A 57,671-nucleotide genomic window follows, 5' to 3' on the forward strand; every position below is an offset into this window, starting at 1 on the left:
GATTGATTATGAACCAATTTATGCTTATTTTTGAAAACAGAATACAGATATAAGAGGAAACTTACAACTGAATCCTGTTTCCATTTACACAAAATTGTGGACAGTGTCTAGTCGAAGGGGTTATTGGCGGAGTATGTATTGGGCTTAGCTCTATTCCTAACACTGTAGTATTTCGTTTTACTCCAATTGTGGATAAATATGAAAATAACCCGTTGGCGGAATTAAATAAATAACCGTATGAGTATTAAAAAGGTAGTCATTCTATGAATAAAAAAGAATGGCTACCTTTTTTAAAACGACTTTTGATAACTTATCTTTACGTGTATTGCCCTGGCATAAGTTGACCAAAAACAATTTATATCGGGGTAATTTTCTAACTAAATCAATAAGTCAGCATAATCCACTTGATTTCTTTGTCTTTCTTCCCATTATCCTGTACTTTCTCTTATATTTCTCCCCTTTTTCTTTCTTTTTTCTCATAAGAAAGAATATATTTGTACCTTAGTTAAACGAAAACCAAAGCATGATATGATAACAACCCAGTTGCTTCGTCCTGAAAGCATTGTCGTAGTAGGGGCATCGAATAATGTACATAAGCCGGGTGGCGCAATATTAAAGAATTTAATAAATGGAGGTTATCAGGGAGAACTTCGGGCTGTGAATCCGAAGGAAAAGGAAGTGCAGGGAGTTCCCGCTTTTGCGGATGTGAACGATCTGCCGGATACAGACCTGGCGGTGTTGGCTGTGCCTGCCTTGATGTGTCCTGATATGGTGGAAACATTGGCTAGCAAGAAACAAACCAGGGCATTTATCATACTTTCGGCTGGTTTTGGTGAAGAAACCCACGAAGGGGCGCTGTTGGAAGAACGTATTTTGGAAACAGTCAATAAATACGGGGCTTCGTTGATTGGTCCTAATTGCATTGGATTGATGAACACATGGCATCATAGCGTGTTCAGCCAGCCGATTCCTAATTTGAATTCGAAAGGAGTGGACTTGATTTCCAGTTCCGGTGCTACGGCGGTGTTTATTCTCGAAAGTGCCGTAACAAAAGGCTTGCAGTTCAATTCAGTCTGGTCGGTGGGAAATGCCAAGCAGATTGGTGTAGAAGATGTATTGCAATTTATGGATGAGAACTTCGATCCCGAAAAAGATTCTCATCTGAAACTACTCTATATTGAAAGTATTCAGAATCCGGACAGGTTGTTATTTCATGCTTCGTCTTTGATTAGGAAAGGGTGTAAGATTGCGGCAATCAAAGCCGGAAGTTCGGAGAGCGGAAGCCGGGCAGCATCTTCCCATACAGGAGCAATTGCCAGTTCCGATTCGGCAGTAGAGGCTTTGTTCCGTAAAGCGGGGATTGTACGTTGCTTCTCCCGTGAAGAATTGACTACTGTAGGTTGCGTGTTTACTCTGCCCGAATTGAAAGGAAAGAATTTTGCCATTATCACCCATGCCGGAGGACCGGGAGTGATGTTGACAGATGCGTTGAGTAAAGGTGGGCTGAATGTACCTAAGTTGGAAGGAGAAGTAGCCGAAGAACTAAAAGCCCAACTATTCCCCGGTGCTGCCGTTGGGAATCCTATTGATATTCTGGCTACCGGAACACCGGAACATCTGCGCCTTTGCATTGACTATTGCGAGGAGAAGCTTGACAATATAGACGCCATGATGGCCATTTTTGGAACTCCGGGATTGGTTACTATGTTTGAAATGTATGATGTGCTTCACGAAAAGATGCAGACTTGCAAGAAACCGATTTTCCCCATTCTTCCTTCGATTAATACAGCCGGGGCAGAGGTTGCCGCCTTCCTGGCAAAAGGACACGTGAACTTTGCGGACGAAGTGACTCTAGGTACTGCCCTTTCACGCATTGTCAATGTTTCTAAACCGGCAGTTCCTGAAATAGAACTGTTCGGAGTAGACGTTCCGAGGATTCGTCGCATCATAGATTCTATTCCGGAGAATGGTTATATCGCTCCCAATTATGTACAGGCATTGTTGCACGCTGCCGGTATTCCGTTGGTAGATGAATTTGTTTCCGATAATAAAGAGGAGATAGTAGCTTTTGCCCGTCGATGCGGATTCCCGGTAGTGGCCAAAGTGGTGGGGCCTGTGCATAAATCAGATGTCGGTGGTGTAGTGCTGAACATCAAAAGCGAGCAACATCTGGCATTGGAATTCGATCGTATGATGCAGATTCCTGAAGCAAGGGCAATTATGGTACAGCCGATGCTGAAAGGCACGGAACTGTTTATTGGTGCAAAATATGAAGAGAAGTTCGGACACGTGGTTCTTTGTGGTTTGGGAGGTATTTTTGTGGAGGTGCTGAAAGATGTGTCTTCCGGTCTCGCCCCGCTTTCTTATGAAGAAGCTTATTCAATGATTCATTCTTTGCGTGCTTATAAAATCATTCAGGGAACACGTGGGCAAAAGGGAGTCAACGAAGATAAATTTGCTGAAATTATTGTCCGTTTGTCCACTTTGCTACGTTTTGCTACAGAGATCAAAGAAATGGATATAAATCCGCTCTTAGCAACACAAAAGGCCGTTATAGCAGTTGACGCACGCATCAGGATAGAAAAATAGGACTATTTTTTCATTCATTGAGACATATTTACTATCTTTCCGCTGTGATTTTGCCTACATTTGGTAACTCAAACGGAAGGATAGAAAATGCGTATGTTTATGAAGAAAGTTCTAATACTTTTAATCTGTTTAATAAGTTGTCAGATAGGCTGCCATGCGCAAATGGCGGACGAGCATTATTATTTCAAAAATCTTAGTGTACAGAACGGATTATCTCAGAACACGGTCAATGCGATTTTGCAGGATAAGCAGGGCTTTATGTGGTTCGGCACAAAAGATGGTCTGAATAGATATGACGGTTTGTCATTCCGCAAATTCAAACATGATGACCGCACACGGCGGAGCATTGGTAATAATTTTATCACAGCGCTTTATGAGGACGCAAAAGGAGATATCTGGGTAGGTACGGATGTAGGACTTTATATCTATAATCCGGAGAAAGATTCTTTCCGGCATTTTGCTGAATTGAGCGCAGAAAACACGAAAATAGAACATACCGTAACTGCAATCTCCGGAGACAACAAAGGATGTGTCTGGGTAGCGGTAGAGTCACAGGGATTATTTTGTTATGACCTGGAGGAAGGAAAACTCCGGAATCACACATTGAAGAACTTTTCTTTTATCTCCACCAATGTCCAGTCTTTTGTTTTTGATAATAGCGGAACTCTCTGGATTGGCTGTTATGGTGATGGACTTTTCTATTCGAAAGACCGTCTGCAAACCCTTCATCCTTATATCTCACCTGTAGACAATCAGAAAACTTATGCCAATGATGTCGTGATAGCCTTGGTGAAAGGAGCATATAACTGCCTATATGTGGGCTCTTTAAAGGGAGGAGTGAAAGAACTGAACCTGACCTCTAACAAACTGCATGACTTACTTTCTGAAGATGAAAATGGAGAGTCTGTTTTTTGTCGTGAATTGCTGGTCGCTTCTGACAACGAATTGTGGATTGGTGCAGAGTCGGGACTTTATATCTATAATCTCCGAATGGGCAAATACGTTCATTTGCGCAGTTCGATCAACGACCCTTATTCTTTATCCGACAATGCTATTTATTCATTGTGTAAGGATCGCGAGGGTGGTATCTGGATTGGTTCTTATTTTGGCGGTGTGAATTACTATCCTCGTTTTTATACGTATTTCGAGAAATATTATCCCAAAGGGACTGATAATGGTTTGCGTGGGAAGCGAGTACGTGAGTTCTGTCAGGATAATCAAGGTATCCTGTGGATTGGTACGGAAGACGGTGGTTTGAACCGTTTCAACCCCAAGACCAAAACTTTCTCCTTTTTTACGCCCAGCAGTGCTTTTACCAATGTGCATGGTTTGTGTTTAATTGGCGATTATCTTTGGGTGGGAACCTTCTCAAAAGGAGTGAAAGTAGTAGATACGCGTACGGGAGCTATCGTGAAAACTTATCAGAAAACAGATTCTCCTCGTTCATTGATAGATAATAGTGTTTTCTCTATTTGCTGCACAACGACAGGTGATATTTATCTGGGAACTTTGTTCGGCTTGCTCCGATATAATAAACAGTCTGATGATTTCGACCGGATACCGGAACTGAACGGTCGGTTTGTGTATGACATAAAGGAGGACTCCGGAGGGAATCTATGGTTGGCAACTTATGCAAATGGAGCTTATTGCTACAATGTGAGTGAGAAGAAATGGAAGAATTATTTGCACGATGAAAATGACCCGAAAAGTCTTCCATACGACAAGGTATTAAGTATCTTTGAAGACTCTCACCGGCAAATCTGGCTGACTACTCAAGGAGGAGGCTTTTGCCGTTTTCAGCCGGATACGGAGACATTTACCAACTATAATTTATCTTCCGGCTTGCCGAATGATGTTGTATATCAGATTGTGGAAGACAAGAACGGCCTTTTGTGGTTGACAACCAATAATGGTCTGGTCTGCTTCCAACCCACAACTGGAGTCATGAAAGTATATACTACCTCCAATGGATTGTTGGGCGACCAGTTTAATTATCGTTCGAGTTTTGAGGTCGAGGATGGTACGATTTATTTAGGTAGTATCGATGGCTTTATAGCTTTTAATCCCAAGAATTTTTCGGAAAACAAGTTTCTCCCGTCTATTGTAATTACAGATTTCTTTCTGTTTGGAAAGGAAGTATATGCTGGTGAGCCGGGCTCCCCGCTGGAAAAGAGTATTACTTTCTCTGACCAGCTTGTTCTCCAGTCTAATCAGAATTCTTTTTCTTTCCGTGTAGCCGCGCTGGATTTCCAGGCTCCCAAGACAAGTCGGATTATGTATAAGTTGGAAGGCTTTGATACAGACTGGTTGACAGTTGGTGAAAGCCCTATTGTTACCTATTCCAATCTTCGATATGGTGATTATACCTTCCAGGTGAAAGTTGCCAATAGTGATGGAGTATGGAGTGACGATGAAGTGTCATTGGAAGTGCATATTCTTCCTCCTTTCTATCTTTCAATATGGGCGTATTGCGTGTATGCTTTGCTGATCATCGGCTGTTCTTTATATACAGTTATGTATTTCAAGAGACGCAGTAATAGCAAGCACCGCAGGCAGATGGAAAAATTCGAGCAGGAGAAGGAGCGCGAGGTTTACCATGCAAAGATTGATTTCTTTACCAATGTAGCCCATGAAATACGTACGCCGTTGACATTGATTAAAGGTCCGTTGGAAAACATCATATTGAAGAAACAGGTTGATGCGGAAACACGGGAGGACCTGAACGTAATGAAACAGAATACAGAACGATTGTTGAATCTGACTAATCAGTTGCTTGATTTCCGTAAAACGGAAAGCCAGGGATTCCGGTTGAATTTTGCGAAATGCAATGTGACGGAGGTACTGAAAGAGACTCATGTGCGTTTCACTTCCCTTGCCAAACAGAAAGGTTTGGAATTCACTTTGCAAGTGCCTGAGAAGGACTTTTATGCACATGTGAACCGGGAGGCGTTTACGAAGATTATCAGTAATTTGTTGAACAATGGGGTGAAGTATGCTGAAAGTTACGTACACATATCTTTGGAGGTGCCGGAAGCGGATGAGAATAATTCATTCTGTATTCGTACGGAGAATGATGGAGTGATTATTTCCAATGAAATGAAGGAGGAGATATTTAAACCTTTCGTTCGTTTCAATGAAAAAGAAGATGGAAAGGTGACCACTGGAACAGGAATCGGCTTAGCTCTTTCCCGTTCGTTGGCAGAACTGCATCAAGGAACTCTGGCTATGGGAGAAGGGGAAGAAAATAATACTTTCTGTCTGACTTTGCCGATAGTTCAGGATATGACAATAACCTTAACACCGGAACCGGAAGTTGAAATAGACAGGATGAGCGAAGTTCCTGCGGGAGAGGTGGAAAAGAAGGATAACCGTCCTACGGTATTGGTTGTGGAAGATAATCCGGATATGCTTGCCTTTGTGGTGCGTCAGTTGGCGAGAGAATATACTGTATTGACTGCCACTAATGGTGCGGAAGCGTTGCAAGTGTTGGACGGTAATTATGTGAATCTAGTGGTTAGTGACGTTGTGATGCCTGTGATGGATGGTTTTGAACTGTGTAAGACGATCAAGTCGGATTTGAATTATAGCCATATTCCCGTTATACTGTTGACTGCGAAGACGAATATCCAGTCTAAGATAGAGGGAATGGAATTGGGAGCAGACGCTTATCTGGAGAAACCTTTCTCTGTGGAATATTTACAGGCTTGTGCTTCCAGCCTTATTCAGAATAGAGAGAAATTACGTAAGGCTTTTGCACAGTCTCCTTTTGTGGCGGCCAATACGATGGCGTTGACAAAAGCTGACGAAGATTTTATAAAGAAACTGAATGAGGTTATCCAGGTGAATTATAGTAATCCGGAATTTAGTATGGATGATATGGCGGATAGCCTGAATATGAGTCGTTCCAATTTCTATCGGAAGATAAAGGGTGTCTTGGATTTGAGTCCGAATGAGTATCTCCGACTGGAACGTTTGAAGAGGGCTGCTCAATTATTGAAAGAAGGAGAAAACCGGGTGAATGAGATTTGCTATATGGTAGGGTTTAATTCTCCGTCTTATTTTGCCAAGTGTTTCCAGAAACAATTTGGAGTGTTACCCAAAGATTTTGTAAGTTAATATTAATTTATAGCTATAAAGATTAGGTAAAAAGGAGCTTTTAAAAGAATGATTTGATGAAAAAGTATGTAAATTTGTTCGTTTTCGTATTCATGATAGGTGTTTGTTTTTCACAGGGAAAAGCACAGACAAAGTCTGCGATGAGTTATAAGAATCCGGTTGTGGATATTGCCATGCCCGACCCTACGGTGATTAAGGCTGCGGATGGTTATTTTTATGTGTATGCTACCGAATCTACCAGGAATGTTCCGATAATGAAATCGAAAGATTTGGTGGAATGGACGTATTGCAACACGGCATTCACGAATAAAACTCGTCCCAGATTTGAACCTAAAGCTGGAATTTGGGCACCGGACATCAATTATATTAGCGGTAAATATGTGCTTTATTATGCGATGTCGGTGTGGGGAGGAGAACAAACGTGCGGCATTGGAGTAGCTACTGCCGATTCTCCGCAAGGACCTTTTACGGATCATGGTAAGATGTTCCGCAGTAATGAGATCGGTGTGCAGAACTCGATTGATCCCAGTCTCCTGCAGTATGAGGGGAGAAACTATTTGGTATGGGGCAGCTTTCGGGGGATATATGTTATTGAACTGACTGTGGATGGCTTGTCGTTGATGCCGGGAGCGGAAAAAAAGAAAATAGCAGGAACAGCTTTTGAAGCTGCCTATGTTCATAAGCACGACGGTTATTATTATATGTTTGCTTCTATCGGAAGTTGCTGTAGAGGAGTGGAAAGCACATATAAGGTCGTAGTGGGTCGCTCTAAAAAGGTATGGGGGCCGTACAAAGATAAGACGGGTAAACCGATGTTGAAGAATGGTTATTCTTTGGTGATAGGTGCGAATGATCATTTTGTAGGCAATGGGCACGGTTCACAGATTATCCGGGATGATGCCGGACAGGACTGGCTTCTGTATCATGGTTTTGCAAGATCGGCTCCGGAGAATGGACGTATTCTGTTGCTGGACCAGATTAAGTGGGATAAAGAGGGTTGGCCTTATGTAGAGGGAGGATCTCCTTCTTACGAAACACAAAAAGCACCTATATTTAATAACTGATTTCCAGATAAAACAATTATAATCTTAAATACCACAAGCATGAAACATACCCCTATTAGCAGGCGGGATTTTCTAAAGAATTTAGGCATAGCCGGGGCTGGCACTCTTCTTGCAGCAAGCCCTTGGCTTTCTGCTTTTTCGGAGGTGATGAACACCTCAAACGAAAAGTGTCGTTTGGCAATTATCGGTCCCGGTTCCCGGGGACAGTTTTTAATGGGATTTCTGACTAAAAATCCTAAAGTCGATATTGTTGCATTGTGCGACATTTATAAACCGTCTATTGAAAAAGCACTGAAGCTCGTTCCTAATGCCAAGGTGTACGGTGACTATCGAGAAGTGTTGGAAGATAAGTCGATAGATGCCATACTCGTGGCTACTCCTCTTAGTTCGCATTGTAAGATAGTGCTGGATGCTTTTGACGCAGGAAAGCACGTTTTTTGCGAAAAGTCGATAGGTTTCACGATGGAGGAATGTTATCGTATGTATCAGAAACACCGTAGCACGGGAAAGATATTCTTCACAGGGCAACAGCGTCTGTTCGATCCTCGTTACATTAAAGCAATGGAGATGATTCATGCGGGTACCTTCGGTGAAATAAATGCAATCCGTACCTTCTGGAACCGGAATGGGGATTGGAGACGTTCGGTGCCTTCACCCAATCTGGAACGTCTGATAAACTGGCGTCTTTACAAGGAATTCTCAAAAGGATTGATGACGGAACTCGCTTGCCATCAGCTTCAGATCGGAAGCTGGGCTTTGCGTAAGATACCCGAAAAGGTGATGGGACACGGTGCCATCACTTATTGGAAAGACGGCAGGGATGTGTATGACAATGTGAGTTGTGTATATGTGTTTGATGATGGGGTAAAGATGACATTCGATTCTGTCATTTCCAATAAATTCTATGGACTGGAAGAACAGATCATGGGTAATCTCGGAACGGTAGAACCGGAAAAGGGAAAATATTACTTTGAGAGTGTAGCTCCTGCACCGGCCTTCCTGCAGATGGTGAATGACTGGGAGAACAAGGTATTCGATTCTCTGCCTTTTGCCGGAACAAGCTGGGCACCGGAAACTGCAAACGAAAACAAAGGAGAATTCATTATCGGAGAACGTCCCAAGAGCGATGGCACATCATTGTTGTTGGAAGCTTTTGTTGAGGCCGTCATAACACAAAAACAACCTAAAAACATCGCGGAAGAAGGATATTATGCAAGTATGCTCTGTTTGTTGGGACATCAGGCATTGGAAGAAGAACGGACGCTCTATTTCCCTGATGAGTATAAAATAGACTATCTGAACCATCAATCTGTAAAAACACCCGAAGCAATATGAAAGACACGATTGTAACCGCACGACGTAAGAAAATTGAGTTAATCACTTTACTCGTTTGTTTCGTAGTATCTAATTTGATACATCTTTATGCAATTATTGCTTATCATGCGCCATTTACGGAGATGATAACGTCTATTTTTTATATAATTATATTTACTTTTGTGCTTTATGCTTTCTGGGGGATTTTGCGTCTCTTGTTTTATGGAATGCAAGCACTGTTTAAAAAGAAAAGCAGGAGTTGATAGTTTTCTTGCATAATTTTAAAGAAGAACTTAATCAATATCAATGAAAATAAATAATTTATGGTAACACGAAGGGATTTTTTGAAAACGATGTCGATGGCTTCAGCCGGATTGGCATTGGGAACCGGTGATTTATTACATGCGCAAACCGCTTCACCTAAAAAAGGAAGAGGTGACAAAGTGAAGATTGCTTATATCGGTATTGGTAACCGTGGAGAGCAGATTATTGAAGACTTTGCACGGACAGGTATGGTGGAAGTGGTGGCTTTATGTGATGTAGATATGGGTGCCAAACATACACAAAAGATAATGGCTAAATATCCGAAAGCAAAACAGTTTAGGGATTTCCGCCAAATGTTTGATAAGGCCGGTAACGAATTTGATGCCGTAGCAATTGCTACTCCCGACCATTCGCATTTCCCGATCAGTATGTTGGCTTTGGCATCTGGAAAGCACGTATATGTAGAGAAACCGCTGGCACGTACCTTCTATGAAGCGGAACTGTTGATGCAAGCTGCGCTTAAACGTCCGAACCTGGTTACTCAAGTAGGAAATCAGGGACATTCTGAAGCAAACTATTTTCAGTTTAAAGCCTGGATGGATGCGGGAATTATCAAAGACGTTACTGCTATCACTGCCCACATGAATAACCCACGTCGTTGGCATAAGTGGGACACTAATATCTATAAGCTTCCTTCGGGACAGCAACTGCCGAAAGATCTGGACTGGGACACTTGGCTCGGAGTTACTCCTTATCACGAGTATAATAAAGATTATCATTTGGGACAATGGCGTTGTTGGTATGATTTTGGTATGGGTGCATTGGGCGACTGGGGAGCACATATCCTTGATACGGCTCACGAATTTCTGGAACTGGGATTGCCATACGAAGTCACTATGCAATACGCAAAAGGGCATAATGATTATTTCTTCCCATATTCTTCCACGATTCTCTTCCGTTTTCCGCAACGTAAAGGAATGCCACCGGTAGATATTACCTGGTATGATGGTCTGGATAATCTTCCTCCTATTCCTGCCGGTTATGGAGTTTCGGGACTAGATCCGAACATCCCGGTAACTAATCAGGGAGATACTCCGAAATCTAAGTTGAATCCCGGAAAGATCATTTATACTAAGGATTTGATCTTCAAGGGTGGTAGTCATGGAAGCACTTTGTCTATTATTCCGGAGGAGAAAGCAAAAGAGATGGCAGACAAGTTGCCGAAAGTTCCTAAAAGTCCTTCCAATCACTTCGAAAACTTCTTGTTGGCATGTAACGGTATTGAAAAGACGCGTTCTCCGTTCGAAATCAATGGTGTGTTGAGTCAGGTATTCTCACTGGGTGTGATGGCTCAACGACTTAATACACAGTTGTTCTTTGATCCTCGTACGAAGCAAATTACAAATAATGAGTTTGCTAATGCAATGTTGGCGGGACTTCCGCCGCGTAAAGGCTGGGATGAATTTTATAAATTATAAATAGAAAATGGCTTTTTCCATCCCTTTTTCGAATGTAAGGGGATGGGGAAAGACTAATCAATGATTATGAAGAAGAATATCGTATTAACTTTACTTTTATTCTGCGCCGCTTCTTTAGGTGCACAGAATTGGGAGCCTCTTTTCAATGGAAAAAACCTGAAAGGATGGAAGAAATTGAATGGCAAAGCCGAGTATAAAATTGTAGATGGTGCCATTGTCGGTGTATCTAAGATGGGAACACCCAATACTTTTTTAGCAACGACAAAGAATTATGGTGACTTTATCCTTGAGTTTGATTTTAAGGTAGATGATGGTTTAAATTCCGGGGTACAGCTTCGCAGTGAAAGCAAGAAAGATTATAAGAAAGGTCGTGTACACGGTTATCAGTTTGAGATCGATCCTTCCAAACGCGCTTGGTCAGGTGGTATCTATGATGAGGCACGTAGAAACTGGCTTTATCCTTTGACGCTGAATCCGTCGGCAAAAACCGCTTTTAAGAATAACGCATGGAATAAAGCCCGTATTGAGGCTGTAGGTAACTCAATTCGTACTTGGATAAACGGAGTACCTTGTGCTAATATCTGGGATGATATGACTCCTGTGGGCTTCATTGCTTTGCAAGTGCACGCCATTGGAAATGCGGCAGATGAAGGTAAAACAGTTAGTTGGAAAGATATCCGCATTTGTACGACGGACGTAGAACGCTATCAGACACCGGAAGCGCAAGCTGCACCGGAAGTGAACCTGATTGCCAATACGATTTCTCCGAACGAAGCAAAAGAAGGATGGACTCTATTATGGGATGGCAAGACTACTGATGGATGGAGAGGAGCTAAACTTTCTACTTTCCCCGCAAAAGGCTGGAAGATAGAAGATGGTATTCTGAAAGTAATGAAGAGTGGTGGTGCTGAATCAGCTAATGGCGGTGATATTGTGACTACCCGTAAATACAAGAACTTTATTCTGAAAGTAGATTTTAAGATTACTGAAGGTGCAAATAGCGGAATTAAATATTTCGTAAACCCGGATATGAATAAAGGTGCAGGTTCTGCTATCGGTTGTGAATTCCAGATTCTTGATGATGACAAACATCCTGATGCAAAACTGGGTGTGAAAGGTAATAGAAAGCTAGGGTCGTTGTATGATTTGATTCCGGCTCCTAAGAATAAACCTTTCAACAAGAAAGAATTTAATACAGCTACCATTATCGTAAAAGGTAACCATGTAGAACATTGGTTGAACGGCGTTAAATTGATTGAATATGATCGTAACAATGATATGTGGAATGCATTGGTAGCATACAGTAAATATAAAAACTGGCCTAATTTCGGAAATCCGGAGGAAGGAAATATACTTCTTCAGGACCACGGAGACGAAGTATGGTTCAAAAATGTGAAGATTAAAGAACTGAAATAAGGCGTATTCCATGTTATTGTGGGAGATACGTCAAAATTCCTTATGATTTTTACTCAGGCATGGATTACGCGGATTACGCGGTTGCTATTTCATTGGAACAACCGTAAAATCCGTGTAATCTGTGCCTAATTTGTCCTACTATACGATGCAAGTCCCTATTCAACATATGTATAAACCATCCCATGAAGGTAATGGACTGCTTTATGCCTGGTTTCTTTCCATGCATACACGGGTGGATATTATCCTGTATAGCCAGAAAACGGAAAGAGAATTGTTGCTTGTGGTTAATCGTATTTATGATGCATTGTGCCGGTTGGAAAAGATGGCGAACTTTTATGATCCGGCCAGCGAATTGTCTTTTGTCAACCGAACTGCTCCGACTTCACCAGTTGTTCTTAGCGAAGAACTCTATTCAATGATTGATTTATGCCTGAAATATAACGGGAAGACTCTGGGGTGTTTTGATATTACAGTCCATTCGGAAAATTACAATCAGAACACGATACAATCGGTTCATTTATCAGTCGAAGATCATAGCATCTATTTCTCACAACCGGGAGTTACTGTCAACTTATCCGGCTTTCTTAAAGGGTATGCTTTGGATACAATTAAAAGCATACTGAATGAGTTTTTGATAGAGAATGCATTGATAAATATAGGAAACAGTTCCGTCCTTGCTTTAGGTAATCATCCGGTAGGATCGGGATGGAAAGTCAATAATATACTTCTTCATAATGAGTGTCTTACAACCTCCGGTAATGACTCTCCTGAACGTCGGCATATTGTTTCTCCTCGAAACGGGAAATTGGTGGAAGGCGTTCAACAGATAGCTGTGGTTACACCCGATGGAGCGATAGGAGAAATATTGTCTACCGCTTTGTTTGCTGCTGACGGCGAACAGCGTAGAGCTTTGATGGGTATATATGCACAATGTCGTGTATATATATATCCACCGTGCTGAATATATATACTCACCGTGCTGGTCATATATATCCACCATACTATATTGGTCATATATATCCAATGATACTATCTAACTATATCTGACGCCCCTTTTGAACATATTCTGCTATTTATAGGTCGGTTTCTTTTATTCGTTTTATTGCTTTTTGCCTTACTTTGCGTTATCAATAGTCAATCTAATGTATATATGAAAAATAAAATTTTATTGCTGGGCTTATTTTGTTGTAGCCTGATTTCGGCAAAAGCACAAGTTTTACTCGACAAAGGAACCGGAAAGAATAGTTTTCCTATTGTTTCTTCATCAACGAATGCAGTTATCTGTTTTGATGGAAAAGATGCAACTGTAGTACGTAAAAGCGCTTCTCTTTTTGTGGATGATGTTCGTCGTGTGACGGGACAAGAGTTGAGAATAGATGAAAGCAAGCCCGGGAGAGTATCTGCGCGGTATGTGATTATTGCCGGTACTATAGGAAAAAGCGAGTGGATTGACGCTTTGGCATCGAGACACAAAATAGATACAGCTGCCATTGCCGGAAGTTGGGAGCGTTATATGATAGAAGTGGTCAATAATCCTGTTCCGGGCATAAAGAAAGCAATTGTCGTAGCTGGAAGTGACAGGCGTGGTACTGCTTACGGACTTCTTTCCATATCAAAAGCAATAGGAGTATCTCCTTGGTACTGGTGGGCGGATGCTCCAATCAAACAGCAAAAACAAGTTAGTGTAAAAGTTGATAAGTTCATTTCTAAAACACCGTCTGTCAAGTTCAGAGGGATATTTATCAATGATGAGGATTGGGGACTTTATCGTTGGTCAAAACGCAATTTTGAAAAAGAACGTGGAAACTTCGGACCGAGAACGTATGCAAAGGTGTGTGAACTGCTGTTGCGTCTTCAGGCTAATTATCTTTGTCCGGCTATGCATGACGCATCCATGGCATTCCACCGTATTCCTGAAAATCGCCTGGTAGCGGATAGCTTTGCTATTGTCATGGGATCCTCTCATTGTGAACCGTTATTGTTTAATACGGCAAGTGAGTGGAAGCGTGATAAAATGGGTGAATGGGACTATATCAATAATAAGGATGGAGTCAACAAAGTGTTGAAATCACGTGTAGATGAATGTGCTCCGTTTGAAAATGTATATACCTTGGCTTTGCGTGGATTGCATGACCGGGCAATGAATGCAAGCAATAATATGAGCGATAGAAAGGAAATGCTTCAGGAAGCTTTGATGGCACAAAGGCAAATGTTGGTGGATGCAATCGGCAAGCGTGCGGAAGATATTCCTCAAGCCTTTACTCCTTATAAGGAAGTGCTGGATGTATACGATCAGGGATTGGAACTTCCGGATGATGTGACTATTATCTGGCCGGATGATAATTATGGATATATGAAACGTTTGAGCAGTCCGAAAGAACAGAAACGTTCCGGACGTTCGGGAGTATATTATCATTCTTCTTATCTGGGTAAACCTCACGATCATCTTTGGATGAACACAACTTCACCCACATTAATGTATGAAGAACTCCGTAAAGCTTATGACATGACAGCTGATCGTATCTGGCTGCTCAATGCCGGAGACATCAAATCATGTGAATTTGCTGTTGATTATTTCCTGACGATGGCTTTCGATATTGATTCATTCAGTTTTGAAAGAGCGGCAAACTATCGTACCGAATGGTTGTGTGGCATGTTGGGAGATGACTATCGGGTTGAATATCAGGATGTGATAAACTCTTTCTATAAATTGGCATTTGCGCGTAAGCCGGAGTTTATGGGATGGGGTTATCAGTGGGCTACCGATAAACACGGAAGAGAACGGAATACAGATACTGATTTTTCGCTTGCCAATTATCGTGAAGTGGATACTCGTCTGGCTGAATATCAACGGATAGGGAATATGGTAGAGAAAATCCTGAAAGCTTTGCCTGAAGATAAAAAAGCATGCTATTATCAATCATTATACTATCCGGTGAAAGGATGTGAACTATTGAACCGTATGATTCTCAACGGACAGAGAAATCGTTGGTATTCTGTTCAACAGAGAGCGACTACTGCTGAATTGGAAAAAATGACTAAGGCTTGTTATGATAGTCTGGAAGTAATCACAAAAGGATATAACTCATTACTTGGAGGTAAATGGGATCATGTAATGACCATGAAACAGGGATTTGCCGCAGCCTACTTTGAACTCCCGGCTCTGCGGAAGGTTAATCTGGCACCTACAGCCTCTTTAGGTATATTGGCAGAAGGAGAAGACATTTTGAAGGGGCAGAAGAGTTTCCATTCACTACCATCTTTCAACACATACTTCCGCCAATCCTATTACGTAGATGTTTTCAATAAAGGAGCGACTCCTTTGAAATGGAAAGCATCGGTTTCAGATAACTGGATTCTGTTAAGTCAGAAAGCCGGAGAAACTGCCACGGAAAGTCGTATCGAAGTCTCAATCGACTGGGCTAAGGTCCCGACTGGTGAGAAAGTATTCGGAACATTGGAAATCGCATCTGGTAGTGGTGAGAAGGAGAATGTCTATATTTCTGTTTTCAACCCTTCCTCTCCTTCATTAGCCGAAATGGACTCTTTATTTGTAGAACACAATGGATATGTTTCTATTGATGCTGCCGGTTTCCACCGGAAAGTAGAGAACAAAGCTATTCAAATGAGAACGATTCCTAATTTGGGAATAGAAAATACAGCTATTCAGCTAGGTGATCCGACAGCCGCTCCACAGCGGACTGCTGGTCGCAGTACGCCTCGCCTGGAATATGATTTCTATACATTCGAACAAGGTTCAGTTGATGTTTATACGTATGTACTACCTGCATTTACTCTAAGTAAGGATCGTGGATATGCCGGACATGAAGCAACGAATGTGGAAACGAAATATGGCGTATGCATTGATGAAGGTCCTGTAATGAACCCTTCCACTTCTTCTTTTGAGTACGCACAAATCTGGTACGAAAGTGTGTTGAAGAACTGTAGAATAAACAAAACCACTTTGCATATCGACAAACCGGGTAAACACACTGTGAAAATTATATGTGGCGATGCCGGAACTGTCCTGCAAAAGATTGTTTTGGATTTCGGAGGAATGAAGCGTTCTTATTTAGGACCGCAACCGACGAGACAGGGGAAATAGTAAGCTGAATGAAATATAGTACAGCTATGAAAAACACTTTTTTTATGTTATTTTTCTCCATGGCTATTTCATTTATAGCGTGTGGGGGCGGTGGGGAGAATGATGAGAATTTACCTACCGATAACGGGAATACGGAGAAACCAAAGGACGACGAATCCCAAGAACCTGTGCTCTGTAGCATCACATCTATAGGGGAATTGAATCAGGGGACTCCTATTATAAATTCTCATACAGATGTTACGAAACGTTCTTCATTGATGATGAATTATCGGATGTTTGTGACTATGGAATCTTCTTATCCTCGCTATCCTCGTATAAAAAAGATGAAGAATGGCGACTATATTTTGTTCTATCACAATGGCAGTGCTAATAATAATATTGGTCGGCGTTGTGTTTATGCACTTAGTAAGGATCTGAAAACGTGGATCAATAAAGGAGAGATATTTAACAGTTATGACATTATTGATAGCAAAGGCAATAAGAATATACATTGCTATGCTAATTGCGATGGACTGGTGCTTTCTAATGGAGATATATTGGCTGTTGCATCTTGCAGGGCTAATTCCGGTTATCGCGATTTACCGGAAGATGCAGGAATTGAATTAAGGCGTAGTACGGATAATGGTGTCACTTGGAGTGAACCAGTCAAGATATATCAGGGGGTTAATTGGGAACCTTTCTTGTTGGAGTTGCCTACAGGTGAATTACACTGTTACTTTACAGATAGCAGTCGTACTGGTTTGGAAGGACATGGCACGGATACAGGTACAGCAATGGTTGTTTCTACTGATGGAGGAAAGACATGGAGACCGGACTTTAGCTCTTCTCCTTATTATGTATTGCGAATGAGATGGGAGAAAAATGGAATTGTCGGCTATAATCATCAGATGCCTTCTGTTGTGAGACTCAATGATAATAAAGGATTGGCTGCAGCTGTGGAAACCAATAATTCAGGATATCATATTTCGCTTTGTTATGCAGATAAAGACGAATGGGAATATTTGGCTGCCGATCAGGAAGGGCCTGCCGATAGTAATAATTGTGTTTTCTCCGGTATGGGACCATATTTGGGACAGTTCCCTTCGGGAGAAACCGTCCTTTCGTATGAATCGTCAAGTAAATATACTCTTAAAATAGGAGATGCCACTGCTCGTAATTTCGGTAGCGCTTATCAACCTTTTTCTGGTGGTTATTGGGGATCATTCTGTATTATTGATTCACATACTCTGGTTGGAACTAATGTTAAAGCGAAAGAAGGACCGGTTCAGATGGCACAGTTTGTACTTAATCATCGTATTGATGCCGTGAAAAGAAAAGTAACGATAGATGGTAACAATAAAGAGTGGGCAAATACAGATCATGCACTCTTTGTGGGCAGTAAGTCACAAGCACAAGGAACGTTACGTTGTTCGTATGATGATGATAATATTTATTTCCTGTTAGAAGTACTTGATCGAAACTTGCTAGTCTCTGATTACGCTTCCTTATACATATCTCCTGTGAGTAATAATAAGCTGTCAAAAGGTGCTTGTTGTATACAAGTAACAATGAATGGACTGAAAAATTGTGAAATATATGATGCATCATGGAAAGAAGCGCAATTAGATGCCCAGGTCAAAACTTATGTCTGCGATGAAACAAACGAGAGGCGTATTGATAATTATGGATATATTGCTGAAATTGCTATTCCACGTTCTGAATTAACTATAACTTCCGGGCAGGTACTTGTCAATTTTTCTGTTACAAAACGGAATTCGGTAGACGCTATTTGTGATGTTGCGTCTACAAGTACGGCCCGTTGGATACCGGTGACTGGGTTATGATTTGGAGAATTTAATATTGAATAATTAATTATATAGAACACCACAATTATGAAAAGGAATTATTTGATTTATGCCTTATTGATGGCCGTTTTTTTGAGTTCAAACGTGATTTCTGCTCAAAATTATTTTGGAGATTTTCCAGTGAAGGCAGATCCAAAGACTGTTGGAAATAAATTAAGCAGACGCTTAATGGAAACTAAACATCAACTGTATTTTGATAGAGGAATACATTATGCAGAGGTGTGTACATGGTACGGAGCTCTCCGTTTTGCAGAATTAACAAATAATAAAGAATTGATGAAACTATTGAGAAATCGTTTCGAATTATTGTTTCATCTGGAAAAAGAACTTCTACCTCCGCCGATTCACGTAGACCAAAATATGTTTGGTTGCTTACCTCTGAGATTTTATAATATAACGAAAGACAAACGTTATTTGGACCTTGGACTACCCTATGCTGACACTCAATGGGAACTTCCTGCTAATGCGAATGAAGAGGAGCGTAAATGGGATAAGAAGGGATATTCTTGGCAAACTCGTCTTTGGATTGATGATATGTATATGATTACTATTGTGCAATCTGAGGCTTATAAAGCTACTGGTGATCCTAAGTACATAAATAGGGCTGCCAAAGAAATGGTTCTGTATTTGGACGAATTGCAACATCCCAACGGTCTTTTCTATCATGCACCGGATGTACCTTATTATTGGGGACGTGGTGATGGTTGGATGGCTGTCGGTATGACGGAGTTGCTTTATAGCTTACCGGAAAAGGATCCTAATCGTGCGCGTATCATGAAAGGTTACTTGTTGATGATGGATAACTTGAAGAAATACGTGAACAAGGACGGTCTTTGGAATCAACTGATTACCGAACCGGACTTTTGGACAGAGACATCTGGCTCGGCAATGTTTGCCTATGCCATGATTGTGGGTGTCAACAACGGCTGGCTGAATAAAGAGGAATATGCTCCAGTGGCACGCCGTGCTTGGCTTGGCTTATGTAATTATATTAATGACAAGAATGATCTTACTGAGGTTTGTGTTGGAACCGGAAAGAAGAACAGTAAACAATATTATATGGATCGTCCCCGCATCGCCGGTGATTATCATGGACAGGCACCGATAATATGGTGTGCTTATGCATTATTGAATAAATAAAACAATAAAAGACCGGATACAGATCTAGGAGTTTTTTTATTCATAGTGTATTGTTGCTTTTAACATAACATATATTTATTTTTGAAGGGTCTGAAATTATAATGCTTGAATATGAAAAGAGAATTTTGTATTTTTATTGTACTTTTTTTAGTGTTTCATATACATGCTCAATTAGTATACCACGATGCTTCGAATTTTCCACTATTAGGAAGGGCGACAGAGAGTGCTGGGGCACGATATGAAAGGTTCCCGGATTCATTAAAGAATATTTCTCGTGCTCCATTATGGAATTTAAGCCGTAACTCTGCGGGAATGGCAATACGTTTCCGTAGTAATTCCACTACGATAGCAGCTAAATGGGTGGCTCTTTTTAATACCCACATGAATCATATGACTGATACTGGTGCAAAAGGTTTGGATCTTTACTGTCTTCAGAAGAATGGTGAATGGCGTTTTGTCAATAGTGCCCGTCCGAAAGGAAAAACAAATCAGGTTACCATTATAAAAAATATGCATCCTGAAGAAAGAGAATACATGCTTTATTTGCCATTGTATGATGGTCTTATTTCTCTGTCTATCGGAGTTGATTCTTTGGCTACTATTAGTCAGCCGTTAGTGGATTATCCAATTCGTAAGAATCCTGTTGTTTTTTATGGAACCAGCATTCTTCAAGGAGGTTGTGCTTCACGTCCAGGAATGGCACATACCAATATTATATCGAGAAGATTGAACCGTGAATGTATCAATTTAGGATTCAGTGGAAATGCATTTCTAGATTTGGAAGTAGCTAAAGTAATAGCTGAAGTAGAAGCTAGTGTTTTCGTTTTGGACTTTGTGCCTAATGCTTCTGTTGCAAAGATGAAAGAACGGATGGAAACATTCTATCGTATCATTCGTGGTAAACATCCGGATACACCAATTATTTTTATAGAGGATCCTATTTTTCCTCATACATTTTATGATGAAAGAGTTGCTAAAGAAGTACGACGAAAGAATGATACGTTGAAAGAGATATTCAATCATTTAAAGAAAAGAAATGAGAAAAATATCATTCTTATTTCATCAAAGAATATGCTGGGAGAGGATGGAGAGGCTACTGTAGATGGTATTCATTTTACAGACTTAGGTATGATGAGATATGCTGATTTAGTTTGTCCGGTTATAAAGAAGGCAATTAGATAAAAATGGCTTGCTGTTAGCTTAGGATATAGTTATTATCTTAGAATAGTGGATTGTTGAAGAAGAAATTATCCAATAAAAGAAAGATATTGTTCAGATAAATACTAATAAATGCTCTTCTGTGTTATCTTTGAATACTTTAGATTAGTTTGGGACTAATTTTTCATTTATTGACCTATATTTAATATCTTAAATACTCCTGATTCTCTACTTTTGTATCACACAATAGGGGCACTAGTACCTTTTATAAAGATAATGATCATTATTATATAATACGAAATTTAGTTTTTAGATACAGTTAAAAAGATAGTTCAAAGGATAACGTTTTTATAGTATAAAACACAGGGTATTACTTAAATCTATATGTAATGAATTACAATTCAATTAAAAAAAATATTCGAGAAATTGGGCTAATGTTTCTTAGTGCAGGGCTTTTGCTTTTTTTGTCATGTGGCTCTGATGATACTAAGGATGTTTCTGGTGAAGATGGGGATGTCAATTCGAACCAGTATTTACAAGTACAGCCTAATGGACTAAATGTAATTAAAGTTTCCAGTAGTGATGTGGCACAAGTTGTGTACCCTTTCTCTGTAGAATTGAAGGGGGGCAGTGCGAGTGTCGCTCTTACTGCACAGTTGGAAGCGTGGAATGAAAAAGATCTGGAGGCATATAATAAAGAGGAAGAAACAGCTTATAAATTGTTGCCTTCTTCATTATATTCGATAAGTGCGCCACAGATTACTCTCGAACAAGGCATTACTTCAAAGAAAGTAGAGGTGAAATTTGCTCCGGATAAAGTATTCACTGAGTTTAAAAAAAATGGAGCGGAATATGTTATTGCATTGAGACTTACTTCATCTGTTGCCAAGGTCCGTAAAAGTCAAAGCGATTTTCTTTTGCATATATCGTTTGATTATCCAACGGTTAGTTTGCTTATGCCATCACAGGAAATTAGTGTTAGTAAAATGTCAATGCCGGTTTCGGTGGATGCTATTTTTAATTGTAGGGCAGACGGAGAAATAAAAACTAATCCTTGGAACTTTACATGCACATTAGCAGTGCCTTCTAATGCGGAGGAATTGGTTGCTAAGTATAATGAGGATTATAAGACTTCTTATCGTCTTCTTCCTTCGGCTAACTATGATTTAGGAGAAGGGATATCTTTTAAAGCTGGAGAGAATGAAGCTACTGGAAGAATTACAGTGAAGCGTGAAGGTATGGAAGCTGTAAAATATTTGTTACCTGTACAGCTAAGGGAGGCTTCTCATGAAAGCGTTGCTCTTCATAATGAAATTTGTTATTTCAAAATAGGTATGACTTATACAAATCCGATAATAACTTTTTCTAGTGCAGCCGATCCTACGGTTATTCGTACTGATGAGGGTTTTTATTTGTATGCAACTCAAACTAACTCCTATTGGATTCCTATTTATTTCTCTAAAGACTTGGTTAATTGGGAATTTAAAAGAAGTGCTTTCAGAAAAGCAACTAGACCTACCGAAGATGTACTTCCGGATGGAGGTGCATTCTGGGCTCCAGAAATTCGTCATATTAATGGAAAGTATGTGCTTTATTTCTCATGGGCAAAATGGGGAGACGGGAGTAAGAGTTATACGGCGGTTGCTACCTCAGATAGTCCGGTCGGTGATTTCTTAAATGCTAAACCGTTGCTGATAACAGATGATTTCGGTTCCAATTGTATAGACCAGTTCTATTATGAAGAAGATGGCAAGAAGTATATGTTTGTCGGAAGCTTCAATGGTATTTATGTGACGGAACTTACGGATGATGGTCTTTCTGTGAAACGGGGAGCAGATGGTAAGCCTGTGCTGAAGAAACAGGTTTGCGGCAGGGCATTTGAAGGCACCAATATTTATAAGAAAGGTAAGTACTACTATTTGTTTGCATCGATTAATAACTGTTGTGATGGAATAGATAGTAGATATAAAGTGGTAGTAGGTCGTTCGGAGAAGCTTCTTGGTCCGTATGTAGATAGAAAAGGAAAAGATATGCTAGACAATTCTTGGACGCTGGTGTTGGAAGGTGACGGTGAGACGTTCTTTGGTCCTGGTCATAATTCCATTATAATTCCGGACGATGCAGGAACGGACTGGATGATATATCATAGTTATGTAAAAGAGAATGGTGCGGTTGGAGGACGTCTGGGTATGCTCGACCGTATTGTGTGGTCGGCAGATGGCTGGCCGACCATTAAAAAATGTGTGCCTTCAAAGGGAGATTTACTGCCGGTATTTAATAACTGATATGTGTGAAACTATAGATAATATATAGACTTCTAAGTAAAACTAAAATTTAATGTATGAAAAAGAAAAGTGATTGGAGAACTCGGTTTATCCGATTATGTGCAGTGGTATTGCCATTGATCGTACTTTGCTTTACTGCTTGTAAGGATGAAGACAATGAAGAAAATCTTCCTTTCGATCCTACTAAGCCAGTGGTAATTACAGATTTTTCCCCAAAATCGGGTGGTATTGGTAACAATATTATATTGTATGGAGAAAACTTTGGGAATGATCCCCAAAAATTGAAAGTGATAGTTGGTGGTAAAGAGGCTAATATCATTTCAGTTAAGAACAATATATTGTATTGTGTAGTACCACGTATGGCTACTGAAGGTGATGTGGAAATTAGTGTGTATGATGACAATGGTGAAGAAGTGGCTTTTGCTGAAGCTGAAGAGAAGTTTACTTATGTGAAACAGTGGTTAGTTTCTACACTAGCTGGTCAACGTTTTGAGAACGAGAAAGATGCTGTCCAAGGTGAAGGTGCGTTCGATGCATGCGGATGTATAAAAGGGGCTACATGGTTTTCGTTTGATCCGCGCTCAAATTTCGACCATTTATATTTGACTTGCTATAAGGCTGGTGCTATTCGTTTGATTGATTTGGAAGAAAAAACGGTGACTATGCTTCCTCATTTAGCAAAGACAACGGATAGACCTGCACTTATTAACTGGACGACAGATGAAAATCAGGACATGATTGTTTCTTGTGATTTGGAGAAAGATGGAAATATACATGTGTTGAAAACTCGTGTATCAGAGTTTAAGTCGGAAGTGAAATTAGGTCAAAAACATAAAGGTGTTACTGGTGCATTTGTTCATCCGAATACAGGTAAACTTTATTATACGATTTATCCGGATCAAGAAATTTATGAATATAATCTGGAAGATAAAACAACAACGAAAATAGCCAAGCACCCGCGGGTAAAGGAAACATTGCGTATGGTAGTTCATCCAACTGGTAAATATGCTTATTTGCTTCGTCAATATAATGAAAGAGGAAATGGGTATATCTCACGTATGGACTATAATTCTGCTGGACAGTTTACAACTCCCTATATTGTGGCAGGAAGTGCTAGTGGAAGCGGGTATCGTGATGGAGTAGGTAGTAAGGTTCAAATGAATGGTCCGACACAGGGAGTTTTTGTCAAGAATCCGGAATATTCAGGTGAAGAAGATGAGTATGATTTTTATTTTTGTGATGAACGCAATCATTGCATTCGTATTCTGACTCCTACAGGAAGAGTGGTAACATTTGCCGGGCGTGGAAATGACTCAAGTGATCCTGGCTTTGCAAACGGTGCCCTGCGTTCGGAAGCACGCTTTGCTTATCCTTGGGCGATTGCATACGATGAAAAGAGAAAATGCTTCTATGTAGGCGAAAGAGGTATGGATCGCGATGGGAAAGAGCAAGCGGTGATACGCAAAATTGCTATGGAAGAATAATAAATGATAAACACATATATTTTATGAGGAGTAAAAAATTAATTGCATGTATGTTATTGCTGCTCTTTTCCATAACCATTTGGGCGCAGGAAAGTGCAATGATAACCGGAGTGGTGACCGATGAGAATAAAGAGCCTTTGATTGGTGTGAATATTGCGATACAGAATATGCCTGGATTGGGGGTTATCACTGATATAAATGGTCGATACAAAATAAAGGCATCTGCTTATGACAGACTTGTATTCTCATATATAGGTTATGAGACCGTGGTGGTATTGGTAAAAGAACAAAAAACCATCAACGTAAGAATGAAAGAAGCAGCTAGTACGATTATTGATGAAGTCGTAATTACAGGTACGGGAGCACAAAAGAAAATTGCAGTGACTGGTGCCATTACTAATGTGGATGTAGATGCGTTGAAATCGGTTCCTTCCACTTCTGTGGTGGATGGATTGGCTGGTGTTGTTCCGGGTGTAATGGCTATGCAAACTTCCGGACGACCAGGTAGTGTGTCCGAGTTCTGGATTCGTAGTATATCCACTTTTGGTGCTAATACGGCTGCATTGGTATTGGTTGATGGATTTGAACGCGACATTGATGAAGTGAGCGTAGAAGATATTGAATCATTTACAGTGTTGAAGGATGCTTCTGCAACGGCTATTTATGGTAGTAAGGGAGCTAATGGTGTAGTCTTGATAAATACAAAGCGTGGTAAGGAAGGTAAAATTAATATTGATGCAAAGGTTGAAGGTTTCTATAGCACTTTTACAAAGGCACCAGAATTTGTAGACGGCTACACATATGCTTCTATGGCTAATGAAGCTCGTTTGACAAGAAATCAAGAGGCTTTGTATTCGCCATCAGAATTGGAACTGTTTCGTACACAACTTGATCCAGACCGCTTCCCGGATGTAGACTGGATGGATATGGTGTTACGTGACGGCGCTTGGAGCTCACGTGCTACGTTGAATATGCGTGGTGGTGGTAAAACAGCGCGTTACTTCGTTTCCGGAAGTTATCAGGATCAACAAGGTATGTATAAGACTGACAAAAGTCTTAAGGATTATAATACAAACGCACATTTCAGAAAATGGACGTACCGTATGAATGTGGATATTGATATTACGAAAACGACTCTGTTGAAGGTCGGGGTATCCGGTTCTTTGCGTAAGCAGAATGATACAGGTAGTGGTACAGATAATTTGTGGAGTGTATTGATGGGATATAATTCTATCATGATGCCGGCAGAATATTCGGATGGAAAAATTCCGGGATGGGCAGATAAGGATGATAATATGAATCCTTGGGTAATGACTACACAATCCGGATATAATGAAAGTTGGAAGAATAATATTCAAACAAGTCTTACGCTGGAACAGAAATTGGATTTTGTAACCAAAGGATTGCGCTTTGTAGGTCGATTCGGATATGATACGTATAACTCCAATTGGATTAAACGTTATAAATCTCCGGCTGCTTACAAGGCCGACCGTTATCGTCAGCCAGATGGAACATTGAATTTCACGAAAATCAGAGACGAAAAAGTGATGTCGCAATCTTCCAATTCGGAAGGAGAAAAGAGAGAGTTCTTTGAATGGGAACTGCACTATAGTCGTGCTTTCAAAACTCATCATGTTGGAGGTGTACTGAAGTATACGCAGGCTTCTAAGATTTTTACTCAAAATATAGGTACAGACTTGAAGAACGGTATTCCTTATCGTAATCAGGGAATAGCCGGACGTTTCAACTATAACTGGAATTATCGTTATTTTATTGATTTTAATTTCGGATACAACGGCTCTGAGAATTTCCACAAAGACCATCGTTTCGGATTCTTCCCGGCTATCTCCGGTGCATGGAACTTGGCTGAGGAACCATTCATGAAAAAGATTGCCGGAAAATGGTTGAATATGCTGAAAATCCGTTATTCTTATGGAAAGACTGGAAATGATGCTTTGTACGAAGGTAATAAGAGAGTACGTTTCCCTTATTTATATTCGATAGCAACCGATAATAATGTTTACCATTTTGAAGATGTTGGAACTGGAGAGAAATTGTGGAATGGAAAATATTACTCAACAGTGGCTTCTCCAGCTATTTCGTGGGAAGTTGCTACTAAACAAGATTTGGGTATTGACTTTTCTTTCTTTAATGACAAACTGACTGGAGAGATTGACTACTTTAAAGAACGTCGTGACGGTATCTATATGACTCGTTCTTATATTCCTTATGAAGTGGGAATTGGTAATGCTTCGAAAGCAAATGTTGGTATTGTAGAAGCAAAAGGATTTGATGGTCATTTTGCATTCAAACAGAAATTTGGTAAAGTGAATTTTACGTTACGTGGTAATATTACTTACAGTAAGAATAAGGTGATAGAAAAAGATGAAGAGAACACCATTTATGAATATAAGTTGGATCAGGGACATCGTGTTAATCAGGCAAGAGGACTTATTGCTTTGGGATTGTTCAAAGATTATGAGGAAATCAGAAATAGTCCGAAGCAAACCTTTGGTGAGGTGATGCCCGGTGACATTAAATATAAAGATATTAATGGTGATGGTATAATTGACTCGAATGACCGGGTGGCTATCGGTGCTACCACTCGTCCTAACTTGGTGTATGGATTTGGTTTTTCGGCCAAGTGGAAAGGGTTGGATTTCAATGCTCATTTCCAAGGAGCAGGTAAGTCGTCTTTCTTTGTCAAAGGTACAACTGTCTTTATGTTCCAAGGTGGTGACGGTTGGGGAAATGTCTTGAAGGAAATGGCAGAAAGCAACCGTTGGATTCTTGGTGAGAATGAAGATCCGAATGCGGAATTCCCCCGTTTGACCTATGGTGATAATGAGAATAACTATCAACAATCTAGTTATTGGTTAAGAGATGGTTCTTATCTTCGTCTGAAGACATTGGATATCGGCTATACCTTCCCGAAAGCTTGGGTTAATAAGATTCATTTGAATCAAGTGCGTGTTTTCTTTATCGGAACCAACTTGCTGACATTCTCTCCGTTTAAATATTGGGATCCGGAGTTGGGAAGTGCGGACGGAAAGAAATACCCGTTAAGCAAGACGCTTTCGTTAGGCGTATCAGTTAATCTATAAACAAGAACAGAATATGAAGAAACTTATAATAAATTTAGGTTTTATATTAGGAGTGAGTACCATGGTTGTCGGATGTACCGATTATTTGGACTCAGACTACCTTTTCGAGGAACGTGTTAACATTGAAAATGTGTTTCAGAGTAAGGACTATACCAATGAATGGTTGGCAAAGGGATACGCTTATATGAATCACGATTATCTGCAACAAGTGAACAGTAAAAAGAACACTAGTTTCAATTTTGCAGATGATATGTACTACATAGATTTGAATTATGTAGATTGGAAGGGTGGAAACTATACGGAAAAAGGATTAGGTAGTGGAAACAGTTTGTATATATGGCAGGCCGCCTATCAAGCGATTCGTCACGTTTCCATTTTCATTCATAATGTGGATGGAAATAAAGAGCTTACTGAAGCTGAGATTACGGATATGAAAGGACAGGCTCATTTTTTGCGTGCATATTTCTATTGGATGCTGATTCGTTCATTCGGTCCGGTGCCCATTGTTCCGGATGAAGGGGTCGATTATACGAAAGAGTATGATGATATCGCTTATCCTCGAAATACGTATGATGAATGTGCGGATTACATTGCTGAGGAATTGGTGAAGGCGGCTACGATGTTGGACGACACACGCGACGTACAGAATATTGTTCGTCCTACACGTGGTGCGGCATTGGCACTTCGTTCGCGTGTGCTTTTGTATGCAGCAAGCCCTTTGTATAACGGACAAGCACCGTCGGAGGTGATTGATGCATTGGTTGATAAAAGCGGGCGTAAGTTGCTGTCCGATACATACGACAACCGGAAGTGGGCAAGAGCTGCAGCCGCCGCTAAGGATGTAATGAACTTGAAACGGTATAAATTGTATGTGGCTTATAAACGAGAAAGTAATGATATGGCCTACCCGACAACTATTACTCCGCCAGACGATAACGGAACTTTCCATACGGAAGATTGGCCTAATGGCTGGAAAAATATTGATCCGTTCGAATCATACCGTTCTTTGTTTGATGGAGAAGTGGGTGCGTACAATAATGACGAAGTTATATTTACTAGAGGTGTCAATCAGGGGGCTGAGAATATCAGAGTAATGGTTATCCATCAGTTACCTCGTTCACAGGGCGGTGGATATAACTGTCATGGCATGACGCAGAAGCAATGTGATGCTTATTACATGAAAGATGGTAGCGATTGTCCGGGTATGAATTCTATGTATAAAGGTATGGATGGATATACTGATCCAAGTCGTTATAATGAACAACCGCGTGTTGCAGGTGTGGTTGAAACGTCCGAACTGTCTAATTATCCTGAATTAGGTCCATTGGGAAAAGGTATTTCCAAGCAGTATGTGAACCGTGAACCTCGTTTCTATGCATCAGTAGCCTACAATGGTAGTGTATGGCATATGTTGAATGCAAGTGCGGAGGAGAAAGAAGAAACGAATGTTCCTATTTTCTACTATAGAGATGCCCAAGATGGTTACAAAGCAGGTACTAACTATTTGAGTACAGGTATCGGTATTAAGAAGTTTGTACACCCAAAAGATTTAGCTGATTCTGAAAAATCGTATGACGTGAGTCGTGTAGTGCAAAAGTATGCTCCGGACATTCGATATGCGGAAATTCTGTTGAATTATGCGGAAGCATTGAACGAAGTTGAAGGCTCTTATGAAATTCCGTCTTGGAATGGTGAGACTATGTATACTATCACACGTTCGGCAACAGCTTTGAAGGAGGGTATTCAGCCTATTCGCATTCGTGCCGGCTTGCCAGACTATGAGGTGTATGATGATGTAAAGAAGTTCCGTATTAAAGTAAAACGTGAACGTCAGATTGAACTGTTTGCGGAAGGTCATCGTTTCTTTGATATTCGTCGTTGGTGTGATGCTCCCATTGAAGAGGCTCTTCCTATTTATGGTTGTAATATCTATTTGACTTCGGAAAATCCGGATGGTTTTCATACACCGATAGAGGTCACTTCCTTGCCTACCATGTTTACTACGAAGATGTGGTTTTGGCCGATCCATCACAATATAATGAAACGGAATATGTGGATGATTCAGAATCCGGGCTGGAAAGATCCGGAATAAACCTACTAAATTTGGATAGAAAAGATGAATAATATATGTAAATTATTGATTGGCATGATGGCAGCGGTATGTTGCACTTCATGTAACAATGAGTGGGAAGATGAACAATTCAAACAGTTGGCATCTTTCAAGGCGGAGATTAATAACGAAGGGGTAACTTCTACTTATGTACGCTACAAACCGGGAGGAGTGGTGACTTATCAGCTTCCGATTTTGTTGAGTGGCTCTACTATGAATACACAGGCAAGAACTATCCATGTGGCACTTGACACAGATACGTTGAAGGCGTTGAATCATGAACGTTTTGGTGAACGTCGTAAGGAACTTTTTTATCTAGAGTTGGGAAAACAGTACTATTCCATACCGGAAACAGTAGAAATGCCTGCGGGTGAATCTGAAGCGCTGTTACCTATTGATTTCACTCTGGGAGGACAGAACAATGCTAAACCGTTGGATATGTCGGATAAATATATTCTACCATTGACTATTCAGGACGATCCGTCTTATAACTATCAGGTGAACAATCGTCTGCACTATCGGAAAGCTTTGTTGAATATTATTCCGTTCAATGATTATTCAGGTTCGTATGATGGCAGCTTGTTGAAGATATTCTTAGAGAATCAGAAGGATAACTTCATGTTAGCTACTCATAAAGCTTATGTGTATGACGAAAAGACTATTATGCTTTACATGGGGGTTCGTGATGTGAATTACTTAGATCGTAAAAAGTATAAGTTGTATGTGGAGTTTACGGATGAACCGTTGAATGAAGGAAGTGAGATGAAGAAGAAACTGAGATTATGGACAGATAACGGGGGCGAGGATGGCAATAACTTTAAAGTTGTGTTGCTGGGTGAAGGAGATGATGATAGATTTAAGGAAGCTCCTTATTATACAATTGTCGAAGAGAACGATCCTGTGAAGCCTTACTTGAAGCATATCTATATCACTTTGTCTATGGGATACTCATTTGAGGACTATACGCTTAGCCCGGGTAACCGTATGAAGTATAGAGTAGAAGGTACATTAAGTATGCAACGTGACTTGAATACGTTGATTCCGGACGAAGACCAACAAATCGAATGGAATTGATGGGTTGTTGATTGATGAATATAATAATGAGAGGCAGTGTTCAAATCTGGAATTGGGTACAGCCTCTCGTTTTTTAGAACTATAAAACAATTTATTAATGGTTTAGTCAGCTCTTTTGGGATAAGGAGCGTAATTAATTTGTTTACATATGAAAAACTACAAAATTCTAAAGAATATTTATATCTGTTTGGTTTTATTCTCAACGGTTTTAGTCGGTTGTTCAAAAAGTGATGAAACCCCGATTCCTGATGATCCCCAGCCTTCTGGCAAAGGTAAAATAACATTTAACTTGCATACTCCGGGTGCATTCCTTACCAAGGCAGTAGGTGTTGGTAACGAAAATGGTGGCACTAATGACAAAATAGCCTTTTATCAATTTAGCAAAGAAGGTAAGTATGAACAAAGGTATGTCTTAAATTATGCGGATGCTTCTGTAGGTGCAAATGGTGATACAAGGTCATATACCGTAGAATTAGCTTCTTCGACTGGAGGAGAAAAGAGGTTTATCATTGTGGAGAGTGAGAATGAGAGCAATTTCCCTAATATGAGTGCAACAAATACAATCGATGAACTACTAAATAGCAAAACTGTTGCCGAAAGTGGTAAGTTGAATCCTCCATTTGTTATGTCTAATGTCAAAACAGATGGTAAGGAGTATGTGACAGTTGCCGATGTGGAATCTTCCAACAATCAGGTTGATGTAAAACTTAAAAGACGTGTAGCTAGATTTGATTTGTTGAATGATCCAACAGAATCGGGATTAGTGATTGATAAGGTATATATTAAGAATAGATACACTCAAGGATTCATAGGTGACGTAAGTGGTAATGCAGGCAATATATCTGCTGATGTTTTGGAAATACCGGCAGCTGATTTAGCTAATGACGGAAAGAGTTTCTATCTTTATCCGACTCAGTTGACTTCAACTCTTGAGCAGAATGAAAAAACAGTAGTATGGGCTACCACTAAACTTGCTAATACCAATACAGAAGGGCCGACTCTTTATCTGAATCTTACTGCTGATATTAATGTGGAGGCCAACTATCTCTATCAGCTTAATACGAAAAAGATAGCCGGTTCTACAGGCTTTGATATCTCAGTAGAAGAATGGAAAGACGGAACTTCAATTGATTGGGTAACGATTGAAGACGGAATCTCTGTAATGGATAACAAAGCTACTATCATTGCTGGTACAGATATTAAAGGGACTTATGTAAAAATTGCAGTTGACGCTACAATGCCATATACTATAAAGCGTGTCGTTACAGATTATAGCTCAGCAGCATTGGACGCTGCGTATGACGGAAGTTTGCCTGCATGGCTTACTATTTCTTCATCTACTAAAGATGCAGGTAGTGGTCTTTATCGTCATGAGATTGTTTACACGGTGACTGCACATCCGGCGAAAACAAGTCAGTTTGCTATCACACATCTTAACGGAGCCGTTTCAGATGAGAACTTGTTGGTAATCGGGTTTGCCGATCCGTATCCGGGCACTCCGCTTCCCTGTCTATCGTGGGGAGAGAAGCTCTATTCGCCGGTGCACTGTCGTCAGTCCACCTATCTTGTGCATAACACTGTGGATAAGGCTTATTTTTGTGGAACTGAAGGCTACACGTTTAATACTCCTATGCAAGGTAAGTCGGGTAATGAGGGGGCGAAGAATCTTTGTCCCGAGGGCTGGACGGCACTGAACAGTGCAGAGGCAAAAGATTATATTTTGTGGGTAGGAGAGCATCTCAAGTCACGGGTAATGGAGGCTGTATATACTTACTGTTGGTTTGATAAAGACGGCGAGGCAACTAATCTGCGCATATTGGGGGGATACTCCAATAAAACTGCTCCCAATGTGAAAGACTTGGCTTGTTATGGTACGTGGCCAAGTGTGGCTTGGGTGAATATCAATAAAGGGGAAACTCTCTCTATAGATGACAAGACATTCTACGATTATCATAATTGGGATGTGAAGAAGGATTACGGAATCCCCTACAGATGTATCCGTGATAAAGCAGGTTGGGAATAACTGAACGGATTCTCGAAAGGATATATATTCAATGATTAAATTTGTAAGACAATGCTAAAGAATACTTTATTTGTGATTCTTCTAATGATTTCCAGCTTATTCACGGCTTGTGCTGAAGGATATGTAAGTGATGTGCAGAAGGAGGATGACACAAAAGAAATACGTTTCAGTCTGAATATGGAGGGGGGGCTAACGATGTCCTCCACTAGGGCTTCTGTGTCTTTGGACGGAATGAAATGGAAGATATTCTGTTTTGACGATCAATATAATTATCTGTTTGACAAAACAGGAAGTATAGGGGATGCAGCAAATGAAATAAAGGTTTCTGTAACTAAAGGCGTCGTTTATCGATTTCTGTTTTTGTGCACCACAGCCGATAAATTCCCAGAGTTGACTTCTGGTAAGACTTATTGGGATTTAGAAGCGTATACTCCTCAATTGCCGTTAGCTGATCCGATGGCGATGCTTGTCAGTAGAGGTAATGAAAAAGATGGTACACTTCGTGTAGCTGCTGCGTCTGCATCGGTGCAGGTTACTCTTGCTCCGCGTGCATCTAAGATCGTTTTGCAAAAGGATCCGGATACAGCTTCGGATATTACAGTGAATTCCGTGGCTTTTGCAGATGCCGCTTCTTCTGTTCCTTATGCTCATATCGAACCTCAACATTACAGTGAATATGAGAATCTTCCGGTAGCAACCCGAAAGACCTATCAGTGTGTGCCCCAAGAGGATGTATGCTATATGCTTCCGGATATGTGCGCCGGAACCTTTGGAGTGAATGCTACGCTGCATATCACTCATCCGATTTCTGGAGAACAGGACGTACGGGTAACGGTACCGGTGGGACTTGCGTTGAATGTAGGCAGTGGAAAGACTTACTATATTGAAATGTCTGCTGATGCAAATGGAAAAGTTGCTGCTACTTGGGCAACACGTGTAGCACCCAAAACGCTGAAACTTGCTACACAAAACTTATGGGGTAAATCGACTTCCGTTGTGTTGGATTACTTCAATAGAATTGATGTGGACGTGCTTTGTGCGCAGGAATGCAGTAATCTCTCCGAATCTGATATACAAGCACAGGGGCTTTACGTTCATACTCACTCCAACAATGGGCAGGGAAAATGCAGCATTATATCACGTTATCCTTTCTCGGGGATTACACCAAACAAGTATGGTGTTTATATCGACTTGGGTGATGGCATTGTTGTGCTGGTGATGAACTGTCACGGTGCTTTCTATCCTTACGGTCCTTATCAGTTGAATGGTATCGCATATAAAGGATATGAAGGTACGGACGATGTTGACTATGTAGTAAAAGTCAATAAAGAAGCTCGTCAAGGCATGGTGGACAAACTGCTGGAGGATTTTAATTCATCTACCACTCCTTTTGTTTGTCTCTCGGGTGACTTCAATGAACCGTCATGGCTTGACTGGACGGAAGGTGCCTTGGCAGCAGGTCTTGCTTCATACGTTGTTCAGTGGCCTACCACTCGTTCTTTGTGGGAAGGCGGTATAAAAGGTGATGCCTACCGGACGATACATCCGGACCCTGTGACGCATCCGGGATTCACGTGGACGCCGCGTCCGAGCGAGAAGGACACCAAAGACCGATTAGATTTGACTCTTTATACTTTGTCTCCCAACACGGAAGTGAAACGTTGTCAGGTAATAGGAGAGAACACGGAAACGTCGGATATCGTTCTTCCTAATTGGGAACCGTTTGAAAATGTATTCGATCACCGGGGATTACGGACAGAATTTGTCTTTACGAAATGACGGAACGGTGTACCGGAATTAGTGAGTCTCCAGACTGTTAATTATTGAGGTCTCGGGTATTAATACCTGTCGTGTAAGGTATTAATATCCGAGAATTCAGCTATTAATAGCTAACATGCCAACTATTTGTAATGGATAAACCAATGATTAACTAATGTCTTTTTGTCTGTTGCTAGATAACCTTCAAATAGGCAATATATGGTAGTTTGGGACTCAAATTTCATTTATTGACTTGTTTTTAGCATGCCGGACAGGTAGAAAACACTATTTTTGTCCTCATCCGTTTTAGACTTTTAAGATTATATAAACCAATAAATTGTAACGTACGAATATGCACAACATTGCTAAAACCTTTTTCCCGATTTTATTATTACTTTTTGCTGCAGTAGTGACAGCACAGAATGGGAAGAACAATGTCGGAAATGCGCAACGCATCTGGCTTGATTCTGAAATTGGTCATCAGGGCGACTACCAGTGGAAAATGATAAAAGCTGGAGATGCAACAGATCCCGGAGAAAAGATTTCGTTATCCAATTATGCAACTACAAATTGGATGCCGGCCATCGTTCCCGGAACAGTTTTGAATTCTTTGGTGTATAACCAAAAATACCCGGAGCCTTATTATGGAATCAATAATAAGATTGAATCTAAATTGATACCGGATATTTCTGAAACCGGACGTGACTTTTACACCTATTGGTTTCGGACAGATTTTACAGTACCGCAGTCATTCAAGGGAAAGACTGTCTGGTTACAGTTGGATGGTATCAACTACCGGGCAGAAGTATGGGTGAATGGTAACTTATTGAGTACAATGAACGGTATGTTTATTCAGGACTATATTGATGTTACGGATTTTGTGAAAATCGGAGGAAAAAACGGACTGGCTATAAAGGTCTATCCGGTAGATGTTCCCGGAAGTGCGAAGCCGAAATCCTGGGGAGCAGCCGGCGAATTCCATAACGGTGGAAACGGTAACATTGGTTTGAATACTACCATGTTGATGACGGTAGGTTGGGACTTTACCTTTATGGACGGTATCCGTGACCGTAATACAGGTATATGGAAAAATATTTCCCTCTATGCTACAGGCAGAGTAGCATTACGCCATCCTTTCGTTAAATCTGAATTGCGAAAACCTGATTATGACCAGGCTCGTGAGACTGTATCGGTTGAAATTATCAATCCATCGACCAGTAACCGGGTAATCAGTTGCAAGGTGAAGGGTGAAATTGTGGGTGAAAATATCACTTTCGAAAAGACCTTCCGACTGATGCGTGGAGAAGAAAAAACAGCAACCTTCTCCCCCGAAGAATTCCCGCAACTGATTATTAACTCTCCAAAACTGTGGTGGCCTGTCAATAAAGGACCACAAAACTTATATGACCTGAAGCTGACAGTATCAGTTGATGGTAAAGAATGTGACTCCGTGAAAACAAGATTCGGTATTCGTGAAATTGTTTCAGATAGAAAAACTCCTGATAAATCACGTGTCTTTTATGTGAACGGCAAACGATTATTTATTCGTGGTACCAACTGGATACCGGAAGCAATGTTGAGAACTTCAGATGAACGTACTTATGCTGAATTGCGATACTCTCGTCAGTCAGGTGTCAACCTTTTAAGAATGTGGGGAGGCGGTATTGCAGAATCTGATTATTTCTTCCAGTTGTGTGATGAATTGGGATTGTTGGTATGGCAAGAATTCTGGATGACTGGTGATACTCGTCATCCGCATGACAAGGCTCTCTATATGAGTAACGTGGAATCTACCGTAAAACGTATTCGTAATCATCCTTCTTTAGCTTATTATGTTGCTTCTAATGAGAGTACAGAAGTTACCGGTACTCCTGAATTACTGAATAAACTAGATGGTACACGTGGCTTCCAGATGCAGTCCGAATGTGAAGGGGTGCATGATGGCAGTCCTTACAAACAGGTAAATCCGATGCAACATTATGAAAATACGGCCTCTCCCAGAGGAAGCCGTGTAGACGGATTTAATCCGGAATACGGTGCACCTACTCTTCCGACTGTGGAAATCCTTCGGGAAATGATGGATGAAAAAGATCTTTGGCCTATTAATAAAGAAGTATGGGATTATCTGGATGGAAATGGTTTCCATCTGATGAGTACTATGTATACAGACTTGGTGAATAACTACGGAAAATCATCATCCATCGATGAGTTTGCGCAGAAAGGACAACTGCTGGGAGCTATTAATTCGAAGAGTATCTGGGAAGTATGGAACTATAATAAACTGGATTATGGTGATCGTTTCTGTTCCGGTCTCCTGTTCTGGTATCATAACTGCTCTATGCCTCAAGTGGCTTCCCGTATGTGGGACTGGTCTCTGGAACCGACAGCATCCCTTTATCATACTGCCAACTCTTTAGAACCATTACATGCACAGTTTGACTATCTTAAGAATACAGTGTCTGTAGTGAATGATTATTATCGTGAATTTAAGAATTATAAAGTGATAGCACAGGTTTACGATATTAACAGCAAGAAAGTATTTGAAGAATCAGCAGTGGTTAATCTGCCTTCGGATGGAGTGGTGAATGATGCGTTGACTATTCGTTTCCCGGAAAACATATCTCAAGTTCACTTTATTAAACTGATTCTGAAAGATGAAAAGGGAAAAGATGTTTCTTCTAATTTCTATTGGCGTTCTAATGACAAATATGAAGGAAGCAAGACTTTGACCGGTCCGGCTGCTTCAGGTTTTGAAGATTTGAGTAAACTAAAACAGGCAAAAGTGAAACTTACCTATAAAGTAAGAGAAGATGATACCAATTACTTTGTAGATATTACTTTGAGAAATACTTCCGGGCAGATTGCTTTCTTTAATCAGTTGCAATTCCTGAATTCAAAAATGAGTCCGATACGTCCGTCATTCTATACAGACAATTTCTTCTCCCTGATGCCGGGTGAAAAGAAAACGGTAACCATTGAAACTGCAAAAGGAAAACTGAAAGATGGAGCTGTGTTGGCACTGAAAGGCTGGAATATAAATAAGCAGGAATATAAATTGAAGTAAAAAAGTCAGAATATGAATTGATTCTGCTTTCTTTGTTTCAGTAGATTGTGGAATCAATCATTGATATTATAGAGAAATCATTTTAATCATTAAAAAGAAGTGAGATGAAACTTAAGTTTATCATAGGTGTAGTCGGTATATTATCAGCATGTGGATTTACTAATGCACCTTCTTTAGATACTACTCAGGAAGAACAGGATAATAATTGGGTGATTGGTCCGTTCCATCGTCCGGAAGGAGTTAATCCTGTCATATCACCGCAGCCGACAGAATTTTATTGTCCTATGCGGAAACAGCAAGTGAAGTGGGAAGAAAGTGATACTTTTAATCCGGCTGCTACTACAAAAGATGGAAAAATTGTTGTACTTTACCGCGCAGAAGATAATTCGGCTCAAGGCATAGGTAAAAGAACCTCACGTGTTGGTTATGCTGAAAGTAAGGATGGGATTGAGATGAAGAGACTTGGTAGCCCTGTTCTTTTTCCTGCTGAAGATAATTTTAAAGATCAAGATTGGCCGGGGGGCTGTGAAGATCCCCGTGTGGCTATGACTGAAGACGGATTATATGTAATGCTTTATACGGCATGGAATCGAAAAAAAGCGCGTCTTGCTGTAGCTACTTCCCGAGACCTGAAAAATTGGACAAAGCATGGGCTTGCTTTTGATAAGGCATATAACGGTCGATTTAATGATCTTTTCTGCAAGTCGGGTTCTATTCTAACAAAGTTGAAAGGAAATCAATTGGTCATCGATAAAGTTGACGGTAAGTATTTGATGTATTGGGGAGAATATGCGGTATATGCTGCTACTTCTGATAACTTGATTGACTGGTATCCGGTTTTGGATGAGAAGAATGAGCTAATGAAAATTATACAACCTCGTAAAGGACATTTTGATAGTTTGCTGACAGAATGTGGTCCTCCGGCTGTTCGTACCAAACATGGTATTGTTCTTATGTATAATGGTAAGAATAGTGGTAAAACAGGAGATGCTGACTATCCGGCCAATGCTTATTGTGCCGGACAGCTGTTATTGGATGGTGATGATCCTTATAAAGTATTGGATCGTTTGGATAAGCCTTTTTTTGCTCCCGAGGCTTCTTTTGAGAAGAGTGGACAATACAAAGATGGAACAGTATTTATTGAGGGGCTTGCATATCACAAAAGGAAATTATACCTCTATTACGGTTGTGCGGATTCTCGGGTAGCAGTTGCTGTATGTGATGATGTAAAGAAGTTGAAGATTAAATAGTAGATTATAAAACAATGAGAATAAAGCTGAATGCATATATTGCTTGTGTTGCTATTTTTCTGTGTGCCTCTACAGAATGTATTTATTCACAAAAGTTGAAATGGAATTTTGGTTTATCACGTAAGCAAAGTTCCGAAGTGATACCTCATTCAAAACATTCGTTTCAGACAGCTAACCTTAAAAAGAAGGCGATAGAACCTGGAGAATTGAGTCCACTTTCTGATTGGGAATATCAACTTTCCAAAGGGTGGGAAATGATAGAAGGATATAAAGCCAGAGCAGCTGGAAAATCTGTATTTGCGCAAGATTTAGATACAAGCGAATGGTATTCGGCAACAGTTCCAGGTACAGTATTAACGACATTGGTGGATCAGGGTGTATACCCTGATCCTTATTGGGGACTTAATAATTTATTGATTCCCGATACGCTTTGTCGGATGGATTGGTGGTATCGAAATTCTTTTAGTATTCCTCGTAATAACAAGGGAGAGAAAGTGAAGTTGATTTTGAATGGAATCAATTATAAAGCGGAAGTATGGTTTAATCATCAGTTATTAGGAACAATGACTGGTGCTTTTGAGAGAGGTATTTTTGATATAACTCCTTGGGTGGATTATGAAAAGAAGAACCTGTTGGCTATCCGTATTCTTCCGCCTAACAATCCAGGTATTCCTCACGAAGCAAATAAGAAAGAAGGAATTGGTCCCAATGGTGGGGCATTGTGTTTAGACGGTCCTACTTTTATCTCTTCGGAGGGTTGGGATTGGATTCCCGGTATACGCGACCGAAATATGGGTATTTGGCAGGATGTCAGAGTCAAATTTGGCAATGAGCTGGAAATTGTTGATACGCATGTGATTACAGATCTGCCTTTGCCTGATACTACATCTGTCAATTTTATCGTTCAGACGGAGATTTATAATTCTTCTAAAACGACTTGTACTGCCAATTTACATTTTAATATAGGAAATGTGTCTGCTGTTTATCCGGTTTCTTTGAATGCAAATGAAAAAAGGATGATTAAGCTGACTTCTGATGAGTGTAAAGAACTGCAAATGAAGAATCCACGTCTTTGGTGGCCGAATGGGTATGGAGAACAGTATTTATATGATGCATCTTTAAGTCTGATTTCGTCAGGCAAGGACACACTTGATGTAAAGAAAATGCGTATTGGTATTCGTGAGTTGGAATATGAATTGTCTGCATACGAGGATAATTCTCCTGTGGTGCGGTTGAGCTATAATCCGACTGCTGCTTTGCAGGATGGAAAACCCGTTTTTGATGCTGTGAAACGTAAAAAAACGGATAGTAAGGTTCGCTATACGAATTATGATGGAGAGTTTGTCCCCAATTTATTGAAACCGGTTTCTTCACAAGGTATAGAGTTAATAAAGGATTCGTTGATGAAAGAATATATGGTTATAAAGGTGAATGGACAACGAATCTATTGCAAAGGAGGTAACTGGGGAATGGATGATGGCATGAAGCGAGTTTCCCGGGAGAGATTGGAACCTGCCTTGAAGTTGCATAAGAATATGAATTACAATATGATTCGTAATTGGACGGGTGAAAGTACTGAAGAAGTATTCTATGAGCTTTGTGATGAATACGGAATGTTAGTGATGAATGATTTTTGGATTTCAACAGACGGGTTTAATCTCAATCCGCTGGATAACTGCCTGTTCGTTAGAAATGTGACTGAAACAGTACGTCGTTTCCGCAATCATCCCTCTATTGCTTTATGGTGTGCGCGTAATGAAGGATTTGCGCCCAATGAACTTGAGTATACGTTAGCTGCTACTTTAGCTAAAGAGGACGGCAGCAGGCATTATACAGGAAATTCCCGTTCATTGAATAGTTCAGGAAGCGGACCTTGGCGTTATCAGTTTGATGCAGGCTGGTACTACCGTTCTTTAGCCGGAGGATTCCGTTCGGAAGTGGGTACTCCTTCTCTGCCTACGGCTGAAACTGTTCGTGAGTTTATGGCGGAAGAGGATACATGGCCCATTAGTGATGTTTGGTATTATCATGACTGGCATAATCATAGATATGGTAGTAAGACTTTTAGTGAACTTTATAAGGAAGGGATGGATCGTAAACTAGGACCTTCTGATAACTTGGATGATTTCTGTCGAAAAGCACAATTGATTAATTACGAAAGCCATCGGGCTATTTTTGAAGCATGGAATAGTAAGATGTGGAATGATGCTTCTGGAGTGTTGTTGTGGATGAGTCATCCTGCATGGCCCAGTATGGTTTGGCAGAATTACAGTTCAAATGGTGAAACTGCCGGTGCCTATTATGGTACTCAAAAGGCGTGTCGTCCTCTTCATATTCAGATGAGTCTTAATAGTCAACATAAAGTGGACATTATTAATACTACCCTGAAGGAATATCGGAATTTGAAAGTGGAAGTCGTGGTTTACGATAAACTAGGAAAAAAGATACGTTCCTCACAACAGAGGGTAAGTCATGTGACAGCCAATGCCCTGACTCCTGTAACACAATTAGAGGATATAAAAGGACTTCCTGATTTCAGCTGGGTAAAGCTGGTATTGACAACTAATAATGGAAAATTGTTGGATGATAATGTCTATTGGCTCAATCAAAAAGAATGGGACGGAAAGGTCCTGAGTGATTTGCCGGTTTCTTCGGTGAATGTATCTGTAAAGAATTTCACGAAAAAAGCAAATCATTGTGAGGGTAAACTTATTGTGAAAAATCCAGGACAATATCTGGCAGCTGCAATAGCATTGACTTTGAGGGATGCAAAAACAGATGCGCCCATTCGTCCTGCTTATTTTGATGACGGATATTTTTATTTGATGCCCGGTGAATCGAAAGAAATCCGTTTTCAGGTAGACTGTAAAGAAGGGGTGGATAAGATGCTTTTGCGGGTAGATGGATATAATGTTGAATTGAAAGATATATTGTTGAATAAATAAAGATTAGGTATTTATGTATAAGAAGGTATTAATATTATTATTTTTTATTCCTTTTCAGTTGTTGTTTGCTCAAAAAAGTATGTTGAAGGACTTTCCGGAAGGCTCTACTCCGGAGGAAGTTGGTAAGCGATTGGCATATCGTTTTCTAACAGAGAAACATGCACTTCATATCGGAAAATGGATTGGTTATCCGGAGACTTTTTATTGGAACGGGGCTCTACGATATGCTTATCTTGCAAAAGATAAGGAGCTTCTCAATCGTTTGCAGGATAAGTTTGAACCTCTATTTACCGAGGAAAAAGCGTTGCAACCTATTATGAACCATGTTGATGTGAATATGTTTGGCAGCTTGCCTCTTGAGTTATATCTTGTGACGAAAGATAAGAAATATTGGTATTTGGGGTTACCCTATGCTGATTCTCAATGGAAAGTGCCTGCAAATGCGAAACCGGAAGAAAAGGAATGGGCTGAAAAAGGGTATTCTTGGCAAACACGTTTGTGGATTGATGATATGTATATGATTACAATTGTGCAAACTCGTGCTTATAAGGTGACGAAGGATAAAAAATATATTGATCGTGCAGCTAAAGAGATGGTGATGTATCTGGATAAGTTACAACGTCCGAACGGTCTTTTCTATCATGCACCGGATGTACCTTATTATTGGGGACGTGGAAATGGCTGGATGGCTGCCGGAATGACGGAATTGCTTCAGTGTCTGCCTAAAAATCACAAAGACCGTCCTCGTATTTTGGAGGGATATCGGATAATGATGGAAAGTCTGAAGAAATATCAGAATCCGGAGGGGCTGTGGAATCAGTTGATTGACCAGTCTGACTGTTGGACTGAAACATCCGGATCGGCTATGTTCACTTTTGCTTTTATTAAGGGAGTTAAGAATGGATGGTTGAATGCTGAAGAATATGCTCCTGCAGCTCGTAAGGCGTGGATAGCTTTAGTGTCATATCTTAATGACAAAAATCAGGTGAGAGAGATTTGCGTGGGTACAAATAAAAAGAACAGTAAACAGTATTATTATGACCGTCCACGCCGCACGGGTGATTATCATGGGCAGGGACCTTATCTGTGGTGTGCTGCCGCTCTAATGGAAAAATAATTGTTCCGGTATTAAGTAATAGTTGAGACTTTTGGAGGATATTTCTATTGATTTGGATATTTTTTTTTATTTATAGCCCAATTTGTTTTATTCAATGTGAGGGATGTTTCCTAACTTTGGCTCAACAATTTAGTACAAACGGAATCAGACAGGCTGATTCGCAATCATGTTTTATATGAGTTTGAAATATTTACTTTGTGGGATGGCTTTTGTGGCATGTGCCACTATTGCTGAGGCTTTTGATAATGTGCCGGAATCGATTTCTGCATCTATTTTTTTGAAGGTACCAGGAAATGGAGCGAAACACTATCCATTGACTTTTCAGAAATCGCAGAATAATAATGGCACTTATTACTTGGAGAATTCGGAAAAGATGCCGTTGACTGTGTCTCAAAATATAGTGACTGGTAACGATGGACTACGTATTAGTGTATCTATCACTGCATTGGAAGATATATATTTTAATTACAATCAGCAGGTGGCAACCGGCTTCCGTCATGATGACTGCCTGTTCTATATGCCGGGGTTTTGGTATCGACGTAATCTGCGTTCACCCAAAGAGGCTCCTTCATTCCATACATCAGATAGTTGGATTGTGAGCGAAGACAGGTTAAGTGCACCTCTCACGGGGATTTTCTGTGAGAAGAAACAGCGTTTTATGACTGTCAACAGACTGGATAAGTTTGTAAACAGCACTTTGGCCACGCATCGTGAAGGTGAAATAATTCTTTCGGATAAGACATCTTTAGGGTATACCGGATTTGAAAATAAGGATGGTGTTGCCACTCTTTCCTTCGGTTTTCCTTATCGGGAGGCTCCCAAAAGTTATATTCGTAAATTAACATTAGCCCCGGCTGTGACAGCTTATCAACATCTGAAAAAGGGAGAAACTATTTTGTTGACGTGGCAAATTGCTGAAGGTGAAGCCGAAGACTATTCTGATTTTGTGCGCCATACTTGGGAATATTGTTATGATACATATTCTCCCAAGCCTGTTGATACTTCCTACTCAATTGAATATATGAAGGAAACTCTTAGCCAATTCTTTGTAAGTAGTTTTGTTGATAAATATCCGTTGGTGTATAATTCGGGTATACATCTTAGGGCAGATGCATGTACAAGTAATGGGCAGGCAGAGGTCGGTTTTATCGGTCGTGTTCTTCTTAATGCATTTAATGCCTGGGAATATGGTTGGGAATCTAACCGTGAGGACTTGAAAACTAATAGTGCTAAAATATTTGATAGCTATCTGAAGAATGGATTTACGGAGGCTGGTTTTATCAAGGAGTCTGTAAACTTTGATAAGAACTTTGAAGATCCTGTTCATAGTATCCGTCGTCAGTCGGAAGGGCTTTATGCAATCTTCCACTTCCTGGCTTATGAAAAAGAAAAAGGACGCAAATATCCGGAATGGGAACAGCGATTGAAGAAAATGCTGGATATGTTCCTGCAATTGCAGAATGCCGATGGTAGTTTTCCACGCAAGTTCCGTGACGATTTTACTATTGTAGATAAAAGTGGGGGAAGTACTCCTTCAGCTACATTGCCTTTGGTGATGGGATATAAGTATTTCAAGGATAAACGTTATTTGGATAGTGCTAAGCGGACTGCAGGTTATCTGGAGAAAGAATTGATTTCTAAAGCAGATTATTTCTCTTCTACTCTTGATGCGAATTGTGAAGATAAAGAAGCATCACTTTATGCTGCAACTGCTACTTATTATCTTTCATTGGTTACTAAGGGAGAGGAGCATAAACATTATGCTGACTTGACAAAGAAAGCTGCTTATTTTGCCTTATCGTGGTATTATTTGTGGGATGTTCCTTTTGCTCCCGGTCAGATGCTGGGCGATATTGGTTTGAAAACACGTGGCTGGGGAAATGTCTCGGTTGAAAATAATCATATTGACGTATTTGTTTTTGAATTTGCCGATGTGCTTCGTTGGTTGTCGAAAGAGTATGAGGAATCTCGTTTTTCGAACTTTGCAGAAGTGATTTCAACCTCTATGCGCCAGTTATTACCTTATGAAGGGCATATGTGCGGTATTGCAAAGGTAGGTTATTATCCGGAGGTTGTCCAACATGCAAGTTGGGATTATGGAAAGAATGGTAAAGGATACTATAATGATATTTTTGCACCCGGATGGACTGTTGCTTCTTTGTGGGAACTGTTTACACCAGGACGTGCAGAGACTTTTATGAAAAAGTAATTATAATAAATTAATTTGTAATGACGTCTAGAAGAGATTTTCTTAAAAAAGCCGGGTTGCTTAGTGCTGCTTTTGCAGTTCCTGCCCTTAATGTGAATGGCGATACCCCACAGTCTAAAATACGTCTGAAGAATACTAAGATTGCCGTGGACGATCGATGGGATGTTATTGTAATCGGTGGTGGTCCCGGCGGATGTACCGCTGCAATTTCTGCAGCTAGGGAAGGTGCTAAGACTTTATTGATTGAGGCAATGGGGCAACTTGGCGGTATGGGAACTGCAGGGATGGTTCCGGCATGGTGTCCGTTTTCGGATGGTGAGAAAATCATTTATAGGGGATTGGCGGAAAAGATATTTGAGGCATCGAAAAAAGGAGTGCCCCATGAGAGAAAACAGAAGTTGAATTGGGTGAACATAAATCCTGAATACCTAATGCAGGTTTATGATCAAATGGTCGCTGATTCGGGAGCTCAGGTTCTTTTCTTTTCGAGAGTTGCAGCTGTTGAAATGTCTGCTAATGATACAATAGACGCTATCATTGTGGCAAATAAATCCGGGCTTGTCGCATTTAAAGCGAAAGTCTTTATTGATGCAACGGGAGATGGCGATGTAGCTGCATGGGCAGGTGCTTCATTTAAAAAAGGAGGGGAGGATGGAGTATTGCAAAGTTCTACCTTATGTTTCTCGTTTGCCAATGTCGATAGTTATAACTACAATCTCGTAGGCCCTTCTTTGCATACAAGTAACAAAAACAGCCCAATCTTTAAAGCGATTAACTCCGGGAAATATCCATTGATAGGAAGGCATTTCAATAGTAATTTGATCGGTCCGGATGTGGTACAGTTTAATGCCGGTCATATTGATAATGTTGATTCAACCGACCCATGGGCTACTACGCGAGCAATGGCCACTGGTAGGCAAATCGCAGAACAATACCTGGAAGCACTGAAAGAAGTGCAGCCTAAAACTTTTGGTAGTGCTTTTGTTGTGAAGACTGCTTCTCTGTTAGGTGTCAGAGATAGTCGTCGGATTGAAGGAGATTATACCTTTACGTTACAAGACTGGCTGGAACGCAAAACATTTGAAGATGAGATTGGGCGTAACTGTTACTATATTGATGTCCATAAGCCAGGACATAAGGAGACACGTTACAAAAAAGGAGAGTCGCATGGAATCCCTTATCGTTGTCTGACACCCAAAGGATTAAAGAATCTATTGGTGGCTGGTCGTTGTATCTCTACTGATGAAGAGGCTTTTGGAAGTTTGCGGGTAATGCCTCCTTGTCTGGTGACGGGGGAAGCTGCCGGAATGGCTGCTGTACATGCCATCAAACAGACAAGAAATGACGTTCATAAAATTGATACTGTTTTGCTGCGTAAAAGATTAAAAGAAGAAGGACAATACTTTTTATAAATGCATGGAAGAGGTATTTTATAAGATGTATCTCTTGACAAATGCCTTTAAATGTTGTATCTTTATAGTCTAAAAAAAGAATCTAAACCTTGTAAATAGTAGATGAAAGAGTATGAAACTAATGACTTAAATGATATAATATTACAACAAGTATAGAAAATATTTCTAGCATACACTAAGAATGGTGGGCTAGATATAAGCAAGAAGGCTGCAGATTTTATAAAATATGCAGCCTTCTTGTTGTAAAAAATGGAAATAGAAAGTCGGAAATTAACTTTTGGAGTTTTTAATAAACTTGGATACCGTTTATAATAAACTACTTCAAAGTTTATTATAAATATGATATGCGTTTATGTATGAACCTGTCCCTATTTTTGTATACTCCAAAACAGAGGCTTGGAATAATGTCTGTCGGAGTAACTATAATAAACAAATTAGAAAGTAATCTAATGATACAAGTTATTCGTTTATGCAAAATTTAGACGTGAAGTTCCAGTATGAAACGGGTTCCTTTGGTATAGCCTGTATCTAGTGTCAGACTACCATTCATTTTTGCGGCGATTAGTGAACAGATTGGTAGTCCTAGTCCATCTCCTGTAGTGAGGTCTTTCACTTCCGTGAAAGGTTTGAAGATATTTTCCTGTTGCTCTGCTGGAATACCAGTTCCCGTATCCGTCACGATAAACTGATGAGTATGTGCACCACGTTTCTTGAACTCAAGGCTGATACGTCCTTGTTCGGTGTAGAAGGCTGCATTTTTCAGTAAATAGAGAAGGATACGTTCCAGTTGTTCCTTGTTTGTCTTTACCTGAAGTTTGGGAGCGTTGACTGAAGGAGTAACATCTGTTTTAATATGCTCCTTAACCTTATCCATTACATTTTCGCAGAAAGTACCTACGTTGATTTCACCTAATTCATAGAGTTCAGTTAATGAATTCTCTAATGAAGACAGTTCCTGGATATCATCGCTGAATTTCTTTAGAGCAGCAACTTGGCTCTGCATTTGTCCCGCTTCTTGAGGAGCTTTCTGTAAAAGTTCATTCGCTGAAGTAGCCAACGTATTCAAAGTCGGCTCCATCTGTGAAGATATGTTCTGTATGAATTGGGTTTTTAATTCATTATGTTCATTGGCAATCTTCACACTTTTCTTTAATTTGCGGTTGCCAGCGATAAATTTCAGTAATATGGCGGCCAGTATTGTCAGTCCGGCTATGAGAATGACTACAAGAACACACAGACCTATAATGATGTATTGTTTGGCTGATAGCGTATCGTCTTTTTCTTGTATGGTCAGTTGGCTTTCGTCATATTTCCTTTTCAGTACATTCAGTTCGTCTTGAGCTGTCAGCGCTTTCACGGAGTCTGTCCAAACGATGTAACTTTCATAGGTGCGTTCCATTAAAGGGGCATTATTGGCTTTACGGGCAATTCCGATAAGGTTCTTGTAGCAATCACTCACTTTGGCATAATCTTTCTTTTCCTTATATTGATTAATCAGTTTGCGGAAACAGGCATCGCCTTGTGTGTTTTGATTAAATGTATAGTAATAGTTGGCTTTTGTATACAGTAAAACCTCTGTTAATGAGTCATTCTTGGCAAGGTTAGCGGTCTCTTCCAATTTATCCAGCTGTGTTTTTGCCTGAGCTGGATTTTTAAGTGCTGTGTACATCTGTAACCGTTCCTTGTTCACGAGGAAGCGGAGGTCATAAAAGACTTTCTTCTGATTTTGCTCTCCGGCCCATATAAGTTGGTCCATGTCACGACAAAGTTCGAATCCTTCTTTGTAAAAGTTCTCTCTGACGTATAAAGCATTAGCCTGAACACCACATTCTATTGCCTGTGGATAGTTTTCGCGGGTTGCAAATGCTTCGTATGCTTTTTTGAATAAGTAACGCGCTTTGATGTAATCTTTTTGATTGAGGCTACTTTGTGCTTGGTTTTTTAGTTCTGTGGCTCTGTCTTGGGGAGTTTGCGCATAAGTTAATATGCTCAAACAAAATATCATTAAAAGACTTGTTATTGATGTTTTCATATGATTGCATATTTATTTGTCACAAATGTAAAACAAATATATGAAAAAATATAGCGTTAGTGATGAAATAATTCTCTTCTATTCATTGTTATTACCCTGCCCAGTTCTCTCTGTCGAGATTTCGATAGCTGATAGCCTCTGCCAGATGGTTGGGGAGTATTTGCTCTGTTCCTTCCAAATCAGCGATTGTACGGGCAACTTTTAAAATCCGGTCATAGGCTCGGGCAGACAAGTTGAGCCGTTCCATAGCATTTTTTAGCAATGCGAGTCCTTTTGCATCCGGTTGAGCATACATTGCAAGCAGTTTGCTGTTCATTTGTGCATTGCAATAAATTCCGGTATATTCGGTGTATCGTTTTTCCTGCATTTGACGGGCTTTTATCACTCGTTGTCTGATGATATTGCTCGATTCTCCCTGTCTTTGGTCGGAAATCTTATCAAAGGGTACAGGGACGATCTCTATCTGAATGTCGATGCGATCTAATAATGGACCGGATATCTTATTCAAGTACTTTTGGACCTGTCCGGGGCTGCATACGCATGCTTTTGTCGGATGGTTGTAATATCCGCAGGGACATGGGTTCATGGATGCGATCAGCATCAGATTGGCCGGATAGCTGATAGTGCTTTTGATGCGGGAAATTGTGATTTGACGGTCTTCCAATGGTTGACGCAATACTTCCAGCACTCCTCGGTTGAATTCTGGTAATTCATCTAAAAAAAGTACCCCATTATGTGCCAGACTGATTTCTCCGGGTTGTGGAAAACTACCTCCGCCAACCATCGCCACTTGGGAAATTGTGTGGTGTGGGTCACGGAATGGACGCTGGGAAATCAATGAGGACCCGCGTTTCAATTGTCCGGCAACTGAATGGATCTTGGTGGTTTCCAAACTTTCACCCAGCGAAAGAGGAGGAAGAATGGAAGGAAGGCGTTTGGCCATCATCGATTTACCGCTCCCCGGGGCGCCTACCATTATTAAATTATGTCCTCCGGCGGCTGCAACTTCTAGTGCCCTTTTTACATTCTCTTGTCCTTTTACGTCTGCAAAATCCAAGTCACAGTTGGTCTGTTGTTGATAGAATTCTTCCCGTGTATTAACAACAGTCGGCTCTAATTCGCGTTCATTATTAAAGAATTCGACGACCTCTTTGATATTACTGACTCCGTATACTTTTAATTGATTGACAACGGCAGCTTCCCGTGCATTTTGTTGGGGGATGATTAGCCCTTCGAAACCATCTTCGCGCGCTTTGATAGCAATGGGAAGCGCACCTTTGATAGGTTGTATACTTCCGTCCAGGCTTAGTTCGCCCATTAGCAAATAGCGGGAAAACTTCTCGGAGGAGATTGTTTCGCTAGCCCCTAGTAATCCGATGGCAAGAGGTAAGTCATAAGCTGAACCCTCTTTTCGGATGTCGGCTGGTGCCATGTTGACTACTATATTGCTTGTGGGCATTTTATAACCATTCACCAGCAATGCGGAGATAATACGTTGATGGCTTTCTTTGACCGCAGAATCCGGAAGGCCGACGAGATAGAACATACAGCCGCGCGAGCTGTTGACTTCGATTGTGATGAGTGTTGCATCAATTCCTTGAACAGCCGCTCCGAATACTTTAATTAACACGTTTGATTACTGGTTATTTTTTCTTCTTATTGTCTTGTTTTTCCTTTTCCTCAGCAGCGGTGACTACTTCCTCTATTTTCTTCTTCAATTGTTCTCCTTTGAGGTTTTTCGCAAGAATCTTCCCATCTGCTGATAGAAGAATGTTGCTGGGAACTTGCTTGATGGCGTATTGTTTGGCTACTTCGGAATTTAGTCCGCCAAAATCACAGACTTGCTCCCAATTGAGCGTATCACGTTTTATAGCATCCTGCCACTCTTGTTTATCCATATCAAGGGAGATACCGAGCATAGCTATATGTTTGTTCTTCTTATATTTCTGATAGATCTCTTTTAGCTCGGTATTACTTCGGTGATTGGAAATGCTATCTCCCCATGAAGCCCAAAAGTTGATTAACAGGTTCTTTTTCTTGAAATTTTCTGATGACCGGGTAATTTTCTCTCCTTTTATATTAGATAGACTGAAAAAGGGGGCATATTTGCCTGTCTCTGTTTTCTCTGACAAAGAGATTGCTTCGTTGAGCTGTTCAATATACAGCTTGTCTTGCAATATTCCTGTCATGACTTCAATTAATTTTTTTATTTTGTTGAAATCAGGTGAGGCTTTTTGAACAAAGTATTTATCCAATAAGTAGAGGCTGACAAAAGAAGAATGATGCTTCATGATGAATTCTTCTGCTTTTTGCTCTAAATCTTTCTCGGATGGGGTAGGCAAGCTATTTAGTTCTTTCTGAAAGGTCGTAAACTCTTCATTATATATATTGCCATTGATATCCAGATATTCCGGGTGATTGATGTCTCCTTTTATTTTGATTTGATTTCCTTTGTCAAGGAAGATTGGATATTCTGTCTGATTGTCAATAAGTAAAAAGGCAGAAGTAATGGTGTCTATTGAAGCTGTATAAGAGAATTTATCGTTCTTCGCGAAAATGGTATCTATCCGGTCGAATGATTCATCCATTCCATACAGATAAAGTGTATCTGTGCCCAGACCTTTGATCTCCCCGGTTATGTTTACCTTCTCTGAAGATTTACCACAACTGCATAGACAAATGATTATGAGGATTAAAATGCTACTCTTTTTCATTGCTTTGATTTCTTTTCTGCGAAAGTACGGTTTTTACAGATAAAAAAAAAGAATTGCCCGTCATTTATAATGACAGGCAATTCTTAATATTTAAAATAGAGTGGTAATTCTCTTATTTAACGATGTTCATGAAATCTGCATTTGTGAAGAATTTAGCAAATTCCAAGTCAGTAGCTGCTTTCTTAGCTAATGAAGAATCTTTAGCAACTGCGCTCTTTAAGCTGCTTGTTACCATAGAAGAATTGTTAGTTCTAGCACCTAAAACTGCCATCAGGTAGTCAGTGTAAGCATCAGGTCTTTCTACGTTAGCCAAAGTATTTTTAGCTTTGTTGTAGTCCTTAGCAAGGATTTGAGCCAAAGCAGCACTGTTAGTCTTAGAGTCACCGAATGAGTTTACAGCTCTTTCATATTGACCTTGAGCAATGTACAGGTTACCCATAGATTCGCCAAGTTCTTTTGTTCCGGCAGCTTTACCGAAGTATGCTTCTGCAGCAGTTTTGTCACCCTTCATCAAAGAGATCAAACCTAAGTTCATGTTAACTTCAGGAGTAGCATTAACGCTGGCAGCTTTTTTGAAGTAAGATTCCGCTTTGTCAATGTTACCAGCTTGGTAAGCTAATTTACCTAAGTTGTTGTAACCACGGTAATCGTTCGGGAACTGTTTTGTAGCTTGAGTGTAGATAGCTTCTTGTTTAGCCGGGTCACTAGTCAGTGTAGCAGCATACAGCAATTCTTCTACGTTCAGTTCAGAAGGATTAGAAGAAGCCAACTTAGTGATTTCTTCGTCAGACTTACCGATGATTTCATAGTTCAAAGTCAAACGAGAACGACGTAACTGAGGCAGGATTTCGTCAGCCAAAGTCTTGTATACAGAAGAAATATTTTTGATTTCTTGTTCTCTTTGTGCAGGATCTTGGTACATAGACAATACGCGGAGGATCAACTCTTTGTCTTGGATGTTAGATTTAGAAACCAGTTCTTGGAAACCTTCCCAGTCCTGTGCAGTATATTTAGCATCGATCGGAGCATCGATTTTTGCTTTCTTCAGGTCTTTGCTCAACATTTTAGTTGTGTTGCCTTCACGGTTTTCAGCAAGAGTAGTATTCAAGCTTACACCACCATCAGGAGAAGCGTATGCAGAAACTTCGATGTTGCTGATCTTCTTGTTAGCAGCTTCGTTAACGTTAGCTACTTCTTTATTGAATTCTTTAGCAGTCTTCAATTCGCTGGAACGAATGTTAGCTTGTTGGATCAAGAACATGATGTTGGCATCGTGTTTTTCTTTGATGATACGTTGGAAAGCGTCTTCGCCCAATGCAGGGTTAGCGTTACCTAATGTATTGTTTACTAATTCAGAAGTAGAGATTACACCATCAGCTATTTTCACAGCAGGAATAGTCACAACTTTCTTTCCGATAGTAGCTTTGAATTCCAGATACAATTCTGACTTAGCCATTTCAGGAACATAGTCAAAGGAAGTTTTCATTGTGTAGCTACCGCCCATCTTGTAAGAGATAGTCTGGTCGTTACCTTCCACTTTTTCACCTTGGAAAGTAGCTGGTTGGCCTTTAGCTTCGCCGCCATTCCATTTCAAAACCGGAGTAACTTCTACTACCGCTTTTTTGTTGAAATACTTTTCAGGAAATTTACCATTGATGGTCGCAGGAACTTTACCACCTATTGCCTCCAACACTTGCGGAGTAACAGTGAAGTAATCAGCTGACAATTCACCCATTTTTTTGCTGCAAGAAGAGAATAATGCAACAACCATTGCCATGAGTAAAGGCAAGTACAACTTCTTAGTCATTTTAGGTATAAATTAAATGTTTGTAATTGAAATATCGTCTATTTGCCAATCTCTTTCTGCTCACACAGAAAAAGTAACGCAAAGATATTAATTCTTAATATAAATATATAGTTAAGGGGCTGATTTTATCATAATTTAATGAAATAGTTTCTCTTTTTCTTTCCTATACTTGATATTTCGTGGGTGATGTTCGATAATCTCACTACGAAGCATATTGCGGTCGATGTGGGTATAGATTTCCGTTGTCGCAATGGATTCATGTCCGAGCATACATTGAATGGCCCTCAAATTGGCTCCGCCTTCCAGTAAATGAGTGGCAAAGGAGTGCCGGAAAGTGTGCGGGCTGATGTTTTTGGTAATGCCCGCTTTTTGTGCTAATTCTTTTATCATATGAAAGATCATAATCCGGGAAAGTCCTTTGCCTCTCCGCTGACTGACGAAAACGAAATCCTCATGTCCTTTTTTCACTTCAATTTGGTTGCGGTCTATGATGTAAAATTTTATTTCGTTAATAGCCCGGGGGGAGATCGGTACGAGTCGTTGTTTGCTTCCTTTTCCTTCTACTTTGATAAAGCCTTCATCAAAATAGAGGTCGGATAGTTTAAGAGTGACAAGTTCCGATACCCGAAGTCCGCAGCTGTATAGTGTTTCTAAAATGGCCCTGTTTCGCTGTCCTTCGGCTTTGCTGCGGTCGACGGCGGAGATAATCCGGTCAATTTCCTCCACAGTCAGTACTTCAGGAAGTTTGAAACCTATTTTAGGCCCTTCTAATAGCTCACTGGGATCTGCTTCCAGATAGTTTTCGAGGATGAGGAAACGGAAAAATGATTTGATTCCTGATAAGATGCGGGCTTGTGAACGGGGATGAATACCGATGTCATGTAATCCGGCCGCAAAACGTTGAAGATCGGACAGGCATACGTCCAATACGTTAATCCCTTCCAATGTCAGAAAGCTCATCAGTTTGTCCAGATCCGTAAGATAGGCATCCAGAGTATTAAGAGATAAGGACTTTTCCAGTTTGAGATACTGCTGATACTTTCTGATTATCAGCTCTTGTTGCTCCTTCTTATGCTTTTTTTCGTTGATTTCCATTTCTTTTTTCTACCTTTGCACATTCTTTCAGATACAAAGGTATAAAAAAACAGGATTGCGCGATGAAGATACAAATTATTAATGGCCCGAATATTAATCTGTTGGGTAAGCGTGAACCTTCCATTTACGGAAGCGTTACATTTGAAGATTACTTGGCTGATCTTCGTAAAAGATACGTTGACGTGGAGATCGACTATTTTCAATCGAACATTGAGGGGGAGATGATAGACTGCATACAGCAGGTGGGATTTGATGTGGATGGTATAATCTTGAATGCAGGTGCGTATACACATACTTCCATAGCTTTGCAGGATGCTATTCGTTCTGTGACATCTCCGGTGATTGAGGTGCATATTTCCAATGTGCATAGTCGCGAGTCTTTCCGGCATGTGTCGATGATTGCTTGTGCTTGTAAAGGAGTGATTTGTGGCTTTGGGCTAAATTCGTACCGTTTGGCTTTAGAAGCTTTATTGGATAGATAATAAATAAGGTAATAATATATAATAGGTAGAAAGACTATGTTATTGAAACAGACTAAGATTGTGGCTTCCATTTCGGATAGACGTTGTGATGTGGATTTTATAAAACAGTTGTTTGAGGCTGGGATGAATGTAGTGCGTATGAATACAGCGCACGCTAGCCGTGAAGGTTTTGAAGCTTTGATTGCAAATGTACGTGCTGTGTCCAACCGTATTGCGATTTTGATGGATACAAAAGGTCCGGAAGTTCGTACGACGGCTAATGCGGAGCCGATTCCATATAAAATAGGAGAGAAAGTAAAGATTGTAGGTAATCCGGATTTGGAAACAACCCGTGAATGTATTGCTGTTTCATATCCGAACTTTGTGTCTGACTTGAATATCGGTGGTACGATTTTGATTGATGATGGCGATCTGGAACTGGAAGTTATTGATAAGACTGATGGTTATTTGTTGTGTGAAGTTAAGAACGATGCTACTTTGGGAAGCCGTAAAAGCGTAAATGTCCCGGGGGTTCGCATCAATCTTCCTTCGTTGACGGAAAAAGACCGTAACAATATTCTTTATGCTATCGAAAAGGATATTGATTTTATCGCTCACTCTTTCGTGCGTAACCGTCAGGATGTACTTGATATACGTGAAATTCTGGATGCACACAATAGTGATATTAAGATTATTGCTAAGATTGAGAATCAGGAAGGAGTAGATAATATTGATGAAATCCTGGAAGTGGCAGATGGCGTAATGGTTGCCCGTGGTGACTTGGGTATTGAAGTGCCTCAAGAACGTATTCCGGGAATCCAGCGTGTATTGATTCGCAAATGTATTCTGGCAAAGAAGCCGGTAATCGTTGCTACTCAGATGCTCCATACAATGATAAATAATCCTCGTCCGACTCGTGCGGAAGTGACTGATATTGCCAATGCAATCTACTATCGTACAGATGCTTTGATGTTGAGCGGAGAAACTGCTTATGGTAAGTATCCGGTAGAAGCGGTGAAAACGATGACTAAAATTGCGGCTCAGGCAGAAAAAGATAAACTGGAAGAAAATGATATCCGTATTCCGTTAGATGAGAATAGTAATGATGTTACGGCATTCCTTGCTAAACAAGCTGTAAAAGCTACTTCTAAGCTAAAAATACGTGCTATTATTACTGATAGTTATAGCGGACGCACTGCTCGTAATCTGGCTGCTTTCCGTGGAAAGTATCCAGTGTTGGCTATCTGCTATAAAGAAAAGACAATGCGTCATTTGGCTTTGTCTTATGGTGTGGAAGCTATCTATATGCCGGAATTGGCTAACGGACAGCAATATTACTTTGCGGCATTGCGTCGTCTGTTGAAAGAAGGCCGTTTGCAACCTTCCGATATGGTAGGTTATTTAAGTAGTGGTAAGGCAGGAACAAAGACCTCATTCCTTGAAATTAATGTAGTGGAAGATGCATTGAAACATGCAGAGGAGACTGTATTACCTAACAACAACCGCTATCTGTAATTGTAAAAGTCAGTTTTATGCAGGAAACCGAATCGATAGACGAATATATTTTGCAGCATATTGATCCCGAGAGCGATTATTTGAAATCGCTCTATCGGGATACACATGTAAAGCTTCTTCGTCCTCGTATGGCTTCCGGGCATTTGCAGGGACGGATGCTGAAAATGTTTGTAGAAATGATTCAGCCTCGTCAGATATTGGAAATCGGAACGTATAGCGGCTACTCCGCTCTTTGTTTGGCGGAAGGTCTGCCGGAATGTGGACTGTTGCATACGTTTGAGATCAATGATGAGCAAGAGGACTTTACCCGTCCATGGTTGGAGAAATCACCGTTTGCCGATAAAATTCGTTTTTATATAGGTGATGCTTTAGAACTTGTTCCGAGTTTAGGTGTTACTTTTGATATGGCTTTTATTGATGGCGATAAACGCAAGTATATTGAATACTACGAGATGACATTAGCGCATCTTTCCGAGGGTGGATATATCATTGCTGATAATACTTTGTGGGACGGGCATGTGCTTGAACAACCTCGCAATACTGATGCTCAAACGATTGGTATTAAAGCCTTTAATGATTTGGTAGCGCAAGATGTGCGAGTGGAAAAAGTAATACTTCCTTTGCGTGACGGATTAACGATTATAAGGAAGAAAATAGTAAGTAGTAAATCGTAAAACAGTAAATAACTTTATGGAAACAACCAGACAGAATAAGATATCTCGCCTGTTGCAGAAAGAGCTAAGTGAGATATTCCTGCTTCAAACAAAGTCCATGCCAGGTACATTGGTCTCTGTTAGCGCAGTTCGTATTAGTCCTGATATGAGTATTGCCCGTGTTTACCTCAGTGTTTTTCCTTCAGAGAAAGCAGAAGAGATGGTAAAGAATATCAATAACAATATGAAATCCATTCGTTATGAGCTTGGGACTCGTGTACGTCACCAGCTGCGTATCATTCCTGAATTGAAATTCTTCGTGGATGATTCATTGGATTATATTGAGAAAATAGATTCGCTGCTGAAGTGAAATAATTCATTGCAGAGGTGAACTTCCCTTTTTATATAGCCAGGCGTTATCTTTTTTCAAAGAAAAAGCATAATGCTATTAATATCATATCCGGCATTTCCGTATGTGGGGTGGCTCTTGCTACGCTTGCTTTGGTTTGCACTCTTTCTGTTTTTAATGGTTTTCAGGATATGGTGGCCAGCTTTTTTACAGCTTTTGATCCGCAGTTGAAAATTACGGTTCGTGAGGGAAAGGTCTTTGATAGCCAGAATGAACGGATACGTGCTGTTTGTGCACTTCCTGAAGTGGAGGTGTTTACAGAAACACTCGAAGAGAATGCAATGGTGCAATACAAGGACCGCCAAGCTATGGTTGTACTAAAAGGGGTGGAGGATAATTTTGAAGAACTGACGGCTATAGACAGTATACTTTATGGCGCGGGAAAATTCGTTCTTCATGATTCGATCGTGAATTATGGCGTCATGGGAGTGGAATTGGTTGCGACCTTGGGAACCGGTTTGGAGTTTGTCGATCCTCTTCAGGTATATCTTCCCAAGCGAAATGCCAAAGTGAACATGGCAAATCCCGGTGCTTCTTTCAACCGTGATTATCTGTATTCTCCAGGTGTCGTATTTGTGGTGAATCAGCAAGAATATGATGGAAAATATATTCTGACTTCTCTTGATTTTCTTCGTCAGCTTCTGGATTATACAACAGAAGTT

35 protein-coding genes (1 of these 35 running past the window's edge) are annotated in these 57,671 nt (G+C 40.4%); 30 read left to right on the forward strand and 5 right to left on the reverse strand.

The features are described 5' to 3' along the window. Positions 1-528 precede the first annotated feature (528 nt). The 25 genes from I2I04_RS19265 (at position 529) to I2I04_RS19380 (ending at position 46,323) form a co-directional block, all read left to right on the forward strand. Positions 529-2,589 (forward strand): acetate--CoA ligase family protein, encoded by a 2,061-nt coding sequence (locus I2I04_RS19265; RefSeq protein ID WP_195655705.1) that lies wholly within the window; start codon positions 529-531, stop codon positions 2,587-2,589. Positions 2,590-2,688: 99 nt separating this feature from the next. Beyond that, complete coding sequence (locus I2I04_RS19270) at positions 2,689-6,705, forward strand: two-component regulator propeller domain-containing protein (protein ID WP_195655706.1); 4,017 nt, start codon at positions 2,689-2,691, stop codon at positions 6,703-6,705. 56 nt (positions 6,706-6,761) lie between these two features. Further along, positions 6,762-7,769: a family 43 glycosylhydrolase gene (locus I2I04_RS19275; protein ID WP_195655707.1), complete on the forward strand. Its 1,008-nt coding sequence runs from the start codon at positions 6,762-6,764 to the stop codon at positions 7,767-7,769. A 39-nt stretch (positions 7,770-7,808) separates the two neighbouring features. After that, complete coding sequence (locus I2I04_RS19280) at positions 7,809-9,104, forward strand: Gfo/Idh/MocA family oxidoreductase (RefSeq protein ID WP_004323019.1); 1,296 nt, start codon at positions 7,809-7,811, stop codon at positions 9,102-9,104. Continuing rightward, positions 9,101-9,346: a hypothetical protein gene (locus I2I04_RS23325; RefSeq protein ID WP_143260725.1), complete on the forward strand. Its 246-nt coding sequence runs from the start codon at positions 9,101-9,103 to the stop codon at positions 9,344-9,346. The genes I2I04_RS19280 and I2I04_RS23325 overlap by 4 nt, the downstream gene beginning before the upstream one ends. Positions 9,347-9,406: 60 nt before the next feature. Further along, entirely contained in the window at positions 9,407-10,825 is a 1,419-nt protein-coding gene (locus I2I04_RS19285; RefSeq protein ID WP_004323915.1) for a Gfo/Idh/MocA family oxidoreductase, read from the forward strand. 66 nt (positions 10,826-10,891) lie between these two features. Further along, on the forward strand, positions 10,892-12,241 hold the full coding sequence (locus I2I04_RS19290; RefSeq protein ID WP_004302557.1) for a DUF1080 domain-containing protein: 1,350 nt from the start codon (positions 10,892-10,894) through the stop codon (positions 12,239-12,241). Positions 12,242-12,386: 145 nt separating this feature from the next. Beyond that, entirely contained in the window at positions 12,387-13,202 is an 816-nt protein-coding gene (locus tag I2I04_RS19295; protein WP_004296580.1) for an FAD:protein FMN transferase, read from the forward strand. A gap of 189 nt (positions 13,203-13,391) precedes the next feature. Next, positions 13,392-16,346, forward strand: coding sequence for a glycosyl hydrolase 115 family protein (locus tag I2I04_RS19300; RefSeq protein ID WP_195655708.1), 2,955 nt, complete (start codon positions 13,392-13,394; stop codon positions 16,344-16,346). 26 nt (positions 16,347-16,372) lie between these two features. Beyond that, positions 16,373-18,169 (forward strand): hypothetical protein, encoded by a 1,797-nt coding sequence (locus tag I2I04_RS19305; protein WP_195655709.1) that lies wholly within the window; start codon positions 16,373-16,375, stop codon positions 18,167-18,169. 48 nt (positions 18,170-18,217) lie between these two features. After that, entirely contained in the window at positions 18,218-19,330 is a 1,113-nt protein-coding gene (locus tag I2I04_RS19310; RefSeq protein WP_099146587.1) for a glycoside hydrolase family 105 protein, read from the forward strand. A gap of 111 nt (positions 19,331-19,441) precedes the next feature. After that, positions 19,442-20,512 carry an SGNH/GDSL hydrolase family protein gene (locus I2I04_RS19315; protein ID WP_195655710.1) on the forward strand — a complete coding sequence of 357 codons (1,071 nt, stop codon included), beginning with the start codon at positions 19,442-19,444 and terminating at the stop codon, positions 20,510-20,512. Between the two features lie 365 nt (positions 20,513-20,877). After that, positions 20,878-22,773: a family 43 glycosylhydrolase gene (locus I2I04_RS19320; protein ID WP_195655711.1), complete on the forward strand. Its 1,896-nt coding sequence runs from the start codon at positions 20,878-20,880 to the stop codon at positions 22,771-22,773. Between the two features lie 56 nt (positions 22,774-22,829). Further along, positions 22,830-24,257 carry an IPT/TIG domain-containing protein gene (locus I2I04_RS19325; protein WP_195470751.1) on the forward strand — a complete coding sequence of 476 codons (1,428 nt, stop codon included), beginning with the start codon at positions 22,830-22,832 and terminating at the stop codon, positions 24,255-24,257. 23 nt (positions 24,258-24,280) lie between these two features. Further along, positions 24,281-27,361, forward strand: coding sequence for a SusC/RagA family TonB-linked outer membrane protein (locus I2I04_RS19330; RefSeq protein ID WP_195470750.1), 3,081 nt, complete (start codon positions 24,281-24,283; stop codon positions 27,359-27,361). 13 nt (positions 27,362-27,374) lie between these two features. Beyond that, entirely contained in the window at positions 27,375-29,453 is a 2,079-nt protein-coding gene (locus I2I04_RS19335) for a RagB/SusD family nutrient uptake outer membrane protein (RefSeq protein ID WP_195470749.1), read from the forward strand. Positions 29,454-29,477: 24 nt separating this feature from the next. Further along, positions 29,478-30,545: a DUF4973 domain-containing protein gene (locus I2I04_RS19340; protein ID WP_195655712.1), complete on the forward strand. Its 1,068-nt coding sequence runs from the start codon at positions 29,478-29,480 to the stop codon at positions 30,543-30,545. Between the two features lie 148 nt (positions 30,546-30,693). Beyond that, the gene (locus tag I2I04_RS19345) at positions 30,694-32,568 is read left to right on the forward strand and encodes a hypothetical protein (RefSeq protein WP_195655713.1); all 1,875 of its coding nucleotides are present in this window, start codon (positions 30,694-30,696) and stop codon (positions 32,566-32,568) included. Positions 32,569-32,619: 51 nt separating this feature from the next. Then, positions 32,620-34,347 (forward strand): endonuclease/exonuclease/phosphatase family protein, encoded by a 1,728-nt coding sequence (locus I2I04_RS19350; protein WP_099146579.1) that lies wholly within the window; start codon positions 32,620-32,622, stop codon positions 34,345-34,347. A gap of 331 nt (positions 34,348-34,678) precedes the next feature. Next, complete coding sequence (locus I2I04_RS19355) at positions 34,679-37,390, forward strand: glycoside hydrolase family 2 protein (RefSeq protein WP_195655714.1); 2,712 nt, start codon at positions 34,679-34,681, stop codon at positions 37,388-37,390. A 104-nt stretch (positions 37,391-37,494) separates the two neighbouring features. Beyond that, entirely contained in the window at positions 37,495-38,640 is a 1,146-nt protein-coding gene (locus I2I04_RS19360) for a glycoside hydrolase family 130 protein (protein WP_195470745.1), read from the forward strand. 14 nt (positions 38,641-38,654) lie between these two features. Further along, on the forward strand, positions 38,655-41,585 hold the full coding sequence (locus tag I2I04_RS19365; RefSeq protein ID WP_195655715.1) for a glycoside hydrolase family 2 protein: 2,931 nt from the start codon (positions 38,655-38,657) through the stop codon (positions 41,583-41,585). A 13-nt stretch (positions 41,586-41,598) separates the two neighbouring features. Further along, positions 41,599-42,702 (forward strand): glycoside hydrolase family 105 protein, encoded by a 1,104-nt coding sequence (locus tag I2I04_RS19370; RefSeq protein WP_195470743.1) that lies wholly within the window; start codon positions 41,599-41,601, stop codon positions 42,700-42,702. 175 nt (positions 42,703-42,877) lie between these two features. Further along, positions 42,878-44,911, forward strand: a complete 2,034-nt coding sequence (locus I2I04_RS19375; protein WP_195655716.1) for a hypothetical protein — start codon at positions 42,878-42,880, stop codon at positions 44,909-44,911. 20 nt (positions 44,912-44,931) lie between these two features. Continuing rightward, on the forward strand, positions 44,932-46,323 hold the full coding sequence (locus tag I2I04_RS19380) for an FAD-dependent oxidoreductase (RefSeq protein ID WP_195655717.1): 1,392 nt from the start codon (positions 44,932-44,934) through the stop codon (positions 46,321-46,323). Between the two features lie 478 nt (positions 46,324-46,801). Here I2I04_RS19380 and I2I04_RS19385 read toward each other — a convergent pair whose 3' ends face one another. The 5 genes from I2I04_RS19385 to xerD form a co-directional block, all read right to left on the reverse strand. Continuing rightward, on the reverse strand, positions 46,802-48,355 hold the full coding sequence (locus I2I04_RS19385; RefSeq protein ID WP_195655718.1) for a sensor histidine kinase: 1,554 nt from the start codon (positions 48,353-48,355) through the stop codon (positions 46,802-46,804). 91 nt (positions 48,356-48,446) lie between these two features. Beyond that, a complete protein-coding gene (locus I2I04_RS19390; protein ID WP_195470739.1) occupies positions 48,447-49,985 on the reverse strand; it encodes a YifB family Mg chelatase-like AAA ATPase in 1,539 nt (512 codons plus the stop codon). A 13-nt stretch (positions 49,986-49,998) separates the two neighbouring features. After that, positions 49,999-51,069 carry a TlpA disulfide reductase family protein gene (locus I2I04_RS19395; protein WP_143259290.1) on the reverse strand — a complete coding sequence of 357 codons (1,071 nt, stop codon included), beginning with the start codon at positions 51,067-51,069 and terminating at the stop codon, positions 49,999-50,001. Between the two features lie 112 nt (positions 51,070-51,181). Then, on the reverse strand, positions 51,182-52,876 hold the full coding sequence (locus tag I2I04_RS19400; RefSeq protein ID WP_185911566.1) for a tetratricopeptide repeat protein: 1,695 nt from the start codon (positions 52,874-52,876) through the stop codon (positions 51,182-51,184). A gap of 135 nt (positions 52,877-53,011) precedes the next feature. Continuing rightward, complete coding sequence (gene xerD / locus I2I04_RS19405) at positions 53,012-53,971, reverse strand: site-specific tyrosine recombinase XerD (RefSeq protein WP_195655719.1); 960 nt, start codon at positions 53,969-53,971, stop codon at positions 53,012-53,014. A gap of 62 nt (positions 53,972-54,033) precedes the next feature. Here xerD and aroQ point away from each other — a divergent pair, with 62 nt between their 5' ends. The 5 genes in view from aroQ to I2I04_RS19430 are tightly spaced (at most 36 nt apart) and all read left to right on the forward strand, a layout consistent with a single transcriptional unit that may run on beyond the window. Next, a complete protein-coding gene (gene aroQ, locus I2I04_RS19410) occupies positions 54,034-54,453 on the forward strand; it encodes a type II 3-dehydroquinate dehydratase (protein ID WP_004311171.1) in 420 nt (139 codons plus the stop codon). A 36-nt stretch (positions 54,454-54,489) separates the two neighbouring features. Continuing rightward, entirely contained in the window at positions 54,490-55,947 is a 1,458-nt protein-coding gene (gene pyk, locus I2I04_RS19415) for a pyruvate kinase (protein WP_008023274.1), read from the forward strand. Positions 55,948-55,964: 17 nt separating this feature from the next. Then, complete coding sequence (locus I2I04_RS19420; RefSeq protein WP_195655720.1) at positions 55,965-56,621, forward strand: O-methyltransferase; 657 nt, start codon at positions 55,965-55,967, stop codon at positions 56,619-56,621. Positions 56,622-56,637: 16 nt separating this feature from the next. After that, positions 56,638-56,970, forward strand: a complete 333-nt coding sequence (rbfA, locus tag I2I04_RS19425; RefSeq protein ID WP_004296522.1) for a 30S ribosome-binding factor RbfA — start codon at positions 56,638-56,640, stop codon at positions 56,968-56,970. A gap of 17 nt (positions 56,971-56,987) precedes the next feature. Further along, positions 56,988-57,671: the 5' portion of an FtsX-like permease family protein gene (locus I2I04_RS19430; protein ID WP_195655721.1), read on the forward strand. 543 nt of this gene lie beyond the right edge of the window; 684 of the gene's 1,227 nt are visible here — the first part of the coding sequence; it begins with the start codon at positions 56,988-56,990; its stop codon lies off the right edge, out of view.

Origin of the sequence: Bacteroides sp. 1001136B_160425_E2, from assembly GCF_015559655.1 — a bacterium.
Lineage (GTDB): Bacteria > Bacteroidota > Bacteroidia > Bacteroidales > Bacteroidaceae > Bacteroides > Bacteroides luhongzhouii.

Excerpts from the sequence above, each read along its gene's own strand:
- I2I04_RS19265 (WP_195655705.1), top strand. The coding sequence starts at position 529 with ATGATAACAACCCAGTTGCTTCGTCCTGAAAGCATTGTCGTAGTAGGG.
- I2I04_RS19270 (WP_195655706.1), top strand. The coding sequence starts at position 2,689 with ATGAAGAAAGTTCTAATACTTTTAATCTGTTTAATAAGTTGTCAGATA.
- I2I04_RS19275 (WP_195655707.1), top strand. The coding sequence starts at position 6,762 with ATGAAAAAGTATGTAAATTTGTTCGTTTTCGTATTCATGATAGGTGTT.
- I2I04_RS19280 (WP_004323019.1), top strand. The coding sequence starts at position 7,809 with ATGAAACATACCCCTATTAGCAGGCGGGATTTTCTAAAGAATTTAGGC.
- I2I04_RS23325 (WP_143260725.1), top strand. The coding sequence starts at position 9,101 with ATGAAAGACACGATTGTAACCGCACGACGTAAGAAAATTGAGTTAATC.
- I2I04_RS19285 (WP_004323915.1), top strand. The coding sequence starts at position 9,407 with ATGGTAACACGAAGGGATTTTTTGAAAACGATGTCGATGGCTTCAGCC.
- I2I04_RS19290 (WP_004302557.1), top strand. The coding sequence starts at position 10,892 with ATGAAGAAGAATATCGTATTAACTTTACTTTTATTCTGCGCCGCTTCT.
- I2I04_RS19295 (WP_004296580.1), top strand. The coding sequence starts at position 12,387 with ATGCAAGTCCCTATTCAACATATGTATAAACCATCCCATGAAGGTAAT.
- I2I04_RS19300 (WP_195655708.1), top strand. The coding sequence starts at position 13,392 with ATGAAAAATAAAATTTTATTGCTGGGCTTATTTTGTTGTAGCCTGATT.
- I2I04_RS19305 (WP_195655709.1), top strand. The coding sequence starts at position 16,373 with ATGAAAAACACTTTTTTTATGTTATTTTTCTCCATGGCTATTTCATTT.
- I2I04_RS19310 (WP_099146587.1), top strand. The coding sequence starts at position 18,218 with ATGAAAAGGAATTATTTGATTTATGCCTTATTGATGGCCGTTTTTTTG.
- I2I04_RS19315 (WP_195655710.1), top strand. The coding sequence starts at position 19,442 with ATGAAAAGAGAATTTTGTATTTTTATTGTACTTTTTTTAGTGTTTCAT.
- I2I04_RS19320 (WP_195655711.1), top strand. The coding sequence starts at position 20,878 with ATGAATTACAATTCAATTAAAAAAAATATTCGAGAAATTGGGCTAATG.
- I2I04_RS19325 (WP_195470751.1), top strand. The coding sequence starts at position 22,830 with ATGAAAAAGAAAAGTGATTGGAGAACTCGGTTTATCCGATTATGTGCA.
- I2I04_RS19330 (WP_195470750.1), top strand. The coding sequence starts at position 24,281 with ATGAGGAGTAAAAAATTAATTGCATGTATGTTATTGCTGCTCTTTTCC.
- I2I04_RS19335 (WP_195470749.1), top strand. The coding sequence starts at position 27,375 with ATGAAGAAACTTATAATAAATTTAGGTTTTATATTAGGAGTGAGTACC.
- I2I04_RS19340 (WP_195655712.1), top strand. The coding sequence starts at position 29,478 with ATGAATAATATATGTAAATTATTGATTGGCATGATGGCAGCGGTATGT.
- I2I04_RS19345 (WP_195655713.1), top strand. The coding sequence starts at position 30,694 with ATGAAAAACTACAAAATTCTAAAGAATATTTATATCTGTTTGGTTTTA.
- I2I04_RS19350 (WP_099146579.1), top strand. The coding sequence starts at position 32,620 with ATGCTAAAGAATACTTTATTTGTGATTCTTCTAATGATTTCCAGCTTA.
- I2I04_RS19355 (WP_195655714.1), top strand. The coding sequence starts at position 34,679 with ATGCACAACATTGCTAAAACCTTTTTCCCGATTTTATTATTACTTTTT.
- I2I04_RS19360 (WP_195470745.1), top strand. The coding sequence starts at position 37,495 with ATGAAACTTAAGTTTATCATAGGTGTAGTCGGTATATTATCAGCATGT.
- I2I04_RS19365 (WP_195655715.1), top strand. The coding sequence starts at position 38,655 with ATGAGAATAAAGCTGAATGCATATATTGCTTGTGTTGCTATTTTTCTG.
- I2I04_RS19370 (WP_195470743.1), top strand. The coding sequence starts at position 41,599 with ATGTATAAGAAGGTATTAATATTATTATTTTTTATTCCTTTTCAGTTG.
- I2I04_RS19375 (WP_195655716.1), top strand. The coding sequence starts at position 42,878 with ATGAGTTTGAAATATTTACTTTGTGGGATGGCTTTTGTGGCATGTGCC.
- I2I04_RS19380 (WP_195655717.1), top strand. The coding sequence starts at position 44,932 with ATGACGTCTAGAAGAGATTTTCTTAAAAAAGCCGGGTTGCTTAGTGCT.
- I2I04_RS19385 (WP_195655718.1), bottom strand. The coding sequence starts at position 48,355 with ATGAAAACATCAATAACAAGTCTTTTAATGATATTTTGTTTGAGCATA.
- I2I04_RS19395 (WP_143259290.1), bottom strand. The coding sequence starts at position 51,069 with ATGAAAAAGAGTAGCATTTTAATCCTCATAATCATTTGTCTATGCAGT.
- I2I04_RS19400 (WP_185911566.1), bottom strand. The coding sequence starts at position 52,876 with ATGACTAAGAAGTTGTACTTGCCTTTACTCATGGCAATGGTTGTTGCA.
- xerD (WP_195655719.1), bottom strand. The coding sequence starts at position 53,971 with ATGGAAATCAACGAAAAAAAGCATAAGAAGGAGCAACAAGAGCTGATA.
- aroQ (WP_004311171.1), top strand. The coding sequence starts at position 54,034 with ATGAAGATACAAATTATTAATGGCCCGAATATTAATCTGTTGGGTAAG.
- pyk (WP_008023274.1), top strand. The coding sequence starts at position 54,490 with ATGTTATTGAAACAGACTAAGATTGTGGCTTCCATTTCGGATAGACGT.
- I2I04_RS19420 (WP_195655720.1), top strand. The coding sequence starts at position 55,965 with ATGCAGGAAACCGAATCGATAGACGAATATATTTTGCAGCATATTGAT.
- rbfA (WP_004296522.1), top strand. The coding sequence starts at position 56,638 with ATGGAAACAACCAGACAGAATAAGATATCTCGCCTGTTGCAGAAAGAG.